This is a genomic window from Paenibacillus sp. 102 (genome assembly GCF_039549175.1).
Lineage (GTDB): Bacteria > Bacillota > Bacilli > Bacillales > Bacillaceae_G > Bacillus_A.
In genome coordinates this window covers 1-57,671 of sequence record NZ_JBCGHT010000012.1, presented here as the reverse complement: position 1 = coordinate 57,671, position 57,671 = coordinate 1, and the positions used below count along the sequence as shown (strand labels likewise).

50 protein-coding genes, 4 tRNA genes, 1 rRNA gene and 3 pseudogenes (1 of these 58 running past the window's edge) are annotated in these 57,671 nt (G+C 35.6%); 12 read left to right on the top strand and 46 right to left on the bottom strand.

Annotation, left to right across the window (positions count from 1 at the left end; genetic code table 11):
• Positions 1 to 712, bottom strand: partial view of a nitric oxide synthase oxygenase gene (locus AAIE21_RS21090; protein ID WP_343268576.1) — the 5' portion only. It extends 359 nt beyond the left edge of the window; only the first 712 of its 1,071 coding nucleotides appear in the window; the start codon lies at positions 710 to 712; the stop codon falls past the left edge of the window.
• Between the two features lie 423 nt (positions 713 to 1,135).
• Here AAIE21_RS21090 and AAIE21_RS21085 point away from each other — a divergent pair.
• Positions 1,136 to 1,255 (top strand): annotated as a pseudogene (locus AAIE21_RS21085) (superoxide dismutase); the annotation flags it as partial.
• A 111-nt stretch (positions 1,256 to 1,366) separates the two neighbouring features.
• Here AAIE21_RS21085 and AAIE21_RS21080 read toward each other — a convergent pair.
• The 3 genes from AAIE21_RS21080 to trhA form a co-directional block, all read right to left on the bottom strand.
• Entirely contained in the window at positions 1,367 to 2,236 is an 870-nt protein-coding gene (locus tag AAIE21_RS21080; protein ID WP_343268575.1) for an NAD-dependent epimerase/dehydratase family protein, read from the bottom strand.
• 135 nt (positions 2,237 to 2,371) lie between these two features.
• Entirely contained in the window at positions 2,372 to 2,959 is a 588-nt protein-coding gene (locus AAIE21_RS21075) for an AmiS/UreI family transporter (protein WP_343268651.1), read from the bottom strand.
• A gap of 431 nt (positions 2,960 to 3,390) precedes the next feature.
• Positions 3,391 to 4,038, bottom strand: coding sequence for a PAQR family membrane homeostasis protein TrhA (gene trhA, locus AAIE21_RS21070; protein WP_343268574.1), 648 nt, complete (start codon positions 4,036 to 4,038; stop codon positions 3,391 to 3,393).
• 154 nt (positions 4,039 to 4,192) lie between these two features.
• On the opposite strand from trhA, the gene AAIE21_RS21065 reads away from it, so the two are divergent.
• Positions 4,193 to 4,753 (top strand): DUF1836 domain-containing protein, encoded by a 561-nt coding sequence (locus AAIE21_RS21065; RefSeq protein WP_343268573.1) that lies wholly within the window; start codon positions 4,193 to 4,195, stop codon positions 4,751 to 4,753.
• A gap of 38 nt (positions 4,754 to 4,791) precedes the next feature.
• Here the strand turns inward: AAIE21_RS21065 and AAIE21_RS21060 are convergent, their stop codons facing one another.
• The 7 genes and pseudogenes from AAIE21_RS21060 to AAIE21_RS21030 form a co-directional block, all read right to left on the bottom strand.
• The gene (locus tag AAIE21_RS21060) at positions 4,792 to 6,237 is read right to left on the bottom strand and encodes a DEAD/DEAH box helicase (RefSeq protein WP_343268572.1); all 1,446 of its coding nucleotides are present in this window, start codon (positions 6,235 to 6,237) and stop codon (positions 4,792 to 4,794) included.
• Positions 6,238 to 6,443: 206 nt separating this feature from the next.
• Positions 6,444 to 6,539: pseudogene (locus AAIE21_RS21055) on the bottom strand (AmiS/UreI family transporter); the annotation flags it as partial.
• Positions 6,540 to 6,734: 195 nt separating this feature from the next.
• On the bottom strand, positions 6,735 to 7,739 hold the full coding sequence (locus AAIE21_RS21050; RefSeq protein ID WP_343268571.1) for a glycosyltransferase family 2 protein: 1,005 nt from the start codon (positions 7,737 to 7,739) through the stop codon (positions 6,735 to 6,737).
• 86 nt (positions 7,740 to 7,825) lie between these two features.
• Positions 7,826 to 9,088 carry a hypothetical protein gene (locus tag AAIE21_RS21045; protein ID WP_343268570.1) on the bottom strand — a complete coding sequence of 421 codons (1,263 nt, stop codon included), beginning with the start codon at positions 9,086 to 9,088 and terminating at the stop codon, positions 7,826 to 7,828.
• Between the two features lie 426 nt (positions 9,089 to 9,514).
• On the bottom strand, positions 9,515 to 10,798 hold the full coding sequence (dctP, locus tag AAIE21_RS21040) for a C4-dicarboxylate transporter DctP (RefSeq protein WP_343268569.1): 1,284 nt from the start codon (positions 10,796 to 10,798) through the stop codon (positions 9,515 to 9,517).
• Between the two features lie 112 nt (positions 10,799 to 10,910).
• Positions 10,911 to 11,609, bottom strand: coding sequence for a response regulator (locus tag AAIE21_RS21035; RefSeq protein ID WP_343268568.1), 699 nt, complete (start codon positions 11,607 to 11,609; stop codon positions 10,911 to 10,913).
• On the bottom strand, positions 11,599 to 13,200 hold the full coding sequence (locus AAIE21_RS21030; protein ID WP_343268567.1) for an ATP-binding protein: 1,602 nt from the start codon (positions 13,198 to 13,200) through the stop codon (positions 11,599 to 11,601). Before AAIE21_RS21030 ends, AAIE21_RS21035 begins: the two co-directional genes overlap by 11 nt.
• An 87-nt stretch (positions 13,201 to 13,287) precedes the next feature.
• Here AAIE21_RS21030 and AAIE21_RS21025 point away from each other — a divergent pair, with 87 nt between their 5' ends.
• Positions 13,288 to 14,361 (top strand): DctP family TRAP transporter solute-binding subunit, encoded by a 1,074-nt coding sequence (locus AAIE21_RS21025; RefSeq protein ID WP_343268566.1) that lies wholly within the window; start codon positions 13,288 to 13,290, stop codon positions 14,359 to 14,361.
• Positions 14,362 to 14,657: 296 nt separating this feature from the next.
• A complete protein-coding gene (guaC, locus tag AAIE21_RS21020; RefSeq protein WP_343268565.1) occupies positions 14,658 to 15,641 on the top strand; it encodes a GMP reductase in 984 nt (327 codons plus the stop codon).
• 91 nt (positions 15,642 to 15,732) lie between these two features.
• Here the strand turns inward: guaC and AAIE21_RS21015 are convergent, their stop codons facing one another.
• The 25 genes and pseudogenes from AAIE21_RS21015 to AAIE21_RS20895 all read right to left on the bottom strand — a co-directional run bounded on the left by AAIE21_RS21015 (position 15,733) and on the right by AAIE21_RS20895 (position 37,978).
• Positions 15,733 to 16,611, bottom strand: a complete 879-nt coding sequence (locus AAIE21_RS21015; protein WP_343268564.1) for a radical SAM/SPASM domain-containing protein — start codon at positions 16,609 to 16,611, stop codon at positions 15,733 to 15,735.
• 548 nt (positions 16,612 to 17,159) lie between these two features.
• Positions 17,160 to 19,178, bottom strand: coding sequence for an ATP-binding protein (locus AAIE21_RS21010; protein WP_343268563.1), 2,019 nt, complete (start codon positions 19,176 to 19,178; stop codon positions 17,160 to 17,162).
• Positions 19,179 to 19,308: 130 nt separating this feature from the next.
• Entirely contained in the window at positions 19,309 to 19,788 is a 480-nt protein-coding gene (gene rlmH / locus AAIE21_RS21005; protein ID WP_001026999.1) for a 23S rRNA (pseudouridine(1915)-N(3))-methyltransferase RlmH, read from the bottom strand.
• Between the two features lie 59 nt (positions 19,789 to 19,847).
• The gene (locus AAIE21_RS21000) at positions 19,848 to 20,033 is read right to left on the bottom strand and encodes a CxxH/CxxC protein (RefSeq protein WP_026008486.1); all 186 of its coding nucleotides are present in this window, start codon (positions 20,031 to 20,033) and stop codon (positions 19,848 to 19,850) included.
• Between the two features lie 55 nt (positions 20,034 to 20,088).
• On the bottom strand, positions 20,089 to 21,273 hold the full coding sequence (locus AAIE21_RS20995; protein ID WP_343268562.1) for a S1C family serine protease: 1,185 nt from the start codon (positions 21,271 to 21,273) through the stop codon (positions 20,089 to 20,091).
• A gap of 63 nt (positions 21,274 to 21,336) precedes the next feature.
• Entirely contained in the window at positions 21,337 to 22,131 is a 795-nt protein-coding gene (locus AAIE21_RS20990; RefSeq protein ID WP_343268561.1) for an MBL fold metallo-hydrolase, read from the bottom strand.
• Positions 22,115 to 22,965: pseudogene (locus AAIE21_RS20985) on the bottom strand (two-component system regulatory protein YycI). Before AAIE21_RS20985 ends, AAIE21_RS20990 begins: the two are co-directional and overlap by 17 nt.
• On the bottom strand, positions 22,946 to 24,295 hold the full coding sequence (locus AAIE21_RS20980) for a YycH family regulatory protein (protein WP_343268560.1): 1,350 nt from the start codon (positions 24,293 to 24,295) through the stop codon (positions 22,946 to 22,948). The pseudogene AAIE21_RS20985 and the gene AAIE21_RS20980 overlap by 20 nt, the downstream one beginning before the upstream one ends.
• Positions 24,292 to 26,133, bottom strand: coding sequence for a cell wall metabolism sensor histidine kinase WalK (gene walK, locus AAIE21_RS20975; RefSeq protein WP_343268559.1), 1,842 nt, complete (start codon positions 26,131 to 26,133; stop codon positions 24,292 to 24,294). Before walK ends, AAIE21_RS20980 begins: the two co-directional genes overlap by 4 nt.
• A 3-nt stretch (positions 26,134 to 26,136) precedes the next feature.
• The gene (gene walR, locus AAIE21_RS20970) at positions 26,137 to 26,844 is read right to left on the bottom strand and encodes a cell wall metabolism DNA-binding response regulator WalR (RefSeq protein WP_000971870.1); all 708 of its coding nucleotides are present in this window, start codon (positions 26,842 to 26,844) and stop codon (positions 26,137 to 26,139) included.
• A gap of 284 nt (positions 26,845 to 27,128) precedes the next feature.
• A tRNA-Phe gene (locus AAIE21_RS20965) sits at positions 27,129 to 27,201 on the bottom strand.
• 42 nt (positions 27,202 to 27,243) lie between these two features.
• Positions 27,244 to 27,319 (bottom strand) — tRNA-Asp (locus AAIE21_RS20960).
• Positions 27,320 to 27,339: 20 nt separating this feature from the next.
• Positions 27,340 to 27,411, bottom strand: a tRNA-Glu gene (locus AAIE21_RS20955).
• Between the two features lie 13 nt (positions 27,412 to 27,424).
• A tRNA-Lys gene (locus AAIE21_RS20950) sits at positions 27,425 to 27,500 on the bottom strand.
• A 150-nt stretch (positions 27,501 to 27,650) separates the two neighbouring features.
• Complete coding sequence (locus AAIE21_RS20945; protein ID WP_343268558.1) at positions 27,651 to 28,940, bottom strand: adenylosuccinate synthase; 1,290 nt, start codon at positions 28,938 to 28,940, stop codon at positions 27,651 to 27,653.
• A 215-nt stretch (positions 28,941 to 29,155) separates the two neighbouring features.
• Complete coding sequence (gene dnaB / locus AAIE21_RS20940; RefSeq protein WP_343268557.1) at positions 29,156 to 30,517, bottom strand: replicative DNA helicase; 1,362 nt, start codon at positions 30,515 to 30,517, stop codon at positions 29,156 to 29,158.
• 27 nt (positions 30,518 to 30,544) lie between these two features.
• Positions 30,545 to 30,991, bottom strand: coding sequence for a 50S ribosomal protein L9 (rplI, locus tag AAIE21_RS20935; protein WP_343268556.1), 447 nt, complete (start codon positions 30,989 to 30,991; stop codon positions 30,545 to 30,547).
• Entirely contained in the window at positions 30,988 to 32,961 is a 1,974-nt protein-coding gene (locus tag AAIE21_RS20930) for a DHH family phosphoesterase (protein ID WP_343268555.1), read from the bottom strand. Before AAIE21_RS20930 ends, rplI begins: the two co-directional genes overlap by 4 nt.
• 380 nt (positions 32,962 to 33,341) lie before the next feature.
• On the bottom strand, positions 33,342 to 34,280 hold the full coding sequence (locus tag AAIE21_RS20925) for a YybS family protein (protein ID WP_343268554.1): 939 nt from the start codon (positions 34,278 to 34,280) through the stop codon (positions 33,342 to 33,344).
• 79 nt (positions 34,281 to 34,359) lie between these two features.
• The gene (gene rpsR / locus AAIE21_RS20920) at positions 34,360 to 34,593 is read right to left on the bottom strand and encodes a 30S ribosomal protein S18 (protein ID WP_343268553.1); all 234 of its coding nucleotides are present in this window, start codon (positions 34,591 to 34,593) and stop codon (positions 34,360 to 34,362) included.
• Between the two features lie 45 nt (positions 34,594 to 34,638).
• Positions 34,639 to 35,151, bottom strand: coding sequence for a single-stranded DNA-binding protein (gene ssb / locus AAIE21_RS20915; protein ID WP_016112819.1), 513 nt, complete (start codon positions 35,149 to 35,151; stop codon positions 34,639 to 34,641).
• A 27-nt stretch (positions 35,152 to 35,178) separates the two neighbouring features.
• Entirely contained in the window at positions 35,179 to 35,469 is a 291-nt protein-coding gene (gene rpsF / locus AAIE21_RS20910; RefSeq protein ID WP_003209337.1) for a 30S ribosomal protein S6, read from the bottom strand.
• 193 nt (positions 35,470 to 35,662) lie between these two features.
• Positions 35,663 to 36,763, bottom strand: coding sequence for a redox-regulated ATPase YchF (gene ychF, locus AAIE21_RS20905; protein WP_174100924.1), 1,101 nt, complete (start codon positions 36,761 to 36,763; stop codon positions 35,663 to 35,665).
• 115 nt (positions 36,764 to 36,878) lie between these two features.
• On the bottom strand, positions 36,879 to 37,076 hold the full coding sequence (locus AAIE21_RS20900; protein WP_343268552.1) for a DUF951 domain-containing protein: 198 nt from the start codon (positions 37,074 to 37,076) through the stop codon (positions 36,879 to 36,881).
• A gap of 20 nt (positions 37,077 to 37,096) precedes the next feature.
• The gene (locus tag AAIE21_RS20895) at positions 37,097 to 37,978 is read right to left on the bottom strand and encodes a mechanosensitive ion channel family protein (RefSeq protein WP_343268551.1); all 882 of its coding nucleotides are present in this window, start codon (positions 37,976 to 37,978) and stop codon (positions 37,097 to 37,099) included.
• A 279-nt stretch (positions 37,979 to 38,257) separates the two neighbouring features.
• Between AAIE21_RS20895 and yyaC the strand changes: the two genes are divergently transcribed.
• Positions 38,258 to 38,854 (top strand): spore protease YyaC, encoded by a 597-nt coding sequence (gene yyaC / locus AAIE21_RS20890; protein ID WP_343268550.1) that lies wholly within the window; start codon positions 38,258 to 38,260, stop codon positions 38,852 to 38,854.
• A 20-nt stretch (positions 38,855 to 38,874) separates the two neighbouring features.
• On the opposite strand, the gene AAIE21_RS20885 is transcribed toward yyaC, so the two are convergent.
• The 10 genes from AAIE21_RS20885 to rpmH form a co-directional block, all read right to left on the bottom strand.
• Positions 38,875 to 39,726 carry a ParB/RepB/Spo0J family partition protein gene (locus AAIE21_RS20885; protein ID WP_343268549.1) on the bottom strand — a complete coding sequence of 284 codons (852 nt, stop codon included), beginning with the start codon at positions 39,724 to 39,726 and terminating at the stop codon, positions 38,875 to 38,877.
• Positions 39,719 to 40,480 (bottom strand): sporulation initiation inhibitor protein Soj, encoded by a 762-nt coding sequence (gene soj, locus AAIE21_RS20880; protein WP_000516112.1) that lies wholly within the window; start codon positions 40,478 to 40,480, stop codon positions 39,719 to 39,721. Before soj ends, AAIE21_RS20885 begins: the two co-directional genes overlap by 8 nt.
• Before the next feature lie 189 nt (positions 40,481 to 40,669).
• Positions 40,670 to 41,542, bottom strand: a complete 873-nt coding sequence (noc, locus tag AAIE21_RS20875) for a nucleoid occlusion protein (protein WP_343268548.1) — start codon at positions 41,540 to 41,542, stop codon at positions 40,670 to 40,672.
• A 105-nt stretch (positions 41,543 to 41,647) separates the two neighbouring features.
• Complete coding sequence (rsmG, locus tag AAIE21_RS20870; protein WP_343268547.1) at positions 41,648 to 42,367, bottom strand: 16S rRNA (guanine(527)-N(7))-methyltransferase RsmG; 720 nt, start codon at positions 42,365 to 42,367, stop codon at positions 41,648 to 41,650.
• Between the two features lie 22 nt (positions 42,368 to 42,389).
• Positions 42,390 to 44,279 carry a tRNA uridine-5-carboxymethylaminomethyl(34) synthesis enzyme MnmG gene (gene mnmG, locus AAIE21_RS20865; protein WP_343268546.1) on the bottom strand — a complete coding sequence of 630 codons (1,890 nt, stop codon included), beginning with the start codon at positions 44,277 to 44,279 and terminating at the stop codon, positions 42,390 to 42,392.
• A 46-nt stretch (positions 44,280 to 44,325) separates the two neighbouring features.
• Positions 44,326 to 45,702, bottom strand: a complete 1,377-nt coding sequence (gene mnmE / locus AAIE21_RS20860) for a tRNA uridine-5-carboxymethylaminomethyl(34) synthesis GTPase MnmE (protein WP_343268545.1) — start codon at positions 45,700 to 45,702, stop codon at positions 44,326 to 44,328.
• Positions 45,703 to 45,935: 233 nt separating this feature from the next.
• Complete coding sequence (gene jag, locus AAIE21_RS20855) at positions 45,936 to 46,553, bottom strand: RNA-binding cell elongation regulator Jag/EloR (RefSeq protein ID WP_343268544.1); 618 nt, start codon at positions 46,551 to 46,553, stop codon at positions 45,936 to 45,938.
• Positions 46,550 to 47,317 carry a YidC family membrane integrase SpoIIIJ gene (gene spoIIIJ, locus AAIE21_RS20850; RefSeq protein ID WP_343268543.1) on the bottom strand — a complete coding sequence of 256 codons (768 nt, stop codon included), beginning with the start codon at positions 47,315 to 47,317 and terminating at the stop codon, positions 46,550 to 46,552. Before spoIIIJ ends, jag begins: the two co-directional genes overlap by 4 nt.
• A 58-nt stretch (positions 47,318 to 47,375) precedes the next feature.
• Positions 47,376 to 47,723 (bottom strand): ribonuclease P protein component, encoded by a 348-nt coding sequence (rnpA, locus tag AAIE21_RS20845; RefSeq protein WP_098336940.1) that lies wholly within the window; start codon positions 47,721 to 47,723, stop codon positions 47,376 to 47,378.
• A gap of 75 nt (positions 47,724 to 47,798) precedes the next feature.
• Positions 47,799 to 47,933: a 50S ribosomal protein L34 gene (rpmH, locus tag AAIE21_RS20840; protein ID WP_000831901.1), complete on the bottom strand. Its 135-nt coding sequence runs from the start codon at positions 47,931 to 47,933 to the stop codon at positions 47,799 to 47,801.
• Positions 47,934 to 48,496: 563 nt separating this feature from the next.
• Here rpmH and dnaA point away from each other — a divergent pair.
• From dnaA to AAIE21_RS20805, 7 genes are all read left to right on the top strand, one after another.
• Positions 48,497 to 49,837, top strand: a complete 1,341-nt coding sequence (gene dnaA / locus AAIE21_RS20835) for a chromosomal replication initiator protein DnaA (protein ID WP_343268542.1) — start codon at positions 48,497 to 48,499, stop codon at positions 49,835 to 49,837.
• Between the two features lie 178 nt (positions 49,838 to 50,015).
• Positions 50,016 to 51,161 carry a DNA polymerase III subunit beta gene (gene dnaN / locus AAIE21_RS20830; protein ID WP_343268541.1) on the top strand — a complete coding sequence of 382 codons (1,146 nt, stop codon included), beginning with the start codon at positions 50,016 to 50,018 and terminating at the stop codon, positions 51,159 to 51,161.
• Between the two features lie 289 nt (positions 51,162 to 51,450).
• The gene (gene yaaA / locus AAIE21_RS20825; protein ID WP_003194149.1) at positions 51,451 to 51,663 is read left to right on the top strand and encodes a S4 domain-containing protein YaaA; all 213 of its coding nucleotides are present in this window, start codon (positions 51,451 to 51,453) and stop codon (positions 51,661 to 51,663) included.
• A 12-nt stretch (positions 51,664 to 51,675) separates the two neighbouring features.
• Positions 51,676 to 52,803 (top strand): DNA replication/repair protein RecF, encoded by a 1,128-nt coding sequence (recF, locus tag AAIE21_RS20820; protein ID WP_343268540.1) that lies wholly within the window; start codon positions 51,676 to 51,678, stop codon positions 52,801 to 52,803.
• 38 nt (positions 52,804 to 52,841) lie between these two features.
• The gene (gene gyrB, locus AAIE21_RS20815) at positions 52,842 to 54,764 is read left to right on the top strand and encodes a DNA topoisomerase (ATP-hydrolyzing) subunit B (RefSeq protein ID WP_343268539.1); all 1,923 of its coding nucleotides are present in this window, start codon (positions 52,842 to 52,844) and stop codon (positions 54,762 to 54,764) included.
• A gap of 88 nt (positions 54,765 to 54,852) precedes the next feature.
• Positions 54,853 to 57,327 carry a DNA gyrase subunit A gene (gyrA, locus tag AAIE21_RS20810; protein ID WP_343268538.1) on the top strand — a complete coding sequence of 825 codons (2,475 nt, stop codon included), beginning with the start codon at positions 54,853 to 54,855 and terminating at the stop codon, positions 57,325 to 57,327.
• Positions 57,328 to 57,569: 242 nt separating this feature from the next.
• A 16S ribosomal RNA gene (locus AAIE21_RS20805) occupies positions 57,570 to 57,671 on the top strand; the annotation flags it as partial.

Here is a 57,671-nt window from a genome sequence, read left to right as displayed (position 1 = left end):
TATACCAACCGTTGAACGGAGCAGCTGTATAAGAGATCCCTCCAATTTCTAAACGCATATCTGAAATCATTGGTACTCCATACCATTTTGCCCCTAAGGATGCAAATGGATATTCTGGATGTTCAAGCTCAATCTCCTTTACCTCTTCTTTAGGAATTTCCCTATATACAGGTTTTTGTCCATCAACAGCAAATACAAGCGGCAATACGTCAAAATTCGTACCTTCTCCATTCCAACCGAGTTGCTGACAAAACCCCGTAAATGAAACTGAATGAGAATCACCAATCACTCCGACTTCTGTTTCATATCCCGCATAACGAATCAACTGATGATTATAAATTCGAATGTTGTTTTTTTCACCGTTATACTGCTTAAAAATTGTAATTGTCGGTTTAATTTTCCCGTTATTCGTCGCATATCGAATATGATGAATAAGTGCGTTATATACACCTTCCTCATCATTCACTTCACGAGCATCTAATATATGCATTTTATTCCAAAACAATCTTCCAATACATCGATTACTATTTCTCCAGGCCATCCGTGCACCATGAACAAGCTCATCAAAAGTGTGTTCATACGTTCCTGTCATTTCTATTTCCGATACAATTTGAGTGAGACGTTCTTCTATTTGCTGCTCTCTACCAAGCTCTTGATAGCAAGTTGTAATAAACTTCCTTGCCTCATCTATTAATTCTTTCATTTTATTCATAAACAAGCTCCTTCTATTTCAACAAAACACTACTACTTTACAGTATAAGCAAAAAGGAGTGTAGTAACAAACCTTTAGAAGATGGCCTATATAAATCCAAATTTAAAGGCCAACACAAACCCCTTTCTCTTTAGATAGGAGAGAGTATCCGCCCATGCATAGTAACGGTCAGATCCTCTTCTTCCCCCATGCCGAGTTAAAACAAAGAGAAAACGAGTGTAAGTCACCTTTTCCCTTCGTAACAGCAACTTATATGTTGAAAAATCAAAGTGAATTTATATAGTTCCTTCATTACAATTTATCTTTCTAGGGAATTAACAGAATTATATATTTTATTGTTGACTTATGGAAAAAATAGGTGTAATTTTGAGTTAGGTAAATTCTTTTTACCTAGGGCAAATTTTCAAAAAAAGGAGGAACCATATTTCATTTTATTTGTTCGAGCTTTCATATGACTATGATGAACTAGAGCCATACATTGATAGTACTACTTTGGCTCTTCATCACGGAAAACATCACGCGACATATGTAAAGAATTTAAATCACAAAAACATTAGTTATGCGTATAAGGTAGATTTGGTAATGTAAAAGCAGTATCGTCGAAATCCTCCAACCCCCCCCCGGATTGCCACCGGGGGGGGTTATGAATAACCATTACATTACTTTGATATAATTTTTCAATATATTATGTATATCTACCTTTAACTCTCTAAACTGAAACCCTAGCTCTTTCGCTCTCGTATTATTTATCGTACAATTTGTCATTCCATTATACGGAGCCCTGTTCTCTACTTTTGCTTCAATACAAGCTTTCATCCCTGTATTCCCTTCTACAAAACGAATAACTTCTCTCATGGAAATAACACCATTACTACATGCATTAATTGGACCACTTACATCTATCGTACTAAGCCAAGCTAGAAACTCTCCTGCCTCTTTTTCATGAATAAAAGACATTTCTCCTTCTATATCCTCTACTACAAAAGGCTTTTCCTTTACGATATTTTCAACATAAAATTGCAGTCTCTTTGTATAATCATTTTCACCAATGACAACCGGGAAACGTACTGCAATTACAGGAAATGTTGCATGTTTAAATAAAACGGCCTCTGCTAATCTTTTTCCTTCACTATAAGAAAAATCTTTCCTGTCTCCATAAACAATTGGATACTGATACGGATTGAAATCCTCTTCTTTTAAAGATAATGCTGGCTCATATACAGCCATTGAAGATATAACGATATATTTCTTTACTTTATTATGGAGTACATTGCCTATAACCTTCGCTGCATTAGGGCTATAACATAGGTTATCATATACAACTTCATAACTTTCCCCTACTAACGCTTTCTGAAGTGCCTCTTCATCTTCTCGATCCACAAGAATCCTTTTAACAGCACTGCCAAACGAATCTTTCGTAATTCCCCTTGTTGCAATTGTCACATCATTTCCGGCTTCCAAAAGGCTTTCAACTAATCGTTTTCCAAAAAATCTAGTTCCGCCTAGTACTAATACTTTTTTCATATTCACCATTCCCTAATTATTTTAATTTCTTATGATGACTGAATTACTAAGTGTTGCCCTTATTATACTTGTTAACATATATAAAAAGCAGAGAATCCCCATACAGATTCTCTGCTTCTTCAACTACAGCAATTATCATACTCGATATTTAAAAATACAGTAGCAAAAATATAAAATGGAAAGCACTGAGACATATGTCCATACCTCATATACCACCGGTGTTCCCCATACCCCCATGAAATAAAGAAGAGAAGGAAGCGTAAGCGTTACCCATGATTGTACAAATGCTATTCTGCCAAGGTATTGGTTTATATTCTTTTTCTGTACATTTAATACAAAGAATAAATACCAAAGGAGTGCCCACATAAACCAAGTCAGTGCGTTAACGATGTCTTGAAATTGGATAAATGATACAATCATATAAAATAATGCAACAATGGCTACCCATAGACAAAACCATCCTAATCCATCACTACTCATTCCTGTAATAAAGGTGACACCTACATATAAATATGTCAAACCAAATAAGAAAGTCGCTGCATATGAATACACAGTCCAATTGCTTTGGTCAGAAATCATAATAAGATAAAACGGAATTACAATTTGTAGCACCCCTACAAATAAATTAAAAACACCTGCACTTTTCATTTCTGCCTTTCCTAATATAACAAGACTATTTAAAAATAGTGCTGCACCTGAAAGTAATAATCCAACATAACCCATATATTTTGATGTGAAAAGTCCTTCCTTTTCACAAACTATCCTCCTCATATCATAAAATTATATTAGTAGTATTCTTCTTCTTATTTAGAACGGAATACATAAAATCAAAGTAATATATCAATAACTTGTGCCTCTATATTTCTCGAAAAATAAGTCAGACTTCCTACCTCTAAAGTTGAAATAACACAAAATATAAATACAATCCAGCAATATTTAAAACGTTTTCAATAAAATGTATCTCTTTCAATGAAACACATAGATTCTCCTACTATAACATTTTCCTTGAAAACGATAACATCATCATAACAGTATTACTTCAAAAAATAAATGAGGAAAATTCTAGAAGCAAATTCAAAACCTATTTCTATTAAAAAGACCACATACCTCACGATATGTAGCCCTTATATAGATAGAATATATTCATTTTTTTCTTAAATTACATAACAATATACACATACAAAGTGAGCAAGACTTCCTAATAAGACAAAAATATGAAAAATTTCATGATGCCCCATGTATTTAAATTCTAGCCACTTTGGTTTTGCTCCGTAAATAAATCCACCAATCGTATAAAAAACCCCACCAAGCACTAAAAATAAAATACCCGCTATACTTAGATTTTCTGATAGCGATGGGAAGAATAAAACAATTAACCATCCCATCATAAGATAAATTGCTGTTGATAACCACCTTGGACAGTTGAACCAAAACATTTTAAAAACAATACCACACAAAGCCGTTGCATACACTAGCCCAAATAATAGTAAACCATTTGCATATTCTAATGTAATTAAACAAAAAGGTGCATATGTGCCTGCAATTAAGATGAAAATCATCGAATGATCCAGTTTTCTAAAGAAATAAATAACACGTTCACTTGCTACAACACTGTGATATACGGCCGAAGCTGCATAAAGTATCATCATCCCTACTCCAAATAGAATAACTGCTGAAATTGTAGAAACAGATGGCATTTTTACAGAAACTTTCACAAGCATAGCTAGCAAAGCAATAAATGATAAAATAGCGCCTCCTAGATGGGTAAACGCATTAACCGGTTCTCTCACATAAGCATTCACATTAACAACCCCTTATATAATTACATGTAGTTTTTATAACTACATGTAATTATATACACACTTTAACTAAAGGTCAACATTTACAATTGAATTGTTTCGTAATACTATATTTAGAGATAAAGTATACATCATTCCTACAAAAGTGAGGGTTTATATGGAGAACATAAAGAACTTACTCGAAACATTACATTTAGAAAAAAACATTACACTTGAAGATATCCCTAATGTGGATTTATATGTAGATCAAGTCGTTCAACTATTTGAAAATAACTACGGTGATACAACAAGAACAGAAGATGAAAAAGTGCTTACAAAAACGATGATTAATAACTACGCAAAAGGAAAATTATTCATCCCTATAAAAAATAAGAAATACTCAAAAGAACACATGATTTTAATTAGTTTAATTTATCAATTAAAAGGAGCTCTCTCAATTAATGATATTAAAAGTTCCTTGGCGAATCTCAATGAGAAACTAATAAACGAGAATACTTTTGAGCTAGATACCCTCTATAAAGATTATCTTGAACTTACAGAAATAAATGTGGAGAACTTTAAAAAGGACGTAGATAACCGATTAGCTGAGGTAAAAGCTGCTGCTTCGTTTGAAGATAAAGAGTTAGAAAAATTTTTATTACTAACTTCATTTGTAACAATGAGCAATATGTATAGACGTTTGGCAGAGAAATTAGTTGATGATTTAAAAGAATCTTAACCGCAAAAAACTCCCCACCTGTTAAAGTGGGGAGTTTTTTACTTAATCGCCTCATGAACTTTTAACTGTTTACCTTTAATTGTCGTATTCTTCATTACCTTTAAAACAAGTGGACCTTTACCATTTAATATATCAACATAAGAAACGTTATCTTGTATCGTAATAATTCCTATATCATCCGCTGTAACACCTGGGATTTTGGCAATTGTACCAACGAAATCTACTGCTCGAATCTTCTTTTTCTTTCCGCCGTTAAAGTACAGCTTCATAATATCTTTATTTAATCCTGCACTTTTCTCTTTCTTCATAATTGGTTTAGTGTTTATTTTCTCTTCAAAGGTTGCCTTTTTCTTTGCAACACTCTCTTTTGACGGAGCTTCTATTTTTTGAATTTCAAAACCAATATATTCTTCAATTTCTGCCAAGAATCTCTCTTCATATGGCGTTATAAATGTAATTGCTTTCCCACTATTACCAGCACGCCCCGTTCTTCCTGTCCGGTGTACATAACTTTCTTTTTCTAATGGAATATCATAGTTAATGACATGGGTAATATTTTCAATATCAATTCCTCGCGCCGCTACATCTGTCGCGACTAAATAACGGAATTTCCCTCTTTTGAAGTCATTCATTACTGCAAAGCGGTCTTCTTGTACCATACCGCCATGAAGTTCATCACAAGGATAGCCCGAACGATTTAACTGTCTAAACACACGATCTACATTTTCTTGTGTACGACAAAAAATAATACAACTATCTGGGTTTTCAACAATTGTTATATCTTTTAAAAGTGAAAATTTCTCTTCTTCCCTCACTTCTAAAAGAGAATGTTCAATTTTATCTGTTGTAATGCCCGTCGCCTTAATCTCAATGTTCACTGGTGATTTCATATACATACGAGATAACTTTTCAACATCTTCTGGTAATGTCGCAGAAAATAGCATTGTCATCCGATTTGTAGGTAATTCATCAATAATTGCCTCTACTTGATCGATAAAACCCATATTTAACATTTCATCTGCTTCATCAATCACTAAATACTTCAATTGTTCTAAGAATAGAGTACCTTTTTCAATATGATCTAATACACGCCCAGGTGTTCCGACAACAATATGAGTTTTTTGCTTTAGCTCTAATTTTTGTCGTGCAAACGGTGATTTTCCGTAAACAGCTGTTGCCTTAATCCGTTTGAATCTTCCTATATTCGTGATGTCCTCTTTGACTTGTGCAGCAAGTTCCCTCGTTGGTGTAAGAATCAATGCTTGCGGCTTATTTTCTTCCCACTCAACCATTTCACAAAGCGGGATACCAAAAGAAGCTGTCTTCCCGCTTCCCGTTTGTGATTTCACGACAAGATCTTTTTTTTCTAACGCAACTGGAATTACTTTCCCTTGCACTTCTGTTGGTTGCTCATATTTTAAACCAGTAAGTGCTCTTATAATTTCCTTACTCAATGCATACTCTTTAAAACTTTTCTCGTTCATATACTAACCTCATTTTGTTGTGTATTTTAATTTATTATTTAACCATAATCTAAATATTATATTTGTTATTGCCTACCCTTCATTATACTGAAATTATTTCCCTAATCCGAATCTATGTTCATCATTAAATAAGAAATCGAGTAGAAGGGGATCATCAACCTCCGCCCAATAAAACAAAGAAGCCACGGAAACATAAGTGTTACTCACGAATGTACAGATGCTATTCTTCCAAGATATTAGTTTATAACCTTTTCCTGTACATTCAATACAAAAAATAAATACCAAAGAAGTGCCCACATAAATCAAAACAGTCTATTAACGATGACGTTAAAATGCTATGAGAGAAATTTGTCACCATATGCAATTCAGGAAGTAACTCTAATATCCCACAAACAACTTATTGGACTCATTAACGCTACTATAACGAAATGAGAGGCCATTCAAAACATAACAATTTTGAATGGCCTCTCCTCTGATAAACTACATAAATATGAAATTTATGAAATACCTACAGTGATTTTCTCTTCAGAAAGGTTATCTCTTTTTTCATGAGACACCTTTATATCTTCTTCCTCAATATTCACTGTTTCTTTCACTACATAAATTGGACGATTTTTACTCTCATCATAAATACGTGCAATATATTGTCCAACAATACCGAGCCCTAATAATTGGATACCACTGAAGAATGTAATAGCCACCATAATAGATGCCCAACCTGTTTGGATATCTTTCCCAATAACCTTAATTACAAATGAATATAACAATACTGCTATGGAAATAAAAACCGATAATAAACCTATTGTCATTACAATTCTTAATGGTTTCGTAGAGAAAGCAATAATCCCATCTGATGCAAATTTAATCATTTTCTTTAATGGATATTTTGTTTCGCCTGCAAAACGCTCATCGCGTTCATACTCTACATATGTTTGACGGAACCCAATCCAAGACATCATGCCTCGTACAAATCGATTTCGTTCTGTCATTTTCTTAAACACATCTGCTACCTTACGATCAATGATTCGGAAATCACCTGTATCTTTTGGAATATCAATATCAGACATATAGTTTAAGAAACGATAGAAATATTTTGCTGTTAAGAGTTTAAACCATGTCTCACCCTTACGTTGTTTTCTTTTTGCATAAACAACTTCATAGCCTTCTTGCCATTTTGCAATTAACTCAGGAATTACCTCTGGTGGGTCTTGTAAATCTGCATCGATAATGACAATTGCATCTCCACTTGCACAGTCAATACCTGCTGTTACAGCGGTTTGATGGCCAAAGTTGCGTGCGAAGTTCACGACCTTTGCACGATCATCCCCGGCGGCAATTTCTTTTAAAATATCCATTGTACGGTCTGTACTACCATCATTTACAAAAATGAATTCATAGTTAATATTGTTTTGAACCATAACAGATTTCAATCGATTATAACACTCTTGCGCAACTTCTTCTTCAAAATACATAGGAACTACAATTGAAATTAGCTCTTTCATTCTTTACATCCACCTATTTCCACATCATAAAATAACCTCTATATTTATGACATACGAATTCATTGTAATATATAACTCTTATAAAATTACCCTTTGTTATATTTGATCACTAAGGATTTTATGTCATCACTATAGTCCTTTAATAATGCTTTACCCATATAATAAAATACAAAACAGTTTAATGTTGCTATGAACATTGCCATATTATTCTCACGTGAATAAAGAACAAATATTAAATTTAAAGAGATTGCAAAGGTTAATCCAAGGGTTATGCCTGTCCATTTTATATCATATAATAATACAAATATCACAAAAATTAGCGTTGGGAAACTATATCTCTCATGCATTTGAGTAGGTAACATATAAAATGCAAAACATATAAATGTTGAAGCTTTCAATAACACCACTGTACTGCTTTTACGGTTAAAGAAAACATACAGCCATGCTAAAAATACTGCTACAGCTAGAATCAATAATCCAACCCTCTTTAAACTAAAATGTGGCAAGATAATAATTGAGTCACTTACATCAGGTGTAGTTCCAATTATATAATACCAAATATTCATTGCATTTAAAGTTACGGTTGGAAAAGTTCCTACTGCACTTAAATATCCTTGCTGTAGCATAGCATAAAATGTACCATGAACTGCAAAATAGACCCCAAATATTAATAGTGGTATACAAAATCCAAGTATATACTTAAACAGTTGTTTAAACTCTCTTTTTTCCCACATTACCTTTAGGAAATAAATAGCAAAAACAGGAGCAATTACAATAGATTGAAATTTTGCTAGTAATGCTATAGCAAAAATAACACCAGATAATAGCGGATTAGAAACAAGTAATAATATTGAGCAGACCATTAGTATAGCATGTAACATGTCTATTTGACCCCAAATAGGTCCATCTAGTAATACTGCAGGATTTAATGCCAAAAATGTTACCAATATCGCTCTTATAAAAGGGTTTGCTATTTTTTTAGAAGCTATAGCTAAGATAATTATAGCCACTATATCAAATAAAATAGGTGGCAAACGAACTAAAACATCCCCAGCTACTGCTTGTAAATTAAAAGCAGCTAGTATTTTTCCGTATATACCCAAAATTGCTAAAAAGAATGGTGGATAATTTACACCATAGCCGTGTGCATAAACATCGGCTAACCCGTATTTCCTAACAGTTTCCATCCAGTTAACAAAAAAGTCTTGATCCCCAAGAAACCCTGGTAAGTTTGAAGCTAAATATATACGTATTAAAAACGAAAATACAATTAATATAAGGAAATAGAAATGAATCCAACTTAAATTTTTTAAGCGAAATCCTCTTTTTCTACCGCTTAATCCATCCATATTTTTCCTCCTTGGTTTTTTTATATTTAATCTCAATATTATTAATTAAAATAACAATATAAAATGATATCATATGATTCAAATACCGTCTATTTTTTTCCAATCAAAAGAAAAAATGGTATCATATAAATATTTAAAATTAATAATATTATAATAATTAAATGCAAATCGGTAAGGTGGACCTCATTTACCTTTAATTATTAGTTGAACCAATCAAAATTTTATGGATATTCCTTCTTCATAGCCTACTAGTTGTTGATTAAATCCGTTTAGTCTACTATCCGTTAATATAAAATAAATAAAAAAGGGGCTTTCTTCCCTCTAGAGTAGATAGACCCTTTTTATTTATAGATTCATATCCCTTTAAATTCCCATACATTATATCTACATAAGAAACTTTATCTTGCATTAGGATAATTCCGATATTTATACAGCTTCCCTTGTCTCTTTTAGCATTTTCATATTAGAAACAGCTTCTTCATGCTTCATTTCATCAAATTCATTTTCACTCTTTGCAACAACGATTGTAGCAATTCCATTTCCAATTAAGTTCACAATGGCTCTTCCCTCACTCATAAAACGATCGACACCGAGAAGCAATGCTAATCCTTCTAAAGGGATAACTTTTAGTGCCGCTAACGTAGATGCTAACACAATAAATCCGCTTCCTGTTACACCGGCAGCGCCTTTAGACGTTAACATAAGTACTAAAATAATCGTAATTTGCTGTCCGATAGTTAAATCAACACCAAATACTTGCGCTAAAAAGACAACTGCCATGGATAAATAAATAGATGTACCGTCCAGATTAAAAGAATAACCAGTAGGAATAACGAGACCAACAACAGATTTTGAACAGCCATATCGCTCCATTTTATTCATCATTCTCGGAAGTACAGATTCCGAAGAACTTGTTCCTAATACGATTAATATTTCATCTCGAATAAACTTCAAGTAATTCCATAAGCTAAATCCATATATCTTACAAATAATATTTAAGACAACAAATACAAATAGGAACATCGTTATATATACTGACATCATCAATTTTCCAAGTGGTACAAGTGAAGCAAGACCAAAATGACCGATTGTATATGCCATAGCGCCAAATGCCCCAAGCGGCGCTGCTTTCATTACATAACCAATAATTTTAAAGAATACGTGTGAAAGTTTGTCTAAGAAATCAATCACCGAGTTTCCTTTTTCCCCAAGAGCAGCTAGCCCAACACCGAATAAAATAGAAAAGAATAATACTTGTAAAATATCCCCCTTAGCAAACGCATCAACCATATTAGAAGGAACGATGTGAGTAACAAAATCAATCCAATTGATTCCCTGTCCTCCGCCCTGTGTATATTTAGATACGTCTCCTTTTGCGAGTTCATTAAAGTTAAGTCCGGAACCCGGTTTCATAACATTTACAACGATTAATCCAACAATAAGTGCAAATGTTGTCACAACCTCAAAATAAATAAAAGCTTTTCCGCCAACCTTACCAACCTTCTTCATATCCCCCATTTTCGCAATACCAAGTACAATTGTTAAGAAAATAATTGGCGCAATTACCATTTTTACAGCATTAATAAACGTATCGCCTATTGGCTTCATTTCCTTCCCAACACTTGGCCACATAAGTCCAACTAATACACCGAGTGCAATAGCTGTTAATACTTGAAAGGTTAAATTTTTAAATAGTCGTTTCACCTTCATTTCTCCTCCTCTTTTTCGAAACTTTTCCACCCTTATGTTTTACATAATGATAGCGTTTTCAATAAAGGGTGAGAAGTTTATGGTCATAACGAATATTTTGGTCATTTTGGTCTCACTTTTTCATTTCATGGTACACATAACGGTTGATCGGTCTACCGATGCCGCCATATTGTACTGCCAAATGAATCAAACCCTTTTTCTCTAAATAATCTAAGTAACGCCGAGCTGTAACTCTGGCTATCCCAATTGCACTCGCTACCTCTTCTGCAGAACGAGGTTCATCCTGTTTTTTTACATAAGCCTCAATTTCATTCAATGTAAATTCATTTAATCCTTTTGGTAAATTGCTTGCTGTTTTCTTAGAACGCCCAGAATATAATAATAAATCAAGCTGTTCCTGTGAAATCGCCCCAGATTCCTTCAGACTCACTCTATATTGCCGATATTTTTCTAAAGCTTGCTGAATTCGATATAACTTAAAAGGCTTAATAATATAATCCATCGCCCCATTTTGAAGCATCAGTTTAATCGTTTCCCTATCTTTTGCAGCAGAAACAACGATTACATCAGTTTCTAACTCTTGTTTTCTAAATTCCTGTAATACTTTTATGCCATCCTTTTTCGGCATAAAAATATCTAAAATAACGAGATCTGGATTCATTTTTTGGACGAGGTTAATCCCCTCCTCACCATTATTAGCGACAGCAACTACTTGAAATCCCTTTACACTTCTAATAAATTCTTTATTTACTTCTTGAACCATTGGATCGTCTTCCACCAATAGTACTTTGATTGCCTCTTTATAGTTCATACAATTCCGCCCCCATCTCCATTGGAAAAGTAATGATAAAAGAAGTTCCTTCACCTTGAAAAGATGAAACGTTAATTTCTCCTCTTCCCTTTTCAACAATTTGCTTTACGAGAAACAGTCCATAACCTGTCCCACTCATTTTATTCGCAGTAAATCCTTTCTCATACACCTTTGGTAAATGCTCCTCTTTTATGCCGCATCCATTATCCTCAATCAATATCGCACATATACCTTCTGACTGTTCAATACTAATATCAATTCTTTTATTCTCTACATCAGCTTTCTCAAATGAACCAAATGCATTTTCAATTAAGTTACCTAATAATACAACAAAATCATGTTGATCTAGTTGATAAGGAAATGCTTCTAAATAACTATTTTGATCAATTACAACTTGTATACCTAATTCCTTTCCCCGGCTTACTTTGCTCAAGAGAAGACCGGCGATCGCATCATTTTTAATCGTTTCGTTTAAAAAATTTGTTACACTTCCTTGCTCTTCTGAGGTGTGAAAAGCAAGTTGCAATGCCTTATCCGCTTTACCAAGTTGAATTAAACCTGCTATTGTATGAAGTTTATTCATATGCTCATGGCTTTGTACACGCAGTGCTTCTACAAAGGTTTTCACTCCCGTTAATTCCTCTGCAAGTTTTGTAACTTCCGTACGATCTTGAAAGATTGCCACAGCTCCAATTAATTCATTATCCTTCTTAATCGGTATGCGATTACTTAAAATTACCTTTCCACTTACTTTTATCTCTTCATTGTATACTGCCCGATTCCTCTCCACGATTTCTGGAAGTCTCGTATCCTTTAAAACTGCACGAATGGGCTTCCCTACAACATTTCCATCTACATGAAAAACCTGCTTTGCCTTTTTATTAAAAATGGTAATAATCTCTTGATTATCAATTGCAATCACACCCTCGTTAATCGAATGAAAGGTTGCTGTTCGTTCTTCTAACATTCGTTTAATTTCATAAGGTTCTAACTGAAACATCTGTTTCTTAATATGATTGGCGAGCATCAATGAACCAATTAAACCAAATATTAAAGTTAATATGACAATAAAAATAATCTCTTCTGCTAATCCAAATATAATTTCTCGAAAATTCGGTATTTTATTCCCTACAACAACAACACCAATTTGATTTAAATTTTGATCCTTAATAGGCATAAAAGCACGAATTACAGTACCTATCTCTCCTTTTGCTTTTGAAAAATAAATATGCTCTGCAAATGCTGGTTCTTCATCCGTCCCTTTTGATGGCCTCCCAATCATTTCTTTCACAGGATGAGAATATCGAACTCTCTCCATGTTCATTACTACAATATAATCTGTTTCATTAATCACTCGAATATTTTCAATAGCCGGATTCAGCGTAAACCAACCTGTTGTTTCCTGTAGTGATTTCTTGACATCTGACAGCTCTGCTACCGTCCGCGCCGTATTCATAGATCTAATTCTTAATTCTTTTTCTTCTTTTTGTTGAATATTTGCAATGATAACAATTCCACCTATAAATAACGAAAAAATAACTACTGCATAGGATAAAATCGTAATTTTCCAGCGGATAGGCAATTGTTTCACTGTGTGTTCCCCTTTCCCCTAAAAGCATCTTTACGAATAAAAATCTTCTCGGTATGCTTACAATAATGACCTACGAGGAGGTTTAAGATGAAAAAAATTGCTATTTTTATACTCCTTTTTATTGTTTTAATTACCAGCGCCTTATTTATAAGGTTTCACAGTCTCTTTTCCCAAGGTAAACTTGCTTATGACGATGACCAAGAAGGGCTAAACAAACAAATTGTTTTCAAATTTAGTCATGTTGTAGCAGAAAATACACCTAAAGGACTTGCGGCTAGTAAATTTGCTGAGCTTGTGAACGAGAAATCAAACGGAAATATAAAAATAGAAATTTTCCCAAACGGGAGCCTCTATTCTGATATAGAAGAAATCCGTGCTTTAAAGGCTGGACAAGTTCATTTTATTGCCCCTTCTACCTCAAAACTTGGAATGCTGTCTCACGAATGGGGCGTGCTAGATCTGCCATTTGCATTTCCAAGTTATGAAGCCATTCAAGAAGGCTTAAACGGAAAAATTGGAGAACAATTACTTCAATCCTTACAGAAAGATAAAATTAAAGGTCTTGCCCATTGGTCAAATGGCTTTAAGCAAATCACTTCAAATAAGGGGCCTATTCATACACCTAAAGATATACAGGGACAATCCTTTCGCATTATGCAAAGTGATGTAATCCAATCTCAATTTGACTTATTAAAAGTTGATGCACATCAAGATTCATTTAATTCTACATATAAATTAATTGAAACCGGCAAAGTTGATGGTGAAGAAAATACAATATCAAATATCTACTCTAAAAAATTTTATAACGTTCAAAACTATTTGACAATTAGTAATCATGGGTATTTAGGCTATGTTGTCATGATGGATCAAAAAACATGGAATCAACAAACAGAAAAAACGAAGCAAATATTACTTGAAGCAATGAAAGAAACAACCGAATGGAATAACCATCAATCCATCCGAATGAATGAAAAACAACTTGAACTTATTAAACAAAATTCATCCATCCAAATTCATCAACTAACTGACATGGAAAGAAAAGAGTGGGAAAAGGTACTATCCCCTACATATGAAGACCTTGCTCCTACAATTGGAGAGCAATTGATAAATGATTTAAAAGAGTTGAGAAAGAAATATCAATTTCTTGAAGATAATAAATAACAAAAAAGAAGGGTATTTTTCATACCTTTCTTTTTTGTTATTCCGCTATTATATTTTGAAATATTTTTCCGATATTACCAATTGTTTTTTATAATATAGCTTCCAAAAAACGAACAATATAAAAACAATATAGCGATTTAATTCGTCATTATTTGCGATACTTTTAAATTTTACCCCTATATTTGATAAATAAACTTTAAAACCTTTGACTTAATGAAAAAAATGATGTACATTATCTTTTGGGCGAACATTTTCTTAACTAAAGAATAAAATATTCGTATTTAGGGGTGTAATTCGTGGAAAAAGTATTCGACTATGAAGATATTCAATTAATTCCTGCAAAATGTATAGTAAACAGCCGTTCTGAGTGTGATACAAGTGTCACTTTAGGAAAACATACATTTAAATTACCTGTCGTACCTGCAAATATGCAAACAATTATAGATGAAAAGGTCGCTGTATATTTAGCTGAAAATAAATATTTCTATATCATGCATCGTTTTGAGCCAGAAAAACGTATCTCTTTCATTAGAGATATGCACTCACGTGGATTAATCGCATCCATTAGTGTTGGCGTTAAAGAAGAAGAGTATGAATTTGTACAACAATTAGCTGCTGAGCAGCTTTGTCCTGAATATATTACGATAGATATCGCACATGGTCATTCTAATGCGGTAATAAAAATGATTCAACATATTAAACAACATTTACCTGAAAGCTTTGTTATTGCAGGAAATGTTGGAACTCCAGAAGCAGTAAGAGAATTAGAAAATGCTGGTGCTGATGCAACAAAAGTAGGAATCGGACCTGGTAAAGTATGTATCACAAAAATTAAAACAGGCTTTGGAACTGGTGGCTGGCAATTAGCTGCGCTTCGCTGGTGTGCAAAGGCTGCAAGCAAGCCAATTATTGCTGACGGTGGTATTCGTACTCATGGTGATGTAGCAAAATCAATTAAATTTGGTGCAACTATGGTTATGATCGGTTCGTTATTTGCTGGGCATGAAGAATCCCCAGGGGAAACAATTGAAAAAGATGGAAAGCTCTATAAAGAGTACTTTGGTTCAGCTTCAGAATTTCAAAAAGGCGAAAAGAAAAACGTAGAAGGCAAAAAAATATTTGTCGAGCATAAAGGATCTCTAGAAGATACATTGATCGAAATGGAACAAGATCTTCAGTCCTCTATTTCTTATGCTGGTGGAACGAAATTAGAAGCAATTCGTACCGTAGATTATGTTGTCGTGAAAAACTCAATCTTTAATGGTGATAAAGTATATTAAGCTTTATTTATCTTTTACATGTAATGAATATTGATTCGTATATAAAAAATGAGCAAAGTACTTTATTTCGTACTTGCTCATTTTTTATTCTCTATTTTCCAAACCTCTTACGATACCCGCATTTTCTACATAGTTCCTCTACTGCTACTCTACGTGAAAATCCATCTACAAGATTTTTTGCTCTATCCCTTTCGATAATCTCAGAAAATGAAGCATCATTAATATTTCCAAGGTTAATGATTCCCTCACCATCTAAACAACAAGGAATAACAGTTCCATTTGCTAAAATACCTGCTTGATTTCGAAGCCCATGACAGAAGCCCTTTCCATCGTCTTCCTCTTCATGCAAGGCCGGCCACTGAAATTCGTAATCTTGGTTAATGAAAATGCGATCCGCAATCTTCACACCACTCCCTGGTGTAATTCTTTCTTCAATTTTGTATGACAGATCAAATTCTTTCTCAATCATTTCTAATAACTTTCTATTGCGCTGTATTTCAAGATTCGTCTTATTGTCTTGTGTCAGATTCCATAATCTCAGCGAAACAATTAATTCCGATTGGCTCGTTGCTTCCCTAATAAAGGAAAGTATACTTCTTACATAGCCTTCTTTATCTTCAGATCCTGGATGACCATCAAAACTATGAAGTGAAAAATTCATCTGTCTTAGTGCAGGTTTATTTAATAATTTATGCCTCTTTTTATTAATTAACGTTCCATTCGTTGTAATATTAACTTTAAATCCTTTTTCATGGCTTAAATCTAATAATTGATCTATTTTAGGATGAAGCAGCGGCTCACCTTTTACATGTAAATAAATGTAGTCTGTATGAGGTTTAATTTGGTCTAATCTCTTAGAAAATTCCTCCACAGAAAGAAATTGCTTCTGTCGTTCCGTTGGCGGACAAAAGCTACATGCAAGATTACATACACTCGTAATCTCTAAATAAAATTTCTTAAACTTTTTCAACCTCAATTCCCCACTTCTTTACCTACTTAGAACAAAATGAAAAATTGTTCTATCAATATTACAGCACAATTTTTTATAAATAGAAACAAACTTATACAAGGAAACTAATTTTACCATTTTCTCTGTTTAGAAGAACATAATTACATTGTACTTATCTCACTGGAACCTAAAAGATAATTCATTCAATTTATCCCGCATTAATGGGCAGTAAGACTCCCACCTCAAGATCCAGAGAGAAACGAGGAAGATAGGCAAGGGATTAACTGCTCATAAAAGCCGGATTGGTGAAGGCTAATAATCAGTGGGGGATGAAGAAAACCTACTAATTACAGGTTCACTTTATAGCGAAGCATTAAAAAGACCATCAGGGGGTTTTCTCCAATGGCCTACATAATAGTCACGATCTAATAGATAACTACAATATTATAAAGTGAAAATTTCATACAGCTTATTCTTCTACATATCGAATTACCTTAATCGTTGTACCACATCTAACAGGTAGTTCCTCTTATTTATGATATGGTTCACCGTAACTAATCTAAATGAGGTTATTGTTCATTATTTTCATAATTAAATTTAACAAAAAAGGTAGTTCCTTCCGATCCTGTTTGAATTTCTATTTTTGCATTATGACGGGCAGCAATGGCATAACATACGCCTAACCCCAATCCAGTTCCATTATCTTTGGTCGTGTAAAATGGAGTACCCAGTTTCTCTAATACTTCAGGCCTGATACCTTTTCCTTGATCCCGCACTGCAAGCACCACACAATTTTGACCTTCCTTATAGGTGCTAATGGTTAGAACTTTCCTTGTGCTCATCGCCTCTAAGCCATTACGGTATAGATTTATTAATAATTGCCGTATCTCATTACGATTTAAAAGTAATTCTGGAATGTCATTTGTATCGACTTGAATATATTTATTTTGATTATACGTATCAATCTTTATTAAAGGAATAATATCGTGGATAATTGAATTTAAATCTAACATCTGCAAATCCGATTTCCTTGTATTACCCATTGAGAGAAATTCCGTAATAATAGAATTGGCACGGTCAAGTTCTTCAATCATTAAATTAAAGTACTTATTATGTTTCTCATAGGTGTTCTCTTCTTTTAATAACTGCAAAAATCCTCGTACTGTTGTCATTGGATTTCTAATCTCATGGCTGATACCTGCTGCCATTTGCCCTATTAAATCTATGTTGGATAACCTTTTCAATTCCTGCTCATATTGCTTTTTTTCCGTTATGTTTTTAAAAATACAACAAATACCATCATCATACGGGTATGCAATAACTTCATGCCAATATTCATCAGAGGTAGAAAGAAATTCGAAATGAACTGTAGTTCGCTCTGACATTGCACGATGAAATTCCTTATACATAACTGTGTCGACGTTACTCGGGAAAACCTCCCATATATTCTTACCTAATACATCTTTTGCTGTTTTTCTTTGTGGGAAATATTGATGCTTATTTACGTACGTAAATTCCCATTTATTATTCAAAGTAAAGAATCCATCCGTAATACTTTCAATCACACTTGTAACTTTCTCATTAGCAGCAGCTAGTTCTCTTGTTCGCTCCTCCACCATGCTTTCAAGTTGATCCATATATAACAAGTTTGAAAACGTAGGAGCTGTGGCATCAACGATAGATTTTGCCAGTTGAATTTGGGAATTATCGTAATTGTGGGCTTTTTCCTCTTTGCCAACGACGATTACCCCTAATACTTCTCCCATTGAAACCAATGGAATCATCAGTAGACCCTTACTATCTATATTTTTTGTTTGAATAACCTCTTGGATCTTGGCTTCATAGCTTTTCTCCATCCAATCCGCTTCTGTCCAATCACAGTCCTTGCTTAACTTCGTTATTTTAATCGTTGTTTTGTCTAGCGGGTCTAAAAGGTGAGCAGCCATGTTTTTACTCTCTAAAATCTGTCCTAAGTAAAAAAAACATTTATCAAAACTCTCCTGTATCGAGGAACACATTGATAAATCACGAGTAACATTTAGTAACAGCTGCTTCTCGGCAATAAGGTTTTCCTTTTGTGTTAAATTATTTGCGTTTTGAATTGCGACCGCAGCCATATTTACATAAGCTTCAACACTTTGAATTTCTGAATCTGTTAAGTTCATTGGCGTTCCATAATCAAATAAAAAAACCAGACCAAATAACTCTTGCCCAAATGAGATAGGCAGAGCTAATAAGGACTTAATTTTGAACGCATCAACTGGTCTCGGATCCGGCCGATGATCCTTTGAGGTATCAGAGATATAGATGGTTTTTTTGGTTTCAATAACTTCTTTTGCCAGTAAGTCTATTTCAGGATCAATTACCTGAGTATCGAGCGTTACGCTATTTATGGTCTCTGGTTTTCCTGCAAACCCTCTAAATGTTCCATCTTCCTGGGGTAAATAAATTCCAACAGCGTTGCATTGAACAATCTCCTCTGATATCGCCATTGTTACACGCTGCAATACTTCACGTAGTTCTAATTTTGTATTTATTATTTTTGTTATATTCGCGAGCCTAGAATATCTCGTCTGATCACTTAACATTCACATAGCCTCCAAATTATAGGCATAATAAAATAAACATGATAATATTAGTGAAAATCAAGACCAACCTGCCATTTTCGATTTTCCCCTGTATTCTTTTCTTACCCTTGTTTTACATAGAATACCTCACTTACTTATGATACGGTTCACCACGATTAATCCGAAATGCACGATACACTTGCTCTAAAAGAACCAATCTCATCAACTGATGCGGCAGTGTCATTTTCGAGAATGAAAGTGATTCATTAGAGCGCTTCATCACTTCCGAGCTAAGTCCTAATGATCCCCCAATAACAAATGCTACTTTGCTTTTTCCATATGTAGCAAGGCGATCAAGATTCGCTGCAAATTCTTCTGATGACTTTTGTTTTCCTTCAATTGCTAATGCAATAACATGCGTATCATCTGAAATTTTATCCAGTATACGTATACCTTCTTTTTCTTTTACAATTAACATTTCTGCTTCACTTAAATTTTCTGGTGCCTTTTCATCCGGCAATTCAATCACTTCTACTTTTGCGTACGCAGAAAGTCGTTTTAAGTATTCTGCAATACCTTGTTTCAAATATTTTTCTTTTAATTTCCCAATTGAAATAATCGAGATATTCACATGTATTCCCCACCTTACAAACACGTTATCCACAAAACTTATCCACATATCCACAAGTATTACCCACATATTGTGTGAGAATCTGTGTTCGATACAACATATGTCGCCTTGTTTTGACAAAATTCACATGTTTTTTGTTCTTTTTCTGAGTTATCCACACTGTTGATAACCGGTGCAACTTCGCACTCATCCACAATGATATCTAACGCTAATTCTACATGCTCTAAACAACAAGGTAACTTCATATTTTTCACCTCACTATTCCACAATAGAAAACAGGAGGATTGTCCTCCTGTTTTCTTAATGGTTTTGACGGCCTAATTTCACTGTTGTTGTTGCCCGTTTTGTACCACGATAAAACGTCAGAGTCATTTTATCGTCAATCTTTTTATTATATAATACCGTTCGGAATCCGATAATATCATGTACTGTCTTACCGTCAATGGCCACAATTACATCATGTTCCCGAAGTCCCGCATCTGCACCTGGTGATGGGCTTTTCACATCTAAAATGCAAACGCCACTCGTTACACTACTTGGTAAATGCAACGTTTCAGACCAGTAATAATTCGGAATTTCATTTAAAGATCTAAGTTCAACCCCAACATAAGGTCGTCTTACTTTTCCATGCTTTTCAAGCTCATTCATAACAGGAACTGCTCTTGTAACTGGGATAGCAAGTCCAATACCCTCTACTTCCTTTGCTGCAATTTTCATCGAGTTAATTCCAATTAATTGTCCTGCTGCATTTACAAGTGCACCGCCACTATTGCCTGGGTTAATAGCTGCGTCTGTTTGCAATACTTCTACTTGCCAGTCATAATGCCCATCCTGATCTAAGTCTACAGGAACAATTCTCTCATTTGCAGAAATAATCCCTTGCGTAACGGTTCCTGAGAATTGTAATCCTAGTGGGTTTCCAATTGCAATTACCGCTTCCCCACGGCGAACCGTATTTGAATCCCCTATCTCGATAACTTTCTTTACGGGTTTCGAATCTATTTCTAAAACTGCTAAATCTGTAACTACATCACTACCTAATACTTTACCAGGTACTTTTTTACCATCGCTTAAGCTCACCTCAATGCGATTTGCTCCTGCGATAACATGATGATTTGTTACGATATAAGCATGGCCATTTGTTTTCTTATAAATGACGCCTGATCCTGTCCCAGATTCTGAGTCTGCTTCTGAAAAGTTATCACGTTGGATGTTTATTACACCAACAACCGCTTCTGATGCACGATCAACAGCATCGACAAAACCAGAATGGTTCGCTGTTTGTGATTGCTTTACTGTCATATTCTCTTCACTTGCCTCAGCTTGCTGCAAGGGGCCAGTTTCAGATTCAGAAAATAAAGGGGCTCCAAATGCAAATAATGAAGCCCCAACAATCGTTCCTACTATACTAGAAATAACAATACCTTTATGCTTCTTTTTACCTGTTCGTTTCATACGAAATTCTTCTTCATCAATAAAGGACATACTTGTTCACCAATCCTTCCGAAAACAACTATATTCACCTTTATTGTTTACTAAAATGAAGAATTATACGTATTGAATTTTTGTTGGGGCCTTTGGATCCGTATCATGTATCTCAAAAGCGTCTCCAACTGCAAAACCTTTCTCTTCTAGCACCTGTGCAACTGACATACGTGCTAGTTCTTTCATATTATTATCTAAACTCAAATGCGCTAAATAAATATGTTTCGTCTCATCTGTGATAACATCAGTCATTGCAAGTGCTGCATCTTCATTAGAAACGTGACCCACATCGCTTAAAATGCGTCGTTTTATACTCCATGGATAGCGTCCCATACGAAGCATTTCAACATCATGATTACTTTCAAACACAAAGGCATTTGCTCCTTTAATGATACCTTTCATACGATCGCTTACATAACCCGTATCTGTAATAAGAGCCAATTTCCTACCATTATGATGAAATGCATAAAACATCGGCTCTGCCGCATCATGTGAAACACCAAATGATTCCACTTCAATATCTCCAAATGTTTTCACATCACCAATTGAGAAAATGCACTTTTGGTCAATTGGAATGTTTCCAATTAAATGTTCCATAGCATTCCACGTTTTTTCATTTGCATACACAGGTAACTGATATTTACGTGCTAAAACGCCGAGACCTTTAATATGATCACTATGCTCATGTGTTACAAGGATACCTGATATGTCTTGAATATCTAGTTCAGCTTGCCTAAATAAAGCCTCTGTCGCTTTTCCACTCAAGCCTGCATCAATGAGCAATTTTTGTTTCTCAGTCCCTACATATAGCGCATTTCCTGTACTGCCGCTTGCAAGTACACTAAAATGCAAACTCATTTCTGCTCACTCCATTATTTTTTCTTTTTCATTTTCCTTTTCTTTCTCTAACTTCATAACCTGTCCCTCAATAGCATTTACAAAATAATCTACTTTTCGATCTGTTTTTAAATTCCATGTCGGAGCAAGAACTTGTATATTAGAAGCTGCAGATGTGACAAGAGTCGCATATCCAATCTGCGCTTCTTTAAAATGCGTATTTTGTTTTAGTTTTATTTCATTCTTAAAGTATAAATTTTCTACAGCAGTTTGAGCTGTAATAATCTCTTGCTCTTTTGCTTTTTCATTGTCACCCATCTCTTTTAAATCGGTTAACATTGTTTGTGTATACGAAACAAATTCACCTTTCTCATTTACATCGACAACAATCATCCCATGATCATTATAAAAGATAGGTTTGTCTTTATATTTTTGAAAGAAATAGATTTTCGTCGCTTCTGCTTTACCAAACTCATATTTCTGACCATCTAGCACATAATTTTTCAAAAAATCACTATAGTTATCTTTAGACAGTGTTTTCGCAATTAATAATGGTTCTTTTAATTTACTTATGATTGTGTTTCCATCTTGTAAAGTTACTGTTTGGTTTTTTAAGGAATGGATGTCCTCTTCTTTAAATTCCTTATTTTTTGCTGTAATAAAGGAACCTTTCTTTGGTTCTTTCGGTAAATCACCAATAGTAATTTTGTCATCCTTCAATTGCTGATCAACTTTTGTTTCTGCCATTAACTCTAATTGGTTACTATCCTGCTTTTGAATGAATTGAAACACGAGGAAGAGGTCTAAAATAAAAAAGGTAACAATAAATATTGTCTTAATCCGATTCCAGTCCAATTAGCTCTCCCTCCTTCTCTTCACTCCACTCAAATACTTGATGATCTTCACCATAAATCACATACCAAATCGGCTTTAAGCTTACAGTTGCATGCCCATTTGGTCCATTTGGTCCATTTTCTGGTACTAATTTATAACCAATTCCTATATCTTGAATTAACTTTTTATCTAGAGTCGATTTTTTTTGTAACGATTCTATAACGGTCCATCCAGATGGAAGTACGGTCTTTTTATCCTCACTTTTATCAATTAACAAATTAAATATAAATAATGGGCGCTTATAGCTAATTAATTCTTCCGCTCCCCATACTTGTGTTAATTCAGTCATGCCTTCGCTATTAAATACTGGTAAATCTTCTTCATATAAACGGAACTTTGTTTTTCCTTTGGAATTTAGATAATCAAATCTATATGCATCTGTTAAGCCGCTATGACTATTAACAAATTCGAAACTTCTTTGCATAAGGATGTTTCCATCCATAGGTGCACCGCTAACCACGGATGAATTTGTATACTTTAACATTCGGTTCTGCTTATTGATTTGCATAAGACGAATACCATCCGTATAAGTTTCTTCTAATTCATTAGAAATAGGAGTCACATAACGTGGGTCACTAAACAGTGCATTTTTAAATGATTCTACAGGCAAATCCTGTGTAAAATATAAAAGATCCTGCATTTCTGTTGAACCATCCGGTAAAAATATTCTTTTTGTATCATTTATATCATACGGAAAATAAGGTCTTGCTAAAGCTAAAAATTGATTTTGTGTATTTACAATGTCACTTAGATTCACACCTGTTAATGTCATTCTATACACTTTACGATGGTTATAAGAAACGAAATTTACATCAATATTTTGATCACGACTTTTAGAAGGATCGACAACAATACGATCAAAATTATACATATCTAATTTCTTATCTTTAATTGTTAATACGCCCCTAATCGCATCAAACGGAACCTCGGTCGGAAAGACAATTTCAATCTTCCCTTCTCCATGCACATAAGAGAGGAAATCACTTTTAGAGATAGAGTTCGTGATATCCTTAAAATCATGTAATTCACCTTTCTCAATAACTCCATATAACAAGTTAATATTCTCTCTCTTTTCACTTGCAAAATGCTTCTTATCCTTATGAACAATCATAGAGGATGGGACGATTACATTTGAAACATCTTTTTTTATTGCATCTGCATTTCCTTGGACAAATTTTGTGCTTTGCATCGAATTAGAGTCTGGTACATACGTCCATAAATTAAAAGTAAGAAACAGACTAATGACAACTAGGTTAATAAGAACGATGGTTTTAAAGTTTTCCATATTCATTCCCAATCGTCCTCTTCTTCCTTCGCCATTGGAAGAGTGAAATAAATGGTTGTCCCTTTTCCTTCTTCACTTTTTGCCCAAATAGATCCACCATGCGCCACAATCATTTCCTTAGCAATAGCTAAACCTAGGCCTGTTCCGCCCATCTGTCTTGAACGCGCCTTATCTACACGATAAAAACGTTCGAAAATCTTCTCTACATTTTCTTTTGGAATCCCCATCCCTTGGTCACTCACACTAATTTCTAACATATCCTCTCGATCACGCAGGCGATATGTTACTGTTCCACCTTCAGGAGAGTATTTTAAAGCATTCGAAATAATGTTATATAAAACTTGTGTAATTTTATCGGCATCCATATCAATGAATCGAGATCTTTTAGAGAATGAACGTTTAAAGATTACATTTTGTTCTTTCGACATTTCAAAACGATCGATAACATTATTAAAGAAATCTGTAAAGTCTACCCATTCTTTCATTAAACGATGTTCTGTACTATCTAATTTAGATAATTGTAATAATGCATTCACAAGACGAATCATTCTTTCTGTTTCTTCTTGTGTAACTGCTAAAAATTGCGGTGCAATATTCGGATCTTGCCACGCACCATCACTAAGTGCCTCTAAATAGCTACGCATCGTTGTTAACGGTGTCCGTAGTTCATGTGATACATTCGCCACAAACTCCCGGCGCTCACGGTCGATGCGCTCTTGTTCTGTCACATCATATAATACAGCGATTAAACCATTTGCTTTACCTGTTTCCTTTTGAATAACGGAAAAACTAGCTCGCAGAATATACGGTTCATTTCGCGTACTGAAATCTAATAAAACAGAATCTGGTTCTTCATATAGATGATCGAGTGTAAATTCCTCTTGAATACCTAATACTTCTAAAACAGACTGATCTAATGCCGTTTCACGTGAAACGTTTAACATCTTTTCAGCAGGATCATTTAATAAAATAATATCTCCTTTTCGATCAGTAGCAATTACTCCATCTGTCATATGAGATAAAACAGACGAAAGCTTACGTCTCTCACTTTCAGTCGAAGAACGTGCTTGTTGTAATTTTTTTGATAAATTATTAAACGCTAGTGCTAATTGACCAATTTCATCATGACTATGGACTTTTACTTTACGAGAGTAATTTCCCTTTGCCATTTCAATTGCTTGTCTTCGCATATCTGAAATTGGTCTTGTAATTGTTTGAGCTAATAAAATTCCTAAAACTGCTGTTACTAATAAAGCAATCACTGTTCCGGTTGCAAAAATTTGATTGATATCCTTCATCTGCTTATAAACATCTTCCATAGAAGCAACGATATGAATAACACCAATTATTTTCCCCTTATCGCCTTCAATCGGGGTTGCCATAACTTGAACGCGATGACCAGTACTTCCATCCTTCTCAATCTTTCCTTCAGCCTTTTTTTGCACAAGGGCCCTTTGCACTGATATGTCTGTTATTGTTTTCCCTACCATCCCTTGTTTAGATGGAGATGGATTAGATATTGCTAGCAGGCGCCTGTTCGGGTCAATAACACGTACTTCTTGAATATCCTTTTTCCGGTCTAAAGCAAAATCAGTAATTGATGTTTGAAGCGCCTTTTCTAAAGGTGTATCTGTTTTTCCACGCTCTTTTGTAAACTCCTGCTTCAAATTATAGGACAGTAGATTCGTTTGCTGCGTTAACGAATCTTTAAAGCTTTGTACGAGACTTTTCTCAAGTTCCCGAACAAAATATACACCAATAACCTGCATTGCTATCAAAATTAATAGCATATATATGAGCACAAATTTTAAATGAATCGACTGAAAAAAACCAACTTTCTTCATATACTATTCCTGCTCTGGATCACGCAAGTAATACCCTACTCCACGTCTTGTTACAATTAAAGTTGGGTGACTTGGATTATCTTCAATTTTTTCACGCAAACGACGCACTGTTACATCTACTGTGCGTACATCCCCAAAGTAATCGTAACCCCAAACTGTTTGCAATAAATGTTCACGTGTCATAACTTGTCCTAAATGCTTCGCCAAATAATGAAGCAATTCAAATTCTCGATGTGTAAGTTCAATGCTTTCTTCTCTCTTCGTTACACTATAAGCGTTTGGATTAATAACAATCGGTCCAATAACCATTTCTGTGTTTTCTTCTTTTTCAGCTGAACCACCTTGTTGATGACGACGCAAGTTGGCTTTTACACGAGCCAATAATTCACGCGTACTAAATGGTTTTGTTACATAATCATCTGCACCAAGCTCAAGCCCTAACACTTTATCGATTTCAGAGTCTTTTGCAGTTAGCATAATGATTGGCATTTCAGAGCTTTTTCGTATTTCACGACAAACCTCTAATCCGTCTTTCCCTGGTAACATAATATCCAATAAAACCATATCTGGTTGTTCCTCATTTGCCTTTTCAATAGCTTCGTCACCGTCATGTGCCATCACAATTTCAAAGCCTTCTTTTTCTAAGTTGAATTTCAAAATATCTGCAATCGGTTTCTCATCATCAACGACTAATATTTTCTTTCCCATCATCGTGTATTTCCTCCTAATAAAAATATGGTCAATCATTCTCAAACACGCACAGCTATCTGTAGGCATATAACCAAACAATCGCATCCTTTGTTTGAGTATTTTCTCCTCTATTCTCATAGAATCACGTATGAGCCACATATACGTGGCTCACTATACGATCTACAGAAAAACCTCTAGCTTCAACTGCTAGAGGCTCCTCATTCTATTGTAAAATAACTACTCTCATTTGTAAAATTGAACAATATAAAAAGGATATTAAGTGGGCCCACTTAATATCCTGAGAGTGGCTCGGGACGGAATCGAACCGCCGACACGAGGATTTTCAGTCCTCTGCTCTACCGACTGAGCTACCGAGCCAAAACATATATATAAAACCACTAATGGTGGTATAAACAAAAGTGGCGGTCCCGACCGGGGTCGAACCGGCGATCTCCTGCGTGACAGGCAGGCATGTTAACCACTACACCACGGGACCACAAACATATATAAAAGATATGACCCGTACGGGATTCGAACCCGTGTTACCGCCGTGAAAGGGCGGTGTCTTAACCACTTGACCAACGGGCCACGAAAAACAAAATGGTGAGCCATGAAGGATTCGAACCTTCGACCCTCTGATTAAAAGTCAGATGCTCTACCAACTGAGCTAATGGCTCATACTCACCAACGTCATATTTTCGTGACGACAAGAGTTATCATACCATAATAACTTTTATTTTTGCAATACTTTTTTTTATTTTTTTATAAAAGATAAGAAAAACTCATGTTCACATGAGTTTTTCTTAAATAAACCAATTCTATATCAATTAACCGCCGTATACGTTACGAACGATGTTTGTTTGATTACGATCCGGACCAACAGAGAACATAGATAATGGGATACCTGTTAATTGAGACACACGCTCTACGTAATGTCTTGCATTTTCAGGAAGTTCAGCTAATGTTTTTACACCAGTGATATCTTCAGTCCAACCTGGAAGTTCTTCATATACAGGCTCACATTTCGCTAAAATGTTTAAGTTTGCTGGAACTTCATCCAGAACTTCTCCATTATATTTATATGCAATACAGATTTTCACGGTTGGAATACCTGTTAATACATCAATAGAGTTTAAAGATAGATCTGTTAAACCACTAACTCGGCGTGCATGTCTTACAACAACGCTGTCAAACCAACCTACGCGGCGTGGACGACCTGTAGTTGTACCATATTCACGGCCAACTTCGCGAATTTGATGACCAATTTCATCATTAAGTTCAGTAGGGAATGGACCGTCACCAACACGGCTTGTATATGCTTTACATACACCTACTACACGATTGATTTTAGAAGGACCAACTCCAGAACCGATTGTTACACCACCAGCAACTGGGTTAGAAGATGTAACGAATGGGTACGTACCTTGGTCGATATCAAGCATTACGCCTTGTGCACCTTCAAATAATACACGGCGCCCTTCATCTAATGCATCATTTAATACAACAGATGTATCGCATACGTATTGTGCGATTTTTTGACCATGCTCAAAGTACTCTTCAAAGATTTCATCTGCATTAAAGCCTTCTGCATCGTACATTTTTTCAAATAGACGATTTTTTTCTGCTAAATTGCGTTCAAGCTTTTCTTTAAATGCTTCACGATCTAAAAGATCAGCCATACGAATACCAACGCGAGCAGCTTTATCCATGTATGCTGGACCAATACCTTTTTTCGTTGTACCGATTTTGTTATCACCTTTACGCTCTTCTTCTAATTCATCTTGTTTTAAGTGATAAGGTAAAATAACGTGCGCACGATTACTAATACGAAGATTATCAGTGCTTACACCGCGATCATGTAAGTATTTTAATTCTACAAGCAATGCTTTTGGATCTACTACCATACCGTTTCCGATAACACAAATTTTTTCTTTATAGAAAATACCAGATGGAATTAAGTGTAATTTATACTTAACACCGCCGAAAACAATTGTATGTCCTGCGTTGTTTCCACCTTGATATCTTGCAACTACTTCCGCATGTTCAGAAAGGAAATCAGTAATTTTACCTTTTCCTTCATCGCCCCACTGTGTTCCTACAACTACTACTGAAGACATTATTCAAGCACCTCCGCAATTTTCAAACGAACTTTTCAAACAATATAATTGTACCAAAATGAAAAGAGAAGTCAATTTAAAAACGAACATTTTTTTATCTTTAATCTATTTCGTTCGTAAGAATTCTTTATTCACACTATGAAAGCCCTATCTTTTGTTCATAAAAAAAGAAACACATCTTATTATAAGAAATGTGTTTCTTTTTTATACTTCTACTATGCCGGTGGTGCATGTCCATCGTCAAAACGCCGCTCCAAGTTTACGAATTTGTTAAACTCCTTCACGAATGCGAGCTCTACAGAACCTACCGGACCATTACGTTGCTTTGCAATAATAATTTCAATCGTATTTTTATTTTCCGTTTCGCGATCATAGTAGTCTTCACGATACAAGAATGCTACAATATCGGCATCCTGCTCAATACTCCCTGACTCACGAATATCAGACATCATCGGACGTTTATCTTGACGAGATTCAACACCACGAGATAGCTGGGATAAGGCAATAACAGGCACTTGTAGCTCACGCGCAATTCCCTTTAATGTACGGGAAATTTCAGATACTTCCTGCTGACGGTTTTCACCAGATTTTCCACTACCTTGAATAAGCTGTAAGTAATCAATTAGAATCATGCCGAGTCCCTGCTCTTGTTTTAACCTGCGGCACTTCGCACGAATCTCACTAACACGAATTCCCGGCGTATCATCAATATATATTCCAGCATTCGAAAGGCTTCCCATTGCCATTGTCAACTTCGCCCAATCATCTGAAGTTAACGAGCCCGTACGAAGCCTTTGTGCATCAATATTTCCTTCTGCACAGAGCATACGCATAACAAGCTGATCAGCACCCATTTCTAAACTGAAAATCGCTACATTTTCATCTGTTTTAGTCGCTACATTCTGTGCGATATTCAGCGAAAAGGCCGTTTTCCCCACTGAAGGACGGGCTGCCACAATGATTAAATCGTTACGCTGAAATCCCGCTGTCATTTTATCTAATTCAGTAAATCCAGTCGGTATCCCTGTGACTTCACCTTTTTGATTATGCAAAAGTTCAATTTTATCATAAGCATCTACAAGAACATCCTTAATATTTTGGAATGCTTTTGCATTTGTTTGATGTGATACTTCTAATATTTTTTTCTCCGCTTCATTTAGCAAGCCTTCTACATCATCTTCACGTTCATAACCATCTGATACAATGTGAGTTGCTGTTCGAATCAAACGACGCAAAAGTGCTTTTTCTGCAATAATACGTGCATAATACTCTACGTTAGCTGCTGTTGGAACAGCTTCCGCTAATTCAGCTAAATAGGAAACACCACCAACTTCTTCTAGTAACCCTTGGTCAGCAAGTGCTGCTGTTACAATAACTAAATCAATTGGTTCTCCTTTATCAGATAGCTCAAGCATAACCCCAAAAATCTTTTGGTGTGCTGTCCGATAAAAAGATTCAGGTAGCAGCAGTTCTGAAGCTGAAGTTAACGCATCTTGATCGAGGAAGATCGCCCCTAGAACTGCTTGCTCGGCCTCTATATTATGCGGAGGGGTACGATCAGCAAGTACATCACTCATACGCAATCCTCCTTACCTAAATTATTTTTATTGTTCACTAACATGAATTTTTACTGTTGCTGTTACTTGTGGATGTAATTTTACAATTACGTTTGTATATCCTAATGCACGAATTGCATCATCCATTTCAAATTTGCGTTTATCAAGCTTAATATTATGTGCTTTTTGCATTGCATCTACAATTTGTTTGCTTGTAATAGAGCCGAATAAACGACCGCCTTCACCAGATTTCGCTTTTAACTCTATAGTTAATTTCTCTAAAGTTTCTTTTAATTTTTTAGCATTTTCAAGTTCAGCCGCTGCATCTTTTTCTTCTTTACGCTTTTGCGCCTCTAATGTCTTCATACTACTGTTAGTTGCCTCAGCAGCTAATCCTTGTTTTAATAAGAAGTTATTCGCGTAACCGTCCGGTACGTTTTTTATCTCTCCTTTTTTCCCTTTACCTTTTACGTCTTTTAGAAAAATTACTTTCATGATTGTGTGCCTCCCTGTAAATAGTCATCAATAACAAATTGAAGTTTATCTTCAGCTTCATCGACCGTTAAGTTTTTCATCTGTGTAGCAGCATTCGTTAAATGTCCACCGCCACCTAGGTTTTCCATAATTAGCTGTACGTTCACTTCACCTAAAGAACGTCCACTAATTCCGATAAAGCTTTCCCCACGTTTTGCGATAACAAAAGATGCAATTACTCCTGTCATCGTCAACAACGTATCAGCTGATTGCGCAATTAATACTTGATCGTAATATTCATCACCAACTACTTTGGCAATGGCAATTCCATTTTTATAAATGTAAGCATTTTGAATCGTTTTTGCAACTCGTAAATACTGCTCCATATCTTCTTTCAGTAATTCTTGCACAAGAACTGTATCTGCTCCGTGCGAACGTAGGTAAGAAGCCGCATCAAATGTACGAGCACCTGTCCGGAAAGTAAAGCTTTTTGTATCTACTATAATACCCGCCAGTAATGCTGTTGCTTCTAACATTGTCATTTTTAAACGTTTCGGCTGATATTCAAGAAGCTCTGTGACAAGCTCAGCTGTAGAAGATGCATATGGCTCCATGTATACAAGAAGAGGATCCTCAATAAATTCTTCACCACGGCGATGATGGTCAATCACAACTACATTTTCAATCTTATGCAACAGCTTTTCCTCCATCACCATGGAAGGTTTATGAGTATCAACAACAACAAGCAATGAGTCATCCGTTGCAAATTCCATGGCCTGCTGTGGCGTAATAAAATGAGACCATAATTCCTCATTTTGTTTCACTTTATCCATTAAACGTTTAATACCTTTATCAGAATCGTTCTCGTCTAATACAATGTACCCTTCACGTTCGTTTAACTGCGCTACTTTTAAAATTCCAATAGCCGCCCCAATTGCATCCATATCAGGAGCCCTATGGCCCATTACAATAACATTACTGCTCTCTAATACTAAATCTTTTAGTGCATGCGAGATAACCCTTGCACGTACACGCGTACGTTTTTCAACCGGATTTGTTTTACCACCATAAAACTTCACTTTGCCTGTTGCTTGTTTAATCGCAACTTGGTCTCCACCTCGTCCTAAAGCAAGGTCTAAGCCAGATTGAGCCATCGCTCCAAGCTCTGATAAAGATAAGTCGCCCGATCCTACACCAATACTTAGTGTAAGTGGAATATTTCGTTTTGATGTTTCCTCACGTACTTGATCTAAAATATCAAACTTTCCTTTCTCCATTTGCGCCAAAACACTTTCATTTAACACAACGAAGAAACGCTCTGAAGAAGCTCGTTTTAAATATGCACCATATTTGAGAGCCCACTCATTCAAGCGTGATGTCACCAAGCTCGTGATGTTTGTACGTAATTGATCATCCAATCCTTGTGTAACTTCATCATAATTGTCCAAATAAATAATCGCGAGAACTGTACGCTGGTCCTCATACATTTTTTCAATTTCTGTTTGCTCTGTTACATCAAAGAAGTAAATTAACTTTTCTTCTTTCCTTACAAACACACGAAACTTACGATTATTTAAAGATACAATATCATCAGCTGTTTCTCCTTTAATAAAGAGAAGTAAGGTTTCTGACACATCATACAAATGCCATCCCGCTAAAGAATGCTGTCCCAAACAAGAAGACAAGTAAGGATTTGCCCAATCAATTCCATAATCCCTATTGTATAACAAAATACCAATTGGCATTTGATTAAATGCCTCATTACTGACTTTCTTTACCCTTGTAATCATATCCGTTGTATACTTTTCAAAATTCCTTTGAAAAGCTAGCTCAGATCGAATTACAAAAAAGAGTACAATACAAAAAATAAAAAAAGCGGCCATTCCCATTATCCAGTGAAAGTAACCAAGAATGGCAATAAGCACAAACATAAAAAAAGCCAATACGTAAACAGGATATAAAAACCGCTGTCTCTTATAAAGTTCAGGCATGTATCCAACTCCTATAAAGTAAAACTAACACAAATAGGAAATCCTTTCATTCCCATCAATGGTCAGTTGAACAGATTAAACGCCCCTAAGTTAAACTTCCACTAAAGTCTTACATCAAATAATAAACTTTATATAAATACAAATTGAAAAACTAATATAAAACCTTACTTTTTTTAGGTGGGAGAGAGCATCCGGCCATACATAGAAGCGATCAGATCCTGTCCCCGCCCGCTCCAATTTAAAACAAAGAGAGAAAACAAGTGCAGATCATCTTGCGTTTGCATAGCAGTAACTTACCTGCGAAAACATCAAAAGGAGTTATCCCAAAAAATACATTTGGTAATGGAAGTTTCACCGATCTCCTCATCCCTCGTTCTCGCTTATTTCGATTGTATTTTAGAACGTAATGAAGAGCCTAAATCAATTATACCTAAGATTGTCACTAGAGGAAACAACATCGGAATCACCATACATACGACAAAGCTGAGAATAGGAATTGCTTTTGCATAACCTTTCGCATGTGCAAAAAAGGCTATAAATGCAAAACCTTGGAATAAAAGAAGCAATGAAAAGATGGCATACAAATTAGAAAATGCCATATATACATATGAATCTGATTCGATTTTCATAAATGTTGAAAGTAAAATAAACACAACATAATACCAGACAATGCTTTTTGGTAATCGCGTGTCTCTAAACTTAGGCCATGGTGCTATAGTATACTTCAATCTCTTTAAAACATTACCTGCTATTAATACTGTAATCCAAGAATATATTAAAGAAACCATTACAAGCAAACTTGGTAGAAGAATTCGAAGCATATCACTGAATTGTCCTAACAAATCTTTTTGCTCTTGACTAATTGGCGCACCTGCTGCCTTCATTATTTTTTCACTTTGTTCCATTCCTTGCTTGAACATATCTTGCATTTGCTTAAGAAAATCCATGTTAAAAAATTGTATACTCACAACATAGATAAGTACAAAATTAAGCAAATACACAAGCATTCCTGCCAATAATATTTCTGTTGGTCCTTTTTTCTTCTTATACATATATCCTAAGGAAATGCCTATTATGCCTGACATGAATGTATTCACAAGACTAAGCGGCGAACTAATAATAATGGTAACAAAAATTGCTGCTCCAAAAAGCATGCATGTACTAGAAAACGGGTATCTTACCATAAACAATAAAAATGGTAATGGTAATGCAAATATCGCAACCATACTTATAACAGGTACATATAAGAATGTTAAAAGTAAAACTGCGTATACAGCTAATAAAACTGCCCCTTCTGTAATAAGACTTGTACGTTTCATTTTTACCTCCTCTTTCTAAAAAGAAAAGCATAGCAAAATGCACAGTAGAGTAAGACTCTACTGTGCATTTCATACGCTATTATTCACCAACATATGGTAAAAGTGCCATTTGACGAGCACGTTTAATTGCAACTGTAAGTTTGCGTTGGTATTTTGCGCTTGTCCCTGTTACACGACGAGGTAAAATTTTACCACGCTCAGAAACGAAACGTTTTAATAAATCAACATCTTTATAGTCAATGCGAGCGATGCCGTTAGATGTGAAGAAACACACCTTACGACGTTTCGCACGTCCACCTTTGCGTCCTGCCATGTCTATTTCCCTCCATTCTTTGTTAAAAATAACCGATCTATACCATTAGAATGGTAAATCGTCGTCCGAAATATCAATCGGTTGACCTACATTTGAAAATGGATCGTCATTCTTCGTAAATCCAGAGTTACCTGAGTTACCTGAATTACCAGATTGACCAAATGGGTTAGAGCCTTGGTTACCGTAACCAGCTCCTGATGGTTGCTGATTGAATGAACCGCGTTGCTCCCCACCGCCATTACGCGGCTCTAAAAATTGTACGCTCTCCGCAAGAACTTCTGTTACATATACACGTTTACCATCTTGTCCCTCGTAATTACGAGTTTGAAGACGTCCATCTACGCCTGCTAAGCTACCTTTTTTCAAATAATTCGCCACGTTTTCTGCTTGTTTACGCCATATTACACAATTAATAAAGTCAGCTTCACGCTCACCTTGTTGATTCGCAAATGCACGATTCACAGCTAACGTGAAAGTAGCTACCGCAACACCATTGGGCGTGTAACGTAAGTCAGGGTCCTTAGTTAAACGACCAACGAGGATAACACGATTCATCAATCGAACCACTCTCCCTATATATCTTAATTATTTTTCTTCTTCTTTAACAACGATGTGACGAAGGATATCTTCGTTGATCTTAGCTAAACGATCGAATTCTTTAACAGCTTCTGCGTCAGAATTTACGTTTAAGATCATGTAGAAACCGTCACGTAAGTCGTTGATTTCGTAAGCTAAACGACGCTTACCCCACTCTTTCGTGTTAATGATTTCTGCACCATTGTTAGTTAAAACGCCTGCGAAGCGCTCAACTAAAGCTTTTTGAGCTTCTTCCTCCATGTTTGGACGGATGATGTACATGATTTCGTACTTTTTCATTACACTTTCACCTCCTTTTGGTCTAAACGGCCCATAATGGGCAAGGAGCAATTAATTATATAGTAATTACTCACGAGTTTAGATTATATCATAGTAAGTTAGATGAATCAACTAACCAATAAATAAAAAACTTGGCAAACATATGATATGTTCACCAAGTTTATATCTCTATTTTTTCCTAGGAAATATTGATTTACACGTTAAAGCGGAAGTGCATAACATCTCCATCTTTTACGATATACTCTTTTCCTTCTAGGCGTACTTTTCCTGCTTCTTTAGCAGCTGTCATAGAACCGTTCTCCATTAAGTCATCGTATGAAACTGTTTCAGCACGAATAAATCCACGTTCGAAGTCTGTATGAATAACACCAGCACATTGAGGTGCCTTCATACCTTGTTTGAACGTCCATGCACGTACTTCTTGTACACCAGCTGTGAAATAAGTAGCTAGTCCTAATAAGTCGTATGCAGCACGAATTAACTGATCTAAACCAGATTCTTCAATCCCTAACTCTTCAAGGAATACTTTTTTCTCTTCCTCATCTAGCTCAGCAATTTCCGATTCAATTTTTGCACAAACAACAATTACTTGTGAATTTTCATTTGCTGCAAATTCTTTTACCATCTTTACATATTCGTTTTCAGATGGATCCATAATATCATCTTCACTTACGTTAGCTACATAAAGCATTTCTTTTGTTGTCAATAGGTGAAGTCCTTTAACAATCTTCATTTGTTCGTCTGTAAATTCAACAGTGCGAGCTGGTTTCCCCTCTTCGAATGCCTCTTTTAAACGAACTAAAATTTCGTGTTCATATACTGCTTCTTTATCTTTTTGTCTCGCTAATTTTGCCACACGTTCAATACGTTTATCTACAGATTCTAAATCCGCTAAAATCAATTCTAAATTGATCGTTTCAATATCATCGATTGGATCTACTTTTCCTGAAACGTGTGTAATATTTTCATCTTCAAAACAACGAACAACTTGGCAAATCGCATCTACTTGGCGAATATGAGATAAGAATTTGTTTCCTAGTCCTTCACCTTTACTTGCACCCTTTACGATACCTGCAATATCAGTAAACTCGAATACAGTTGGAACAGTTTTTTTCGGTTCAACTAGTTCTGTTAGTTTATTTAAGCGTTCATCTGGTACCTCTACAATCCCTACGTTCGGATCAATTGTACAGAATGGATAGTTTGCAGATTCTGCTCCCGCTTGTGTAATTGCATTAAATAATGTTGATTTCCCTACGTTTGGTAAACCAACAATCCCAGCCGTTAATCCCATATTTTTCACTCCTATGTCTCAATCTTCCATCATTATAGATAGTAACGAATAAAATGACAAGTTCCCTAAAACTTCAAAAAAATAACAGCTGCTTGGAGCAGCTGTCACTTTTTCTCTATTCTTCGTGCCTTACAAGAACTTTTTTCACCTTGCGATCAAACTCTCTTCGAGGAATCATTACCGAATGGCCACATCCCTCGCACTTAATGCGGATATCCATTCCCGTACGAATAATCTTCCAACGATTTGTACCACACGGATGGGCCTTCTTCATTTCCACAACATCGTACAAGTTATATTGCTTTTGTTCCACTCTCCAAACTCCCCTCGTCGTTAATTTGCTTTTTGATTAGCCATCTCTTTACGATTATATAAAACCATATGTGGATATGGAATCTCAATGCCGTGTAAATCAAGGCGATTTTTAATTTCCTTACGAAGTGCCCTTGCGGTAGGGGCATGCTGCATCGGTTCTACTTCAGCAATTACCCGGAGGACAACTTCAGATGCACCAAGTGTTTGAACACCTAATAATTGTGGTGTTTCTACCATTTGCTCGTATTTTGCTGGTAGTTCTTCTAATAACTCTTCAATGATTTGCTCTGCACGTGCAATATCACTATCATAGGAAATCGATACATCGACAAATGCAACGCTATTACTAACAGAAAAGTTCGTCACTTGTACAATACTTCCATTAGGTAAAATATGAATTTCTCCTGTCCAACTTTTCACCTTAGTTGTACGCAATCCAATTTCTAAAACTACACCCTCAACTTGACCAATACGGACATAATCACCTACTGAGAACTGATCTTCTAATAAAATAAACAATCCTGTAATAACATCTTTCACTAAACTTTGAGCACCAAAACCGACTGCTAAACCGATAACCCCAGCCCCAGCTAATAATCCAGCTGCATTTATACCAAACACACCCAAAATCGCAACTAACATAATGAATATAACAACGTACGCTACAATATTTTCAAGTAATTTTGCTACCGTAACCGTACGACGCTCTGAGATTTGAATTGGTGAACGACTTCCCATATGAAAAGCCTTCCTTACAATCGCCCTTGCGATACGTACTACAATCATACCTGCTACTAAAATAACTAAAATCTTTAACGTTACAATCCCGATATACTCCCAGCGATTTGAGTCCATTAAATATTGCATTAATGTATCAAACCATTTATTTAATACATCCATAACATTCTACCTCTCCAATACATTTTTCTTTTTTATTCACCCTTTATTGTATCAGAAGTTCTCACTATTTCTGAAAAAATTTTATTCCCTTATTTGCATTTGTTTACTTTGATCTAGGTATAAAATGGAATGAATATATATATACTAGTACTATTATTTCCGGTTTTATAAACGGCTTGCAAAAATAGAGAACTTATAATTTTCCATATTACAAAATAAAATCTATACCTAAAAAACTTTACAGTGAATCGTAAAATTTCTCAAAAGGATGGATGATTCATGAATATAGGGAATTTCCGCTTGCCTTTTTTCGAAAAAGAATCTCAGAATGTTATGCACCATGATTTAGAAGCTTGTGCAACAATTAGTGATTTTCTCCTCTCACACATACCTATGCATGAAACGAGGCCCCTCAGTATAATTTGTATTGGAACAGACCGTTCAACTGGCGACGCACTTGGACCGTTAGTCGGGTCTAAATTAGAACAAATGAACATTCAAAATTTCCATGTATTCGGTACACTTGATGATCCAATTCATGCGCTAAATCTCGAAGATAGTATTCAGAACATACAAAATTCTGTTCCCGATTCTTTTATTATTGCAATTGATGCCTGTCTTGGGAAATCTCAAAACATTGGTTCCATAACTGTTGGTGAAGGACCTAGCAAACCTGGAGCAGCAATGAATAAAAAGTTACCAGCAGTTGGGGATCTCCACATACATGGTATCGTAAATTTAAATGGTTTTATGGAGTTTTTTGTCTTACAAAATACACGATTAAGTCTCGTTATGAAAATGGCAGATGCCATTGCCCAAAGCATAAAAGAAACAGACCAAAAATTATCCGTATTAAAAAAAGCAAACCATCTATAAATAAAAAGATGGTTTGCTTTTCAGTTTTCCCTAGATAATAATTCTAAAATACGATTTAAATCTTCTTTATCGAAAAATTCTATTTCAATTTTTCCCTTTTCTTTTTTTGTTTCCTTAATTTTTACGCCTGTTCCAAATTTCTCTCTTAACAATGTTTCACGTTCTTCGAAGAATATATTTCGTTGTCGCTTCACTTTCTTTGTTTCACGTGAAACGCGCTGATGCATCTGTTGAACAATTTGCTCTAACTGCCTAACATTTAATCCTTCTTTTTCAATACGCTTCAATAAAGACTTTAACTGTTCTTCGTCTTTTATTGTAAGTAATGTTCGTCCATGGGCCATGGATAAATTTCCATCTGCAATCATTTCTTGAACAAATGAAGGAAGGGTAAGTAGACGAACATAATTAGCAATATATGGTCTACTTTTACCAAGGCGCTTTGCCAATTGCTCTTGCGTTACATTTAGCTCATCCATTAACATTTGATATGCCAAAGCTTCTTCCATTGGATTTAAATCTTCACGTTGTAAGTTTTCTAACAAGGCAAATTCCATCATTTGCTGTTCATTTAATTCCCGAACGACAGTTGGAACTGTTTCAAGGCGAGCCTCTTTTGCAGCACGGTATCTTCTTTCACCAGCAACAATTTCATATCCTTTAATACTTTTCCTCACGATTAAAGGTTGTAAAATGCCATGTTCTTTAATAGATGCTGCCAATTCTTGAATTGCTTCTTTTTGAAAGTTTTTACGTGGTTGGTAGGGGTTTGGCCTTAACTCATTTAGTGCAATCTCTTGAATTTTCTCTTCCTCTTTCACATCTAAATCTGGAAAGAACGCATTAATCCCTCTTCCTAATCCTTTAGCCACCAGCAATCACTTCCTCTGCTAAATCTATATACACTTCTGCACCCCTTGATTTAGCATCATATTGCATAATTGGTTTCCCATGACTTGGTGCCTCACTTAAACGAACATTGCGCGGGATAATAGAACGATATACTTTATCTCGAAAATATTTCTTCACTTCATCTATAACCTGAATCCCTAAATTTGTACGTGCATCTAACATCGTTAATAGTACACCTTGAATTGCTAAATTTTTATTTAAATGCTTTTGTACCAGTCGAACTGTATTCAATAATTGGCTTAGTCCTTCCAATGCATAGTATTCACACTGAACAGGAATAATAACGGAATCCGCTGCCGTTAGTGCATTAATTGTTAATAAGCCTAAAGATGGGGGACAATCAATAATAATATAATCATATTCGTTACGAATTGGCTGCAAGGCCCTCTGTAAACGAACTTCCCGGGAAATGGTTGGTACCAGTTCAATCTCAGCACCTGCCAATTGAATTGTAGCAGGTAGAACATCTAAGTTTTCAGTTGCGGTTTTCTGTATAACGCCTTGAACTTCTGCATCTTCTACAAGAACATTATAAATACATTGATCTAACTCCGACTTTTCAATTCCTACACCTGTTGTTGCGTTCCCTTGAGCATCAATGTCAATAAGCAGTACTTTTTTCCCTACCTGTGCCAATCCAGCTCCTAGGTTAACAGACGTTGTTGTTTTTCCTACACCGCCTTTTTGATTAGCAATAGCAATGATTTTTCCCATGATGTCACCTACTTTCAACCTTTCTGTCTTATTCTAAAAATAATTAAGTTTATTGTAACATGAAATAAAAATTTTTCTTTTGCATCCTTATTAAACTTCAAAATTTATTCTAAAACTCCTTCTTCATTTAAAAAGAAAAATATAGAAAAAAGACCTCCCCAAAAGGGTGAGATCTTTATCACATATGAATTATTTTTTTTTAGGAATCTTAATTGTAATCTGATAGTACTCATCAAACTCTTCTTCTTCAGAATTTACGTTCAGTCCACTATTTGCAACCATTTGTAAGGATTGTCTAATTGTATTCATCGCAATTCGCATATCACGACTTACCGCTTTCTGTTTTGCTTTACGTTTTGGTTTTACTTCCTCCAATAACTTGGCAATACGTTCCTCAGTCTGTTTTACATTCAATTGCTTTTCTACAATTTCTTGTAAAACCTTCAACTGTAATTCTTCATTTTTTAAAGGAATCAGAGCACGGGCGTGACGTTCTGTAATACTCTTTTCTAACAGTGCTCGTTTAATCTCTTCAGGCAGCTTTAATAGCCGCAACTTATTCGCGATTGTTGATTGTCCTTTTCCAAGCCTCTGTGCTAATGCCTCTTGTGTTAAGTTATGTAACTCAATTAGCTTTTGATAAGCAACAGCCTCTTCAATTGCTGTTAACTCTTCACGTTGCAAGTTCTCAATTAAAGCAACAGAAGCCGTTTCCGTATCATTTAAATTTTTAATAATTGCCGGAACCTTTTCCCATCCCAATTTCGTTGCAGCACGAAAGCGCCTTTCCCCGGCAATAATTTCATACTTATCTTCTTCATATTGCCTTATAACAATTGGTTGAATAAGTCCATGTGTACGAATGGTCAAAGCAAGTTCATCAATTCGTGCATCATCAAAAACTGTACGTGGTTGATAACGATTTGGAATGATATTAGCTATCGGAATTTCTTGTATTTCTTCATGTATCTTTTTATCTATTTCTTCATGGCTTTCGTCTTGTAATTCGAATTCGCTCTCTTTATCTCCAAAGCCAAATAAACGAGAAAACGTATTTTTCATACATATTCCACCACCTTTGGGCCTATTGAATGTCCTACACAGAAATGTTTCCTATGAAACATTTACGTTTTCATTTATATAATTTAATCTTACGTCTAATAAGATTTATTTTTCAATAGGTAATTTATTGGGTGTCCCTGGCTTACGTGGGTATTTCTTAGGTGTTTTGCGCTTTTTCATGATTGATAAAATATTACGTTCGCTTTCTTCAAATGGTAATTGGAAAGTAGAAATCTCTTTTAGCTCACCGCCAAGCACTTCTAAAGCATACTTACCTTTTTCAATCTCTTCATTGGCAGCTGCGCCTTTCATTGCAATAAATGTCCCACCTACTTTTACAAGTGGTAAACATAGCTCGCTCAGTACAGAAAGACGTGCTACCGCACGCGCCATCACGATATCAAATGATTCACGTACACCCTCTTTTTTCCCAAATGTTTCAGCACGATCATGGCAGAATGCAACATCATTTAATTCTAATTTTTGCGCTAAATGATTTAAAAAATTGATGCGTTTTTGCAATGAATCCACAATTGTTATTTTTAAATGTGGGAAACAAATTTTCAATGGAATACTTGGGAATCCAGCACCTGCACCGACATCACAAATGGAAAATGGTTTTGAAAAATCATAATAAAAAGCAGCTGTAATCGAGTCAAAAAAGTGTTTTAAATACACTTCCTCTTTCTCTGTAATAGCTGTTAAATTCATTTTCTCATTCCATTCCACTAATGTTTCAAAGTAGATTTCAAATTGCTCTAATTGCCTAGGAGAAAGGGTAATCCCTCTTTCTCCTAGCATAGACTGAAATTGTTCTATGTTCATCTTGCCATATCTCCTTACTTATTTATTGGTTCGATACTCGCGCAATTTTTCCTTGTTCGATATACACAAGTAAAATGGAAATATCAGCTGGGTTTACTCCGGAAATACGGGACGCTTGCCCCATAGACAGAGGACGAACATCTTTTAATTTTTGTCTCGCTTCAGAAGCAATTCCGGAAATCGCATCATAATCAATATCTACAGGAATCTTTTTATTCTCCATCTTTTTCATTCGGTCCACTTGCTGTAAGGATTTTTCAATGTATCCCTCATACTTAACTTGGATTTCAACTTGTTCTGCAATCTCATCGTTAATTTCAACTTCACTTGGAACAAGAAGACGAATATGTTCATACGTCACTTCTGTACGACGTAGTAAATCACTTGCTCTTATACCATCTTTCAACTCGCTGCCACCAATACTACGAATCAATTCCTGTACTTCAGGACGTGGTTTAATAATAAGACTTTCTAAACGTGCCTTTTCTTGTTCAATCTTTCCTTTTTTGACTGTAAAACGTTCATATCTTTCATCAGGAATTAAACCAATTTCATGGCCAATCTCCGTTAAACGAAGGTCAGCATTATCATGACGTAGTAATAAACGATATTCAGCACGTGAAGTTAATAAGCGATATGGTTCGTTTGTCCCTTTCGTTACAAGATCATCGATTAATACACCAATATAAGCATCCGAACGACCTAAAATAACTTCTTTTTTACCTAAAGAACGACATGCCGCATTAATCCCAGCCATAATTCCTTGGCCAGCTGCTTCTTCATAACCAGAAGTACCGTTAATTTGACCTGCTGTATATAAATTTTTAATTTTTTTCGTCTCAAGTGTTGGCCATAACTGAGTTGGTACGATTGCATCATATTCGATTGCATAACCTGTGCGCATCATTTCAACGTTCTCTAAACCTGGAATCGTTTTAAGCATTTCACGTTGTACATCTTCTGGTAAGCTCGTTGACAAGCCTTGTACATACACTTCCTGCGTATTACGCCCCTCTGGTTCTAAGAAAATTTGATGACGTGGTTTATCATTAAATCGCACCACTTTATCTTCAATTGAAGGACAGTAACGAGGACCTGTTCCTTTAATCATACCAGAATACATAGCTGAACGATGCAAGTTTCGATCAATTAAACGATGTGTCTCTTCACTCGTATATGTTAACCAGCACGGAATTTGATCCATAATGAATTTTGTTGTTTCAAACGAAAAAGCGCGCGGTTTATCATCACCCGGTTGAATTTCTGTCTTACTATAATCAATTGTATTACTATTTACACGAGGAGGCGTGCCTGTTTTAAACCTAACAAGATCCAAACCAAGTTCTTCTAAATGCTCTGATAATGTAATAGATGGCTGCTGATTATTCGGACCACTTGAGTATTTCAAATCCCCCATAATGATCTCACCGCGTAAAAATGTACCTGTTGTAATTACGACTGTTTTCGCTGTATATTCAGCACCCGATTGTGTAATTACACCTTTACACACATCATCCTGAACAATTAGACGTTCTACCATTCCTTGGCATAATGTTAAGTTTGGTGTTTCTTCAATCGTTTTCTTTAATTCGTGTTGATATGAAAATTTATCCGCTTGTGCACGAAGAGCACGTACAGCTGGACCTTTCCCCGTATTCAACATACGCATTTGGATGTGAGTTTTATCAATATTACGTCCCATCTCACCGCCTAATGCATCAATTTCACGTACAACAATCCCTTTTGCTGGTCCACCAACAGAAGGGTTACACGGCATAAAAGCAACCATATCTAAATTAATTGTTAACATTAATGTTTTTGAGCCCATTCGTGCTGCTGCAAGACCAGCTTCACATCCTGCATGACCTGCACCGATTACTATGACATCGTAAGAACCGGCATTGTATCCCATTATTTATTCCTCCTAAGATTCTCTATCCTTCTAAAATACCTATATGTTATTTTCCTAAACAAAATTGAGAAAACAATTGATCAATTAGGCTTTCATGGACAGTATCACCAGTAATTTCACCAAGTATTTCCCATGTTCTTGTTAGATCAATTTGAACCATATCAATTGGAACACCATTCTCTATTGCCTCAATAGCATCTCCAATTGTCTTTTCCGCTTGTGTTAATAAACCGATATGCCTTGCATTAGAAACATACGTCATGTCTGCCGATTCAATTGTTCCTTCAAAGAATAGATCTGCTATCGCCTTTTCTAGCTCATCTACACCTTTTTCTTCAATTAGCGACGTTGTAATCATACGATTTTTATCCGCTAATTCTGTAACACGTTCCATATCAATTTGCTTTGGTAAATCTGTTTTATTTACGATAACAATAAAGTCTTTTCCTTGTACCGCACGGAATAATTCTTCATCTTCAGTCGTTAATGCTTCACTATAGTTTACTACAATTAGAACTAAATCCGCTCGCTCCATCATCTCTTTTGAGCGCTCTACACCAATTCGTTCAACAACATCTTCTGTTTCACGAATTCCCGCCGTATCAATGAGTTTAAGTGGTACACCACGTACATTGACATACTCTTCAATCACATCACGCGTTGTCCCTGCTATATCCGTCACAATAGCCTTTTTCTCTTGAACAAGGCTATTTAATAATGAGGATTTCCCAACGTTTGGTCTTCCGATAATTGCCGTAGCAATTCCTTCTCGTAAAATTTTCCCTTGCTTAGATGTCTCCAATATTTTTTTTATTTCGCCATGAACATGTGTAGCTTTTTCAATTAAAATATTGTGTGTCATTTCTTCAACATCATCGTATTCTGGATAATCTATATTCACTTCTACATGAGCTAATGTTTCTAAAATCTCTTGACGAAGTCGACCAATTAATTTAGATAATCGCCCTTCCATCTGATTAATTGCTACACTCATCGCTCGATCTGTTTTTGCACGAATCAAATCCATTACAGCTTCCGCCTGCGATAAATCAATACGCCCATTTAAAAATGCGCGCTTTGTAAATTCACCTGGCTCTGCCAAACGTACTCCTTGAGCCAAAATAAGTTGTAATACTTTATTTACAGAAACAAGACCACCGTGACAATTGATTTCTACAATATCTTCACGCGTAAATGTCTTTGGCGCTCGCATAATTGACACCATTACCTCTTCGATTACTTGATCTGTATCTAAATCAACAATATGACCGTAGTGGATCGTATGAGAAGAAACTGTCGTTAAATTTTTCCCTTTAAAAATACGATTGACCTTTTCAATCGCATCCTCTCCACTTACTCGAACAATGGCAATTGCCCCTTCCCCAAGTGCTGTGGAAATTGCTGCAATTGTATCAAAATCCATGTCCTTTCACCTCGCTTGCTTATTTCTCTCTATTTCAACATGATTTTTACCTTCACTAAACTATTAGGATACCATAACGAACCTATCTACAAAAGAATAATAACTCATTTTATTATGTCCTCATGTAAAAAACACTAAACTTATTCACAGTGGATAAGTTTAGTGTTTTTAAGTTATCCACAACATCCCCATGCATCCACAAGAAAAAAACCGGTACTCATTTGAGCAACCGGTTATTTGGAAGATATTACAACATGCCTGTGTGGTTCTTTACCTTCAGAAGTTGTAATTACATTCGGATGATTAGATAGTGCTTGATGAATAATTTTTCTCTCAAAAGAAGGCATTGGTTCTAACACAACATTTTTTTTAGTTACCATTACCTGCTTTGCTAATCGATAAGAAAGTGATTCTAACGTATCTTTTCTCTTACTACGATAGTTTTCAGCATCAATTGTGATACCAATATATTGCTTTGTACTACGATTCGCAACAAGTTTTGTTAAATATTGTAAAGAATTTAATGTATGCCCTCTTTTTCCGATCAATATCCCTACATCTTTCCCAGAAAGTGTAAATTCAATTTCTCGACCTTTTACATTTTTCGTAATCATCACATCCACACCCATTTCCTGAACAACACTTTTTAAGTACTGCTCAGCTTCTTGGATAGGATCTTTCTTCACTACAACTTCCACGATAGCTGGACGACTCCCTATAAAGCCGAGGAACCCTCTCTTACCTTCATCAACAACATTCACATCTACTTGATCCCTTGAAACTTTTAATTGCCTTAAAGCATCTTGTACTGCCATCTCGACTGTTTGTCCTTTAGCAGTAATTATACTCACTTGCTTGATCCTCCTGCCTTACTAGCCTTAATTTCAGGCCCTTTGATCATATACATTTGAGCAATACCAAAGATGTTACCAACTACCCAGTATAGTGATAATGCTGCTGGGAAGTTAATCGCAAAGATTAAAATCATAATTGGCATAAGCCATAGCATCATTGCCATTTGTGGATTTTGTCCAGCAGTGCCTGCCATAGCAACCTTTTGCTGAATAAATGTTGTAATTGCCGCAGCAACTGGAAGGATATAGTATGGATCCGCCTGTCCTAAATCAAACCATAAGAATGTATGTTTACTAATCTCTGCCGTTCTCATAATCGCATGGTAAAATGCGAATAAAATCGGCATTTGAACAAAGATTGGTAAACAACCTGCTAATGGATTTACGCCATTCTTTTGATACAACTGCATCATTTCTTGTTGCAACTTTTGCTGCGTTGCTTGATCTTTAGAGCTATATTTCTCTTTTAGTTTTACCATTTCTGGTTGCAGTGCTTGCATTGCTTTCGTACTCTTCGTTTGTTTAATCATTAATGGTAATAATGCAAAACGAATAATAAGAGTTGTAACAACAATCGCTAAACCATAATTACTACCAAATAAGTTTGCAAAATATGTGATTAACTGAGAAAGCGGGTATACGAAATATTCATTCCAGATCCCTGTGCTTTTCGGTGTAATCGGCTGATTCACTTCACTACAGCCCGCAGTGATCGCCATTAAAGCAATAACCATGGCTAGTAAGCCTATCTTTTTTTTCACAGCCTGCTCCTCCTTGTTTCGGTATGTATATAGTGTAATTCATTTCCCTTTTCCTACGCTACTTGTTTGTAATTTTAATACCAGAGCGCTTGAAGGCATGAATTAAGCTTTTCTTTAATTGTTCATATGTCATATCTGCACAAGGCTTCCTTGCTATTATAACAAAATCTTTTCCAGAATCTATCTCATCTTTTAATTCTGTAATCGATTGGCGAATCATACGCTTAATTCGATTACGCACTACTGCATTTCCTATTTTTTTGCTAACGGAAAGACCAATGCGAAAGTATGGTTGCTCCGCTTTTTCAAGCTGATATACCACAAACTGACGATTTGCATTTGATTTTCCATTTTGAAAAACAGCCTGAAATTCATCATTTTTCTTTATACGATTCTTTTTCTTCATATCAATTGACACTCCTGTATTTCATCAGTGGAAATTCTTATTACTAGAAAAAAAGACCACTGAACGATCAGTGGTCTACGCAGATAATACTTTTCTTCCTTTACGACGACGAGCTGCTAGCACTTTACGTCCGTTCGCTGTGCTCATACGGCTGCGGAAACCATGTACTTTGCTGCGCTTACGTTTATTTGGTTGGTAAGTTCTTTTCATTATATGACACCTCCCTGAGGAATATCTGTTAAAGACAGTCTTATAAATTATAGTTAATCAACTAGGAAAATGTCAATGGTTCTCCAAATTTTCATCAAATATTCATTTTGAACCTATTCACAATTTTTTTCACAGTCGTTTTATTTCTTTGTGGATAATATATTTTTCGCTTTTTTATATCCACAAATTATTTTTTTACTTTTACACAGTATATCGTATTGTGGACAAGTTTATTCCACAAGGTATTGATTTTGTGGATAACTTTCTGAAATTCATTGCTATCGCTATCTTTTTTTGATATTATAGTTGTGTTTTCACCTTGAACAAGTTTTCCACATTTGTATTTTATCCACAAATTGTGCATAACATGTGGACAGTTATAATCACATGTGGGTAAATAGTTGTCCACATTTGTATTTTTTGTCGAAAACTCTATCTCGTATACAAACGACGTTTTTAGGTTTTACAATACGTTTCGTATAAATATACATTATTCATTTTTAAGGTTGTACAATCGTTGCACAACCTTATTCTTTTACCATCTTTGTAAAGGAGGGACACCTTTGGAAAATATCTCTGATTTATGGAATAGTGCTTTGAAAGAACTAGAAAAAAAGGTGAGTAAACCAAGTTATGAGACATGGTTGAAATCAACCAAGGCACATGCTTTGAAAAAAGATGTATTAACGATTACAGCTCCAAATGAATTTGCTCGTGACTGGCTAGAATCTCATTATTCAGAGCTCATTTCAGAAACACTTTATGATTTAACAGGAGCAAAACTAGAAATTCGCTTTATTATTCCCCAAAGTCAAACTGAAGAGGAGATTGACTTTCCTCCTGCTAAAAAGAAAAGGATAAATGATGAGTCTAATCACTTACCACAGAGCATGTTAAATCCAAAATACACGTTTGACACATTTGTTATTGGCTCAGGGAACCGTTTCGCTCATGCTGCTTCTTTAGCTGTAGCTGAAGCACCAGCTAAAGCCTATAATCCTCTATTTATTTATGGAGGAGTTGGGCTTGGAAAAACACACTTAATGCATGCAATTGGACATTATGTCATTGAGCATAACCCAAATGCTAAAGTCGTTTATTTATCATCAGAAAAATTTACAAATGAATTTATTAACTCAATTCGTGATAATAAAGCCGTCGATTTTCGTAATAAATATCGTAATGTCGATGTCTTACTTATAGATGATATTCAATTCCTTGCTGGAAAAGAACAAACACAAGAAGAGTTCTTCCATACATTTAATGCACTACACGAAGAAAGTAAGCAAATTGTAATCTCAAGTGACAGACCACCAAAAGAGATTCCGACATTAGAAGATCGCCTTCGTTCCCGTTTTGAGTGGGGACTTATTACAGATATTACACCGCCAGATTTAGAGACGAGAATTGCAATTTTACGAAAAAAAGCCAAAGCAGAAGGGCTTGATATCCCAAATGAAGTCATGCTCTATATCGCAAATCAAATTGACTCGAACATTCGTGAATTAGAAGGCGCACTTATTCGGGTTGTTGCTTATTCATCTCTAATTAATAAAGACATTAATGCAGATTTAGCTGCAGAAGCACTTAAAGATATTATTCCAAATTCTAAGCCAAAAATTATTTCTATTTATGATATTCAAAAAGCCGTTGGAGACGTTTTTCAAATTAAATTAGAGGACTTTAAAGCAAAAAAACGCACAAAGTCGGTCGCATTTCCTCGTCAAATTGCTATGTATCTATCACGTGAGTTAACTGATTCATCTTTACCTAAAATTGGTGAAGAATTTGGGGGACGTGATCATACAACCGTCATCCATGCTCATGAAAAAATTTCAAAACTATTAAAAACTGATACACAACTACAAAAACAGGTTGAAGAAATCAATGATATTTTAAAGTAGTAGCTGAATAGTGTGAATAACTTCCCCTATTTTACACACAGTCTATCCACATGTAGATAGACTGTTTTTCCGTCTTTAAATAGGGTTATCCACATATCCACAGGACCTATTACTATTACTACTACTTTTATATCTTTATTAAATATATAAAATCTTATACTTACCGGAGGTTTTCGCTATGCGTTTTACAATTCAAAAGGACTACCTTGTAAGAAGTGTACAAGATGTAATGAAGTCCGTTTCCTCTCGTACAACAATTCCAATTCTTACAGGAATTAAAGTTGTAGCCACTGAAGAAGGTGTCACATTAACAGGAAGCGATGCTGATATTTCAATTGAATCTTTCATTCCAGTTGAAGAAAATGGAAAAGAAATTGTTGAAATTGCACAATCAGGAAGTATTGTTTTACAAGCAAAATATTTTAGTGAAATTGTAAAAAAGTTACCAAAAGATATTGTAGAGATTTCTGTGGAAAATCATTTTATGACAAAAATAAAATCTGGAAAATCGGAGTTTAATTTAAATGGTTTAGATTCCGCTGAATATCCATTATTGCCGCAAATCGAGGAACATCATGTATTTAAGATTCCAACAGACTTACTAAAACATATGATTCGTCAAACTGTATTTGCTGTTTCAAGTTCAGAAACTCGTCCGATCTTGACAGGTGTAAACTGGAAGGTATATAACAGCGAGTTAACTTGCATTGCAACAGATAGTCACAGGTTAGCACTGCGTAAGGCACAAATTGAGGGACACAATATTTCTAGTGAATTTCAAGCTAACGTTGTTATCCCTGGTAAAAGTTTAAATGAATTGAGCAAAATTCTGGATGAATCTGAAGAAATGGTAGATATCGTTATTACGGAGTATCAAGTGTTATTCCGAACGAAACATTTATTATTCTTCTCAAGATTGTTAGAAGGGAATTATCCAGATACAACACGTCTAATCCCAGCAGAAAGTAAAACTGACATTTTTGTAAACACAAAAGAGTTTTTACAAGCAATTGATCGTGCTTCTTTACTAGCAAGGGATGGTCGTAATAATGTTGTAAAATTATCGACGTTAGAAGAGCAAATGCTAGAGCTTTCTTCGAATTCACCAGAAATCGGGAAAGTGGTAGAGGAAGTTCAATGTGAGAAAGTAGAAGGAGAAGAATTAAAAATCTCCTTTAGTGCAAAATATATGATGGACGCGTTAAAAGCATTAGACAGTACAGAAATTAAAATTAGTTTTACTGGAGCGATGAGACCATTCTTAATTCGTACAGTAAATGATGATTCCATCACCCAATTAATTTTACCAGTTCGTACTTACTAAGTAAGGATGGAGGGTTGCTAGTTTGAATATGCTAGTGGCCCTTATTTGATTTTAAGGGATGTTCAAAAAGTCCGGTGAAAATAGCTGTCGCATTTCATCGCCTTCGTCGCCAGTTGAGGTACTCATGTAGCTCCATGTACACTCCGTATCCTCCTGGCTTCCGCGTCTAGAACTGCTTGGCTCTCTTTATCCTCCTTTTTGAACATTTACTTTTAAGGGTATTACTTTCCTAATGCTGGTTTATTTAGTACAATAAAAGAATGAACACTTTCAGAAAGTGAGCGATTTTATGAAACGTATTAAGATTTCAACTGAGTACATTACACTAGGACAATTTTTAAAGTTAGCTGATGTAATTGATACGGGCGGTGCTGTTAAATGGTTCTTACAAGAATACGAAGTGTATGTCAATCAAGAACTTGAAAATAGAAGAGGCCGAAAGTTGTATGCAAATGATATTGTTGAAATTCCGGGGAACGGAACATTTCAAGTTCAAGCATAAAGGGGGAGCCCTTTGTATATTACAGAATTACAATTAAAAAATTATCGCAATTATGAATATCTAGATCTTTCTTTTGAAGATAAAGTGAATGTAATTATTGGTGAAAATGCCCAAGGGAAAACGAATTTGATGGAAGCTATTTATGTATTGGCAATGGCAAAGTCTCATCGAACTTCGAACGATCGTGAACTTATCCGGTGGGATGAGGATTATGGTAAAATAAAAGGTAGATTACAAAAACGAAATAGTTCCCTGTCTTTAGAATTAAATATTTCTAAAAAAGGGAAGAAGGCGAAATTAAATCAACTAGAACAACAAAAGTTAAGCCAATATATTGGTGAAATGAATGTTGTTATGTTTGCCCCAGAAGATTTAAATCTTGTAAAAGGAAGCCCTCAAGTACGAAGACGCTTTTTAGATATGGAACTTGGGCAAATAGCTCCTGTCTATTTGTATGAATTAAGTCAATATCAAAAAGTGCTCACGCAGCGAAATCACTTGCTTAAGAAAATGCAAGGGAATAGTAAAAATGAGGAAACGATGTTGGATGTATTTACACTTCAACTCATTGAACATGGTACAAAAATTTTGCGAAAACGTTTTGAGTTTCTGCAGTTACTACAAGAATGGGCTGCTCCGATCCATCGTGGCATTAGTAGAGGATTAGAGGAACTAGAAATAGTTTATAAACCAAGTGTAGATGTATCAGAATCAATGGATTTGTCGAAAATAAAAGAAGTATACTATGAAAGTTTTCAATCTGTGAAACAACGTGAAATTTTCCGTGGTACAACTTTAATTGGTCCTCATCGTGACGATTTGCAATTCTTCGTTAATGGTAAAAATGTTCAAGTCTTTGGTTCTCAAGGACAACAACGAACAACCGCACTTTCCCTAAAGTTAGCTGAAATTGAATTGATTTATTCAGAGGTTAAGGAATACCCAATCCTCTTATTAGATGATGTATTATCAGAGTTAGATGATTATCGGCAATCACATCTGTTAAATACAATTCAAGGAAAAGTGCAAACATTTGTGACAACGACAAGTGTCGACGGAATTGAACACGAAACATTAAAGCAAGCGAAAACAATTCATGTAAAAAGCGGCACGGTAGATTGTGAAATAGACAGAACATAATTTCTGTTTAAATGGAAAAGTAGGTGATCTTTGTGTCAATGGAACAAAAACAAATGCAGGAAAATGCATATGATGAAAGTCAGATTCAGGTGCTAGAAGGACTGGAAGCAGTCCGAAAGCGTCCGGGTATGTATATTGGTTCTACAAGTGGAAAAGGTCTTCATCATCTTGTATGGGAAATTGTTGACAACAGTATTGATGAAGCATTGGCGGGATATTGTGATGAGATTAACGTCAGTATCGAAGAAGATAATAGCATTGTTGTAACAGATGATGGTCGTGGTATTCCGGTTGGTATACAAGAAAAAATGGGGCGTCCTGCTGTAGAAGTTATTATGACAGTCCTCCATGCTGGTGGTAAATTCGGTGGTGGTGGATATAAAGTTTCTGGTGGTTTGCACGGTGTTGGTGCATCGGTTGTAAATGCCTTATCAACAGAATTAGAGGTATTTGTACATCGCGATGGAAAAATCCACTATCAAAAATATGAACGTGGTATTCCGGTTGCGGATTTAAAGGTAATTGGTGAAACAGACCGTACAGGAACAATAACACGTTTCAAGCCGGATCCGGAGATTTTTAAGGAAACGACAGAATATGAATTTGATACATTAGCAACACGTATGCGTGAGTTAGCATTTTTAAATCGTAATATCAAATTAACAATTGAAGATAAACGTGAACATAAGCAAAAGAAAGAATTTCATTATGAAGGCGGAATTAAATCTTATGTTGAGCACTTAAATCGTTCGAAACAACCGATTCATGAAGAACCTGTATATGTAGAAGGTTCAAAAGATGGAATTCAAGTTGAAGTTTCTCTTCAATATAACGAAGGTTATACAAATCATATTTATTCTTTTACAAATAACATTCATACGTATGAAGGCGGTACACATGAGGTTGGTTTTAAGACTGCTTTAACACGTGTAATTAATGATTATGGTCGGAAAAATAATATTTTAAAAGATGCTGACAGTAACTTAACTGGTGAGGATGTCCGTGAAGGTTTAACGGCGATTGTTTCAATTAAACATCCAAATCCACAGTTTGAAGGGCAGACAAAGACTAAGCTTGGAAATAGTGAAGCGAGAACGATTACAGAGTCTGTATTCTCAGAGGCGTTTGAGAAGTTTTTACTTGAGAATCCGAATGTCGCTCGTAAAATTGTGGAAAAAGGAACAATGGCAGCGCGCGCGCGTGTAGCAGCGAAAAAGGCTCGTGAATTAACACGCCGAAAAAGTGCATTAGAAGTATCGAGTCTGCCAGGGAAATTAGCGGATTGTTCTTCTAAGGATCCAGCAATTAGTGAAATTTATATCGTAGAGGGTGACTCTGCGGGAGGTTCCGCGAAACAAGGACGTGATCGCCACTTCCAGGCGATTTTACCACTTAAGGGTAAAATTATTAACGTTGAAAAGGCACGATTAGATAAGATTTTATCTAATGACGAAGTGCGTACAATTATTACGGCAATTGGTACAAACATTGGCGGAGATTTTGATATTGAAAAAGCACGCTATCATAAGGTTATTATTATGACTGATGCTGATGTCGATGGTGCACACATTCGTACCCTATTATTAACGTTTTTCTATCGTTATATGCGTCAAATTATTGAGCATGGTTATATATATATCGCGCAGCCACCATTGTTTAAAGTACAACAAGGGAAAAAAATTCAATATGCTTACAATGATAAAGAGCTTGAGAATATATTAGCTGAGTTGCCAGCTCAGCCCAAACCTGGAATTCAGCGTTACAAAGGTCTTGGAGAAATGAATCCAACTCAGTTATGGGAAACGACAATGGATCCAGAAGTACGTTCGTTACTTCAAGTTTCTCTTCAAGATGCAATTGAAGCGGATGAAACGTTTGAAATTTTAATGGGTGATAAAGTAGAACCGCGTCGTAATTTTATCCAAGAGAATGCAAAATACGTGAAAAACCTTGATATTTAAGTAAGTAATGACAGGAATCTAAGCATTCCTGTCTTCTACGTATAAATCAATGTATTTGTAACGGAAATGTAAGAGGAGGTGCTCGTTGATGTCAGACAATCAACAACAAGCACGAATTCGAGAAATTAATATCAGTCATGAAATGCGTACCTCATTTTTAGATTATGCAATGAGTGTTATTGTATCTCGTGCACTACCAGATGTTCGTGATGGATTAAAGCCTGTGCATCGTAGGGTTTTATACGCAATGAATGATTTAGGAATTACTGCTGATAAAGCATATAAGAAATCAGCGCGTATTGTGGGCGAAGTAATTGGTAAGTATCACCCGCATGGTGATTCAGCTGTTTATGAAACAATGGTACGTATGGCACAAGATTTTAGTCAACGTTATATGCTTGTTGATGGACACGGTAACTTTGGTTCTGTTGATGGAGATTCGGCGGCAGCGATGCGTTATACAGAAGCAAGAATGTCTAAAATCTCCATGGAATTAATACGTGATATTACAAAGAATACAATTGACTATCAAGATAACTATGATGGTTCTGAAAGAGAACCAATTGTATTACCAGCACGTTTTCCTAATTTATTGGTAAACGGTACGACAGGTATCGCAGTTGGTATGGCAACAAATATTCCACCCCACCAACTTGGGGAAGTAATTGACGGTGTATTGGCACTGAGTCATAATCCTGACATTACTATTGCAGAATTAATGGAGTGTATCCCAGGACCTGATTTTCCTACAGCAGGTTTGATTCTAGGGAGAAGTGGAATCAGAAGAGCGTATGAAACTGGTCGCGGTTCTATTATTCTTCGTGCTAGGGTTGAAATCGAAGAAAAGTCAAATGGTAAACAATCTGTTATTGTAACTGAATTACCTTATCAAGTTAATAAAGCGCGATTAATTGAAAAAATTGCAGAATTAGTTCGCGATAAGAAAATTGAAGGTATTACAGATTTACGTGATGAATCAGATCGTAATGGTATGCGTATTGTTATGGAAGTACGCCGGGATGCGAATGCTAACGTACTATTAAATAACTTATATAAACATACAGCACTTCAAACGAGCTTCGGTATTAATATGCTTTCGCTTGTAAATGGAGAGCCACAAGTATTAAATCTGAAACAAAACTTATATCATTATTTGGAACATCAAAAGGTAGTAATTCGTAGACGTACTGCTTATGAATTAGAGAAAGCGGAAGCGCGCGCTCATATTTTAGAAGGGTTACGAATTGCATTAGATCATCTTGATGAAGTTATTACTTTAATTCGTAGTTCAAAAACCGCTGATATTGCAAGACAAGGTTTAATGGAGCGTTTTGGTTTAAGTGAGAAACAAGCGCAAGCAATTTTAGATATGCGCCTGCAACGCTTGACTGGATTAGAACGTGAAAAGATTGAACAAGAATATCAAGATTTAATGAAGCTAATTGCGGAATTAAAAGCAATTTTAGCAGATGAAGAAAAAGTTCTTGAAATTATTCGTGAAGAATTAACTGAGGTAAAAGAACGCTTTAATGATAAAAGACGAACAGAGATTACAATTGGCGGTATGGAATCCATCGAGGATGAAGATTTAATCCCAGAGCAAAATATCGCAATCACACTTACTCATAATGGTTACATTAAAAGGTTACCGGCTTCTACGTACAAAACACAGAACCGTGGGGGACGTGGTGTACAAGGAATGGGTACGAATGATGATGACTTTGTTGAACAGTTATTGACAACGTCTACTCATGATCATATTTTATTCTTTACAAACAAGGGTAAAGTATACCGTACGAAAGGATATGAAATTCCAGAGTATAGTCGTACAGCGAAAGGTATACCAATTATTAATTTACTAGGAGTAGATAAAGGTGAGTGGGTCAATGCTATTATTCCGATTCGTGAATTTGGTGATGATCAATACTTATTCTTTACAACGAAATATGGAATTTCTAAGAGAACACCTCTTTCTTCGTTTGCAAATATTCGTACAAATGGTTTAATTGCAATTTCTCTTCGTGAAGAAGATGAAGTAATTTCTGTACGCTTAACATCTGGTGATAAGGATATTATCGTTGGAACAAGTAACGGTATGCTAATCCGTTTCAATGAGCAAGATGTGCGTTCTATGGGACGTAATGCAGCGGGTGTAAAAGCTATTACACTAGGTGATGAGGACCAAGTTGTAGGTATGGAAATTGTTGAAGAAAATATGAACGTTTTAATTGTAACAAAGAATGGTTACGGAAAACGTACACCAATTGAGGAATACCGTCTGCAAAGTCGTGGTGGTAAAGGTCTAAAAACATGCAACATTACAGATAAGAATGGTAAGTTAGTAGCGGTTAAGTCTGTAACGGGTGAAGAAGATATTATGTTAATCACGGCTGCGGGTATTATTATCCGTATGCCAGTTGACCAAATCTCCCAAATGGGGCGCAATACTCAAGGTGTACGCTTAATTCGTTTAGAAAATGAACAAGAAGTAGCAACGGTAGCAAAAGCACAAAAAGATGAAGATGAAGTTGAAGATGGAAATGAAGAAGCTTCTGAGGAATAAGAGAGGGGATTTCCCCTCTCTTATTTTTTTTAGAATAATACTTGCATAGATATATAAAAGTATATATAATAGGCAGAGTCAGCAAATGAGAGATACAAGTTATCAAAAAAACTTGTTGACGAAAACAATATATTATGTTATATTATAAAAGTCGCTGAAACGCGATGTTGAACTTTGAAAACTAAACGAAACAAACAACGTGAAACGTCAATTTTTATTTTATGATGCTAGACAAACTAACTTTATTGGAGAGTTTGATCCTGGCTCAGGATGAACGCTGGCGGCGTGCCTAATACATGCAAGTCGAGCGAATGGATTAAGAGCTTGCTCTTATGAAGTTAGCG

Bases quoted from the DNA above. Each gene is read 5' to 3' on its own strand.
- AAIE21_RS21080 (WP_343268575.1), bottom strand. From the start codon at position 2,236: ATGAAAAAAGTATTAGTACTAGGCGGAACTAGATTTTTTGGAAAACGA.
- AAIE21_RS21075 (WP_343268651.1), bottom strand. From the start codon at position 2,959: ATGGGTTATGTTGGATTATTACTTTCAGGTGCAGCACTATTTTTAAAT.
- AAIE21_RS21065 (WP_343268573.1), top strand. From the start codon at position 4,193: ATGGAGAACATAAAGAACTTACTCGAAACATTACATTTAGAAAAAAAC.
- AAIE21_RS21060 (WP_343268572.1), bottom strand. From the start codon at position 6,237: ATGAACGAGAAAAGTTTTAAAGAGTATGCATTGAGTAAGGAAATTATA.
- AAIE21_RS21050 (WP_343268571.1), bottom strand. From the start codon at position 7,739: ATGAAAGAGCTAATTTCAATTGTAGTTCCTATGTATTTTGAAGAAGAA.
- AAIE21_RS21045 (WP_343268570.1), bottom strand. From the start codon at position 9,088: ATGGATGGATTAAGCGGTAGAAAAAGAGGATTTCGCTTAAAAAATTTA.
- dctP (WP_343268569.1), bottom strand. From the start codon at position 10,798: ATGAAGGTGAAACGACTATTTAAAAATTTAACCTTTCAAGTATTAACA.
- AAIE21_RS21035 (WP_343268568.1), bottom strand. From the start codon at position 11,609: ATGAACTATAAAGAGGCAATCAAAGTACTATTGGTGGAAGACGATCCA.
- AAIE21_RS21025 (WP_343268566.1), top strand. From the start codon at position 13,288: ATGAAAAAAATTGCTATTTTTATACTCCTTTTTATTGTTTTAATTACC.
- AAIE21_RS21010 (WP_343268563.1), bottom strand. From the start codon at position 19,178: ATGTTAAGTGATCAGACGAGATATTCTAGGCTCGCGAATATAACAAAA.
- AAIE21_RS21000 (WP_026008486.1), bottom strand. From the start codon at position 20,033: ATGAAGTTACCTTGTTGTTTAGAGCATGTAGAATTAGCGTTAGATATC.
- AAIE21_RS20995 (WP_343268562.1), bottom strand. From the start codon at position 21,273: ATGTCCTTTATTGATGAAGAAGAATTTCGTATGAAACGAACAGGTAAA.
- AAIE21_RS20990 (WP_343268561.1), bottom strand. From the start codon at position 22,131: ATGAGTTTGCATTTTAGTGTACTTGCAAGCGGCAGTACAGGAAATGCG.
- AAIE21_RS20980 (WP_343268560.1), bottom strand. From the start codon at position 24,295: ATGAATATGGAAAACTTTAAAACCATCGTTCTTATTAACCTAGTTGTC.
- walK (WP_343268559.1), bottom strand. From the start codon at position 26,133: ATGAAGAAAGTTGGTTTTTTTCAGTCGATTCATTTAAAATTTGTGCTC.
- walR (WP_000971870.1), bottom strand. From the start codon at position 26,844: ATGATGGGAAAGAAAATATTAGTCGTTGATGATGAGAAACCGATTGCA.
- AAIE21_RS20945 (WP_343268558.1), bottom strand. From the start codon at position 28,940: ATGTCTTCAGTAGTAGTTGTAGGAACACAGTGGGGCGATGAAGGAAAA.
- dnaB (WP_343268557.1), bottom strand. From the start codon at position 30,517: ATGAGTGATGTACTTGCTGATCGTACCCCTCCGCATAATATAGAGGCC.
- rplI (WP_343268556.1), bottom strand. From the start codon at position 30,991: ATGAAAGTAATTTTTCTAAAAGACGTAAAAGGTAAAGGGAAAAAAGGA.
- AAIE21_RS20930 (WP_343268555.1), bottom strand. From the start codon at position 32,961: ATGCCTGAACTTTATAAGAGACAGCGGTTTTTATATCCTGTTTACGTA.
- AAIE21_RS20925 (WP_343268554.1), bottom strand. From the start codon at position 34,280: ATGAAACGTACAAGTCTTATTACAGAAGGGGCAGTTTTATTAGCTGTA.
- rpsR (WP_343268553.1), bottom strand. From the start codon at position 34,593: ATGGCAGGACGCAAAGGTGGACGTGCGAAACGTCGTAAGGTGTGTTTC.
- rpsF (WP_003209337.1), bottom strand. From the start codon at position 35,469: ATGAAAAAGTACGAAATCATGTACATCATCCGTCCAAACATGGAGGAA.
- ychF (WP_174100924.1), bottom strand. From the start codon at position 36,763: ATGGGATTAACGGCTGGGATTGTTGGTTTACCAAACGTAGGGAAATCA.
- AAIE21_RS20895 (WP_343268551.1), bottom strand. From the start codon at position 37,978: ATGGATGTATTAAATAAATGGTTTGATACATTAATGCAATATTTAATG.
- yyaC (WP_343268550.1), top strand. From the start codon at position 38,258: ATGAATATAGGGAATTTCCGCTTGCCTTTTTTCGAAAAAGAATCTCAG.
- soj (WP_000516112.1), bottom strand. From the start codon at position 40,480: ATGGGAAAAATCATTGCTATTGCTAATCAAAAAGGCGGTGTAGGAAAA.
- noc (WP_343268548.1), bottom strand. From the start codon at position 41,542: ATGAAAAATACGTTTTCTCGTTTATTTGGCTTTGGAGATAAAGAGAGC.
- rsmG (WP_343268547.1), bottom strand. From the start codon at position 42,367: ATGAACATAGAACAATTTCAGTCTATGCTAGGAGAAAGAGGGATTACC.
- mnmG (WP_343268546.1), bottom strand. From the start codon at position 44,279: ATGGGATACAATGCCGGTTCTTACGATGTCATAGTAATCGGTGCAGGT.
- mnmE (WP_343268545.1), bottom strand. From the start codon at position 45,702: ATGGATTTTGATACAATTGCAGCAATTTCCACAGCACTTGGGGAAGGG.
- rnpA (WP_098336940.1), bottom strand. From the start codon at position 47,723: ATGAAGAAAAAGAATCGTATAAAGAAAAATGATGAATTTCAGGCTGTT.
- rpmH (WP_000831901.1), bottom strand. From the start codon at position 47,933: ATGAAAAGAACTTACCAACCAAATAAACGTAAGCGCAGCAAAGTACAT.
- dnaN (WP_343268541.1), top strand. From the start codon at position 50,016: ATGCGTTTTACAATTCAAAAGGACTACCTTGTAAGAAGTGTACAAGAT.
- yaaA (WP_003194149.1), top strand. From the start codon at position 51,451: ATGAAACGTATTAAGATTTCAACTGAGTACATTACACTAGGACAATTT.
- gyrB (WP_343268539.1), top strand. From the start codon at position 52,842: ATGGAACAAAAACAAATGCAGGAAAATGCATATGATGAAAGTCAGATT.
- gyrA (WP_343268538.1), top strand. From the start codon at position 54,853: ATGTCAGACAATCAACAACAAGCACGAATTCGAGAAATTAATATCAGT.